The 56926-nt window shown below is 72.2% G+C and carries 52 protein-coding genes, 1 tRNA gene and 1 pseudogene (2 of these 54 cut by a window edge); 22 read left to right on the top strand and 32 right to left on the bottom strand.

From position 1 onward, the window contains the following. Positions 1-144 carry the start of an exo-beta-N-acetylmuramidase NamZ family protein gene (locus tag L3078_RS09700; protein WP_239753012.1) on the bottom strand. Its footprint begins 1116 nt before the window's first position, so 144 of the gene's 1260 nt are visible here — the first part of the coding sequence; it begins with the start codon at positions 142-144; the stop codon falls past the left edge of the window. A 234-nt stretch (positions 145-378) separates the two neighbouring features. Between L3078_RS09700 and L3078_RS09695 the strand changes: the two genes are divergently transcribed. Together L3078_RS09695 and L3078_RS09690 are read left to right on the top strand one after the other, a co-directional pair. Then, positions 379-1143: an SDR family oxidoreductase gene (locus L3078_RS09695; protein ID WP_239760264.1), complete on the top strand. Its 765-nt coding sequence runs from the start codon at positions 379-381 to the stop codon at positions 1141-1143. 140 nt (positions 1144-1283) lie between these two features. Then, a complete protein-coding gene (locus L3078_RS09690) occupies positions 1284-1877 on the top strand; it encodes a TetR/AcrR family transcriptional regulator (RefSeq protein WP_239753011.1) in 594 nt (197 codons plus the stop codon). 240 nt (positions 1878-2117) lie between these two features. Here L3078_RS09690 and L3078_RS09685 read toward each other — a convergent pair whose 3' ends face one another. From L3078_RS09685 to L3078_RS09650, 8 genes are all read right to left on the bottom strand, one after another. After that, a complete protein-coding gene (locus L3078_RS09685; RefSeq protein ID WP_239753010.1) occupies positions 2118-3332 on the bottom strand; it encodes an acyl-CoA dehydrogenase family protein in 1215 nt (404 codons plus the stop codon). 5 nt (positions 3333-3337) lie between these two features. Beyond that, complete coding sequence (locus L3078_RS09680) at positions 3338-4384, bottom strand: phosphotransferase family protein (protein WP_239760263.1); 1047 nt, start codon at positions 4382-4384, stop codon at positions 3338-3340. 169 nt (positions 4385-4553) lie between these two features. After that, positions 4554-5465, bottom strand: coding sequence for an MBL fold metallo-hydrolase (locus tag L3078_RS09675; RefSeq protein ID WP_239753009.1), 912 nt, complete (start codon positions 5463-5465; stop codon positions 4554-4556). 99 nt (positions 5466-5564) lie between these two features. After that, a complete protein-coding gene (locus tag L3078_RS09670; RefSeq protein ID WP_239753008.1) occupies positions 5565-5861 on the bottom strand; it encodes a hypothetical protein in 297 nt (98 codons plus the stop codon). 102 nt (positions 5862-5963) lie between these two features. Continuing rightward, a complete protein-coding gene (locus tag L3078_RS09665) occupies positions 5964-6296 on the bottom strand; it encodes a DUF202 domain-containing protein (protein WP_239753007.1) in 333 nt (110 codons plus the stop codon). After that, the gene (locus tag L3078_RS09660) at positions 6293-6685 is read right to left on the bottom strand and encodes a YidH family protein (RefSeq protein WP_239753006.1); all 393 of its coding nucleotides are present in this window, start codon (positions 6683-6685) and stop codon (positions 6293-6295) included. The genes L3078_RS09665 and L3078_RS09660 overlap by 4 nt, the downstream gene beginning before the upstream one ends. 10 nt (positions 6686-6695) lie before the next feature. Continuing rightward, on the bottom strand, positions 6696-7229 hold the full coding sequence (locus L3078_RS09655) for an NUDIX hydrolase (protein ID WP_239753005.1): 534 nt from the start codon (positions 7227-7229) through the stop codon (positions 6696-6698). 470 nt (positions 7230-7699) lie between these two features. After that, positions 7700-8596, bottom strand: coding sequence for a DMT family transporter (locus tag L3078_RS09650; RefSeq protein ID WP_239753004.1), 897 nt, complete (start codon positions 8594-8596; stop codon positions 7700-7702). A gap of 313 nt (positions 8597-8909) precedes the next feature. On the opposite strand from L3078_RS09650, the gene L3078_RS09645 reads away from it, so the two are divergent. From L3078_RS09645 to L3078_RS09635, 3 genes are all read left to right on the top strand, one after another. Continuing rightward, positions 8910-10565, top strand: coding sequence for an FAD-binding dehydrogenase (locus tag L3078_RS09645; protein WP_239753003.1), 1656 nt, complete (start codon positions 8910-8912; stop codon positions 10563-10565). A gap of 104 nt (positions 10566-10669) precedes the next feature. Beyond that, positions 10670-11458: a molybdopterin-dependent oxidoreductase gene (locus L3078_RS09640; protein WP_239753002.1), complete on the top strand. Its 789-nt coding sequence runs from the start codon at positions 10670-10672 to the stop codon at positions 11456-11458. Beyond that, positions 11442-12065: a cytochrome b/b6 domain-containing protein gene (locus L3078_RS09635; protein WP_239753001.1), complete on the top strand. Its 624-nt coding sequence runs from the start codon at positions 11442-11444 to the stop codon at positions 12063-12065. Before L3078_RS09640 ends, L3078_RS09635 begins: the two co-directional genes overlap by 17 nt. Positions 12066-12129: 64 nt before the next feature. Here the strand turns inward: L3078_RS09635 and L3078_RS09630 are convergent, their stop codons facing one another. Continuing rightward, positions 12130-13527, bottom strand: a complete 1398-nt coding sequence (locus L3078_RS09630; protein ID WP_239753000.1) for a GntP family permease — start codon at positions 13525-13527, stop codon at positions 12130-12132. Positions 13528-13599: 72 nt separating this feature from the next. Beyond that, positions 13600-14118 carry a gluconokinase gene (locus L3078_RS09625; RefSeq protein ID WP_239752999.1) on the bottom strand — a complete coding sequence of 173 codons (519 nt, stop codon included), beginning with the start codon at positions 14116-14118 and terminating at the stop codon, positions 13600-13602. A 143-nt stretch (positions 14119-14261) separates the two neighbouring features. Here L3078_RS09625 and L3078_RS09620 point away from each other — a divergent pair, with 143 nt between their 5' ends. Continuing rightward, positions 14262-14987 (top strand): FadR/GntR family transcriptional regulator, encoded by a 726-nt coding sequence (locus tag L3078_RS09620; protein ID WP_239752998.1) that lies wholly within the window; start codon positions 14262-14264, stop codon positions 14985-14987. Positions 14988-15003: 16 nt separating this feature from the next. On the opposite strand, the gene L3078_RS09615 is transcribed toward L3078_RS09620, so the two are convergent. The 4 genes from L3078_RS09615 to L3078_RS09600 all read right to left on the bottom strand — a co-directional run bounded on the left by L3078_RS09615 (position 15004) and on the right by L3078_RS09600 (position 21225). Continuing rightward, a complete protein-coding gene (locus tag L3078_RS09615; protein WP_239752997.1) occupies positions 15004-15450 on the bottom strand; it encodes a YchJ family protein in 447 nt (148 codons plus the stop codon). A 73-nt stretch (positions 15451-15523) separates the two neighbouring features. Continuing rightward, entirely contained in the window at positions 15524-16906 is a 1383-nt protein-coding gene (locus tag L3078_RS09610) for a M1 family metallopeptidase (RefSeq protein WP_239752996.1), read from the bottom strand. A 77-nt stretch (positions 16907-16983) separates the two neighbouring features. Further along, positions 16984-20859, bottom strand: a complete 3876-nt coding sequence (locus L3078_RS09605; RefSeq protein ID WP_239752995.1) for a Pls/PosA family non-ribosomal peptide synthetase — start codon at positions 20857-20859, stop codon at positions 16984-16986. Positions 20860-21140: 281 nt separating this feature from the next. Then, a tRNA-Leu gene (locus L3078_RS09600) sits at positions 21141-21225 on the bottom strand. A gap of 199 nt (positions 21226-21424) precedes the next feature. On the opposite strand from L3078_RS09600, the gene L3078_RS09595 reads away from it, so the two are divergent. The 3 genes from L3078_RS09595 (at position 21425) to L3078_RS09585 (ending at position 24250) form a co-directional block, all read left to right on the top strand. After that, positions 21425-22750: a M20/M25/M40 family metallo-hydrolase gene (locus tag L3078_RS09595; RefSeq protein ID WP_239752994.1), complete on the top strand. Its 1326-nt coding sequence runs from the start codon at positions 21425-21427 to the stop codon at positions 22748-22750. Between the two features lie 155 nt (positions 22751-22905). Next, the gene (chpH, locus tag L3078_RS09590) at positions 22906-23139 is read left to right on the top strand and encodes a chaplin ChpH (RefSeq protein ID WP_239752993.1); all 234 of its coding nucleotides are present in this window, start codon (positions 22906-22908) and stop codon (positions 23137-23139) included. A gap of 133 nt (positions 23140-23272) precedes the next feature. Then, on the top strand, positions 23273-24250 hold the full coding sequence (locus tag L3078_RS09585; protein ID WP_239752992.1) for a chaplin: 978 nt from the start codon (positions 23273-23275) through the stop codon (positions 24248-24250). A gap of 70 nt (positions 24251-24320) precedes the next feature. Here L3078_RS09585 and L3078_RS09580 read toward each other — a convergent pair whose 3' ends face one another. Continuing rightward, positions 24321-24509, bottom strand: a complete 189-nt coding sequence (locus L3078_RS09580; RefSeq protein WP_005485166.1) for a DUF5703 family protein — start codon at positions 24507-24509, stop codon at positions 24321-24323. A gap of 48 nt (positions 24510-24557) precedes the next feature. Here L3078_RS09580 and L3078_RS09575 point away from each other — a divergent pair, with 48 nt between their 5' ends. Next, a complete protein-coding gene (locus L3078_RS09575; RefSeq protein WP_239752991.1) occupies positions 24558-25247 on the top strand; it encodes a hypothetical protein in 690 nt (229 codons plus the stop codon). A 148-nt stretch (positions 25248-25395) separates the two neighbouring features. Here the strand turns inward: L3078_RS09575 and L3078_RS09570 are convergent, their stop codons facing one another. Continuing rightward, positions 25396-27696, bottom strand: a complete 2301-nt coding sequence (locus tag L3078_RS09570) for a helix-hairpin-helix domain-containing protein (protein ID WP_239752990.1) — start codon at positions 27694-27696, stop codon at positions 25396-25398. Further along, positions 27693-28676 carry an aldo/keto reductase gene (locus L3078_RS09565; RefSeq protein WP_239752989.1) on the bottom strand — a complete coding sequence of 328 codons (984 nt, stop codon included), beginning with the start codon at positions 28674-28676 and terminating at the stop codon, positions 27693-27695. Before L3078_RS09565 ends, L3078_RS09570 begins: the two co-directional genes overlap by 4 nt. A 316-nt stretch (positions 28677-28992) precedes the next feature. Here L3078_RS09565 and L3078_RS09560 point away from each other — a divergent pair, with 316 nt between their 5' ends. Beyond that, the gene (locus L3078_RS09560; RefSeq protein ID WP_239752988.1) at positions 28993-30048 is read left to right on the top strand and encodes an LLM class F420-dependent oxidoreductase; all 1056 of its coding nucleotides are present in this window, start codon (positions 28993-28995) and stop codon (positions 30046-30048) included. A gap of 291 nt (positions 30049-30339) precedes the next feature. Further along, positions 30340-31128 (top strand): VOC family protein, encoded by a 789-nt coding sequence (locus tag L3078_RS09555; RefSeq protein ID WP_239752987.1) that lies wholly within the window; start codon positions 30340-30342, stop codon positions 31126-31128. A gap of 93 nt (positions 31129-31221) precedes the next feature. Here the strand turns inward: L3078_RS09555 and corA are convergent, their stop codons facing one another. Then, a complete protein-coding gene (gene corA / locus L3078_RS09550) occupies positions 31222-32217 on the bottom strand; it encodes a magnesium/cobalt transporter CorA (RefSeq protein ID WP_239760262.1) in 996 nt (331 codons plus the stop codon). A 73-nt stretch (positions 32218-32290) separates the two neighbouring features. Between corA and L3078_RS09545 the strand changes: the two genes are divergently transcribed. The 5 genes from L3078_RS09545 to L3078_RS09525 all read left to right on the top strand — a co-directional run bounded on the left by L3078_RS09545 (position 32291) and on the right by L3078_RS09525 (position 37374). Continuing rightward, complete coding sequence (locus L3078_RS09545) at positions 32291-32977, top strand: histidine phosphatase family protein (RefSeq protein ID WP_239752986.1); 687 nt, start codon at positions 32291-32293, stop codon at positions 32975-32977. 96 nt (positions 32978-33073) lie between these two features. Next, positions 33074-33664 (top strand): DUF3090 domain-containing protein, encoded by a 591-nt coding sequence (locus tag L3078_RS09540; RefSeq protein WP_086797757.1) that lies wholly within the window; start codon positions 33074-33076, stop codon positions 33662-33664. Further along, on the top strand, positions 33628-34485 hold the full coding sequence (locus L3078_RS09535) for an SCO1664 family protein (RefSeq protein WP_239752985.1): 858 nt from the start codon (positions 33628-33630) through the stop codon (positions 34483-34485). Before L3078_RS09540 ends, L3078_RS09535 begins: the two co-directional genes overlap by 37 nt. A 210-nt stretch (positions 34486-34695) precedes the next feature. Next, on the top strand, positions 34696-35925 hold the full coding sequence (mshC, locus tag L3078_RS09530; RefSeq protein ID WP_239752984.1) for a cysteine--1-D-myo-inosityl 2-amino-2-deoxy-alpha-D-glucopyranoside ligase: 1230 nt from the start codon (positions 34696-34698) through the stop codon (positions 35923-35925). 408 nt (positions 35926-36333) lie between these two features. Further along, positions 36334-37374 carry an SMP-30/gluconolactonase/LRE family protein gene (locus L3078_RS09525; protein WP_239752983.1) on the top strand — a complete coding sequence of 347 codons (1041 nt, stop codon included), beginning with the start codon at positions 36334-36336 and terminating at the stop codon, positions 37372-37374. Between the two features lie 144 nt (positions 37375-37518). Here the strand turns inward: L3078_RS09525 and L3078_RS09520 are convergent, their stop codons facing one another. The 8 genes from L3078_RS09520 to L3078_RS09485 all read right to left on the bottom strand — a co-directional run bounded on the left by L3078_RS09520 (position 37519) and on the right by L3078_RS09485 (position 46349). Next, complete coding sequence (locus L3078_RS09520) at positions 37519-38535, bottom strand: PAC2 family protein (RefSeq protein WP_239752982.1); 1017 nt, start codon at positions 38533-38535, stop codon at positions 37519-37521. A gap of 158 nt (positions 38536-38693) precedes the next feature. Next, entirely contained in the window at positions 38694-39365 is a 672-nt protein-coding gene (locus tag L3078_RS09515) for a FadR/GntR family transcriptional regulator (RefSeq protein WP_239752981.1), read from the bottom strand. Between the two features lie 85 nt (positions 39366-39450). Beyond that, positions 39451-40749, bottom strand: a complete 1299-nt coding sequence (locus tag L3078_RS09510) for an amidohydrolase (protein WP_239752980.1) — start codon at positions 40747-40749, stop codon at positions 39451-39453. Continuing rightward, a complete protein-coding gene (locus tag L3078_RS09505; protein ID WP_239752979.1) occupies positions 40746-41513 on the bottom strand; it encodes a nucleoside phosphorylase in 768 nt (255 codons plus the stop codon). The genes L3078_RS09510 and L3078_RS09505 overlap by 4 nt, the downstream gene beginning before the upstream one ends. After that, positions 41510-42442 carry an ABC transporter permease gene (locus L3078_RS09500; RefSeq protein ID WP_239752978.1) on the bottom strand — a complete coding sequence of 311 codons (933 nt, stop codon included), beginning with the start codon at positions 42440-42442 and terminating at the stop codon, positions 41510-41512. Before L3078_RS09500 ends, L3078_RS09505 begins: the two co-directional genes overlap by 4 nt. Then, the gene (locus L3078_RS09495; RefSeq protein ID WP_239752977.1) at positions 42442-43503 is read right to left on the bottom strand and encodes an ABC transporter permease; all 1062 of its coding nucleotides are present in this window, start codon (positions 43501-43503) and stop codon (positions 42442-42444) included. Before L3078_RS09495 ends, L3078_RS09500 begins: the two co-directional genes overlap by 1 nt. Position 43504: 1 nt before the next feature. Continuing rightward, complete coding sequence (locus L3078_RS09490) at positions 43505-45070, bottom strand: ABC transporter ATP-binding protein (RefSeq protein ID WP_239760261.1); 1566 nt, start codon at positions 45068-45070, stop codon at positions 43505-43507. 181 nt (positions 45071-45251) lie between these two features. Further along, positions 45252-46349 (bottom strand): BMP family ABC transporter substrate-binding protein, encoded by a 1098-nt coding sequence (locus L3078_RS09485; RefSeq protein WP_239752976.1) that lies wholly within the window; start codon positions 46347-46349, stop codon positions 45252-45254. 360 nt (positions 46350-46709) lie between these two features. Between L3078_RS09485 and mtnA the strand changes: the two genes are divergently transcribed. Further along, the gene (gene mtnA / locus L3078_RS09480; protein ID WP_239752975.1) at positions 46710-47741 is read left to right on the top strand and encodes an S-methyl-5-thioribose-1-phosphate isomerase; all 1032 of its coding nucleotides are present in this window, start codon (positions 46710-46712) and stop codon (positions 47739-47741) included. 96 nt (positions 47742-47837) lie between these two features. Here mtnA and mtnB read toward each other — a convergent pair whose 3' ends face one another. Genes mtnB through L3078_RS09465 form a run of 3 tightly spaced genes read right to left on the bottom strand, consistent with a single transcriptional unit; the run spans position 47838 to position 49773 of the window. Then, the gene (gene mtnB, locus L3078_RS09475; RefSeq protein ID WP_239752974.1) at positions 47838-48446 is read right to left on the bottom strand and encodes a methylthioribulose 1-phosphate dehydratase; all 609 of its coding nucleotides are present in this window, start codon (positions 48444-48446) and stop codon (positions 47838-47840) included. Then, positions 48443-49177: an acireductone synthase gene (mtnC, locus tag L3078_RS09470; RefSeq protein WP_239752973.1), complete on the bottom strand. Its 735-nt coding sequence runs from the start codon at positions 49175-49177 to the stop codon at positions 48443-48445. Before mtnC ends, mtnB begins: the two co-directional genes overlap by 4 nt. Beyond that, complete coding sequence (locus L3078_RS09465) at positions 49174-49773, bottom strand: 1,2-dihydroxy-3-keto-5-methylthiopentene dioxygenase (RefSeq protein WP_239752972.1); 600 nt, start codon at positions 49771-49773, stop codon at positions 49174-49176. The genes mtnC and L3078_RS09465 overlap by 4 nt, the downstream gene beginning before the upstream one ends. A gap of 530 nt (positions 49774-50303) precedes the next feature. On the opposite strand from L3078_RS09465, the gene L3078_RS09460 reads away from it, so the two are divergent. From L3078_RS09460 to mtnK, 4 genes are read left to right on the top strand one after another with little or no spacing between them, the layout of a single operon-like run. Continuing rightward, positions 50304-51413, top strand: a complete 1110-nt coding sequence (locus tag L3078_RS09460) for a substrate-binding domain-containing protein (protein ID WP_239752971.1) — start codon at positions 50304-50306, stop codon at positions 51411-51413. Further along, positions 51400-52953: a sugar ABC transporter ATP-binding protein gene (locus tag L3078_RS09455; RefSeq protein WP_239752970.1), complete on the top strand. Its 1554-nt coding sequence runs from the start codon at positions 51400-51402 to the stop codon at positions 52951-52953. Before L3078_RS09460 ends, L3078_RS09455 begins: the two co-directional genes overlap by 14 nt. A gap of 31 nt (positions 52954-52984) precedes the next feature. After that, the gene (locus L3078_RS09450; RefSeq protein ID WP_239752969.1) at positions 52985-54031 is read left to right on the top strand and encodes an ABC transporter permease; all 1047 of its coding nucleotides are present in this window, start codon (positions 52985-52987) and stop codon (positions 54029-54031) included. Positions 54032-54046: 15 nt separating this feature from the next. Continuing rightward, positions 54047-55222 (top strand): S-methyl-5-thioribose kinase, encoded by a 1176-nt coding sequence (mtnK, locus tag L3078_RS09445; RefSeq protein WP_239752968.1) that lies wholly within the window; start codon positions 54047-54049, stop codon positions 55220-55222. Here mtnK and L3078_RS09440 read toward each other — a convergent pair. Together L3078_RS09440 and L3078_RS09435 are read right to left on the bottom strand one after the other, a co-directional pair. Next, positions 55208-55665: pseudogene (locus tag L3078_RS09440) on the bottom strand (SMI1/KNR4 family protein). The gene mtnK and the pseudogene L3078_RS09440 overlap by 15 nt on opposite strands. Positions 55666-55730: 65 nt before the next feature. Then, a protein-coding gene (locus L3078_RS09435) for a glycerol-3-phosphate dehydrogenase/oxidase (RefSeq protein ID WP_239752967.1) crosses the window boundary here: on the bottom strand, positions 55731-56926 show its 3' portion. It continues 421 nt past the right edge of the window; 1196 of the gene's 1617 nt are visible here — the last part of the coding sequence; its start codon lies beyond the right edge, outside the window; it ends in the stop codon at positions 55731-55733.

Below are 56926 nucleotides of genomic sequence, written 5' to 3'. Positions count from 1 at the left end.
GGTGAGCCGCTCGAAGCCGGTGCGGAGCCCTGGGCGGGCTGCCTCGGCCGGGGGTGCGGTGGTGAGGCCGGCGGTGGCCGCGGTGGCTGTGGCCGCCGTTGCCGCCGTGGAGGCGGCGAGGAAGGTGCGGCGGGAGAGGTGCATGGGGGTGACCTCCGGGTCGCGGGGCGCTGTCGCTGTCGCGGGAAGCGGTGCTTGGTGAAAGCTAAGCGCTTCCGCGGGTGGTTTGTCGTCTGCGGGTGGGGTGTGGCTGGTCGCGCAGTTCCCCGCGCCCCTTCGGGCGCGGGTGGTGGTGGCGCCCTTTCTCTGGGACATACCGACCGGTTAGTCTGAGCCCCTTGGTGGCCGTTGCTGATGTGTCGCGTCGTGAGGAGACCGATCGTGGGAGCCGTGCAGGGTGCGGGTGTGGTCGTGACCGGGGCCGGTGGGGGGATCGGGGCCGCTCTGGCGCGGCGGTTCGCCGCCGAGGGGGCCCGGGTCGTGGTGAACGATCTGGACGGGGACCGGGCGAAGGCCGTGGCCGACGAGATCGGCGGGATCGCGGTGCCCGGGGACGCCTCGGCGATCGTCACGGCGGCGCGCGACGCGCTCGGCGGGGACGTGGACGTGTACTGCGCGAACGCCGGACTGGCCTCCGGGGGCACGGAGGCGGCCGACGAGAAGGTGTGGGCGCTCGCCTGGGACGTCAACGTGATGGCGCACGTCCGGGCGGCCCACGAACTGCTGCCGGGGTGGCTGGAGCGCGGCAGCGGGCGTTTCGTGTCGACGGTGTCGGCGGCCGGGCTGCTGACGATGATCGGCGCCGCGCCCTACTCCGTCACCAAGCACGGGGCGTACGCCTTCGCCGAGTGGCTCTCCCTCACCTACCGGCACCGGGGGGTCAAGGTGCACGCGATCTGCCCGCAGGGGGTGCGCACCGACATGTTGACGGCCTCCGGCAGCGCGGGCGACCTGGTGCTCGCGCCGACCGCGATCGAGCCGGAGGACGTGGCCGACGCGCTCTTCGAGGGCATCGAGAAGGACCGCTTCCTGATCCTGCCGCACCCCGAGGTGGCCGGTTACTACGCGGCCAGGGCCGCCGATCCGGACCGCTGGCTGACGAACATGAACCACATCCAGCAGAAGTGGGAGACGACCGGCTGACCGCCCTGCCCGGCGGACGAATGCCGGAGAGTGGGATGATCCTCCGGCGGGAGCGCCCGATTCCGCCCGATCGGGAACCGGTCGGCCTCCGGCGGGCGACCAGTAGGCGACAACAGAACCTCGGAAGGCAGGTGGCGGCAGTGCCCAGGACCACGGACGGAGACGGAACGCCCGTCCCGCAGCGGCTGCTGGCCGCCGCCACCCGGCTCTTCGCCGAGCGGGGCTACGACCGCACCTCCGTGCAGGAGATCGTCGAGGCGGCCGGCGTCACCAAGGGCGCGCTGTACCACTACTTCGGCTCCAAGGACGACCTGCTGCACGAGGTGTACGCGCGCGTGCTGCGGATCCAGCAGGAACGGCTGGACGCGTTCGCGGGGGCCGACGCGCCGGTGGAGGAGCGGTTGCGGGGGGCCGCGGCGGACGTCGTCGTCACCACCATCGACAACCTCGACGACGCGTCGATCTTCTTCCGCTCGATGCACCACCTGAGCCCCGAGAAGAACAAGCAGGTCCGTGCTGAGCGCCGCCGGTACCACGAGCGCTTCCGGGCGCTCGTGGAGGAGGGCCAGGAGACCGGGGTCTTCTCCAAGGCGACCCCGGCGGACCTGGTGGTCGACTACCACTTCGGCTCGGTCCACCACCTGTCGACGTGGTACCGCCCCGACGGCCCGATGACCCCCCAGGAGGTCGCGGACCACCTGGCCGACCTGCTGCTGAGGGCCCTGCGACCGTAGGGCGCCTGATAGCTCAAGGGTGCGGGGGTCCGTCGGCGACCGCAGGCCCGGTGGGGCTTCTCGCGCAGTTCCCCGCGCCCCTGAAAAGCGGGGCTGCGCCCCTGCTTTTTCGGCCCGAAAGGGCCGTGGGCCCGCCAGGGCCTGCGGCCCTTTCAGGGGCGCGGGGAACTGCGCGACCAGCCCCCACGCACCCGCACCCGCCGACGAAACAGGCACCCCCGAGCTATAAGGCGCCCGGCCTCACACGTACCGCTTCAGCTCCCGCCGGGCCAGCGACCGCTGATGCACCTCGTCAGGCCCGTCCGCGATCATCAGCGTCCGCGCCCCCGCGTACAGCTCGGCCAGCGGGAAGTCCTGGCTCACACCCCCCGCGCCGTGCAGCTGGATCGCCCGGTCGATGATGTCCACGACCGTCCGGGGCGTGGCGATCTTGATCGCCTGGATCTCCGCGTGGGCCCCCTTGTTGCCCACCGTGTCCATCATCCAGGCCGTCTTCAGCACCAGCAGCCGCAGCTGCTCGACGGCGACCCGCGCGTCGGCGATCCAGTTGTGCACGACCCCCTGCTGCGCCAGCGCCTTGCCGAAGGCCTCCCGCGCCACCGCCCGCCGGCACATCAGCTCGATCGCCCGCTCGGCCATCCCGATGAGCCGCATGCAGTGGTGGATGCGCCCGGGGCCCAGCCGCGCCTGCGCGATGGCGAAGCCGCCGCCCTCCTCGCCGATCAGGTTCGAGGCCGGCACCCGCGCACCCTCGAAGATCACCTCGGCGTGTCCGCCGTGGTAGTGGTCCTCGTACCCGAAGACCCGCATCGCCCGCTTCACGGTGACACCCGGGGTGTCACGCGGGACCAGGATCATCGACTGCTGGCGGCGGATGTCGGCGCCGTCCGGGTCCGTCTTGCCCATCACGATGAAGATCTGGCAGTCGGGGTTCATGGCCCCGGAGATGTACCACTTGCGCCCGGTGATGACGTACTCGTCGCCGTCGCGCTCGATCAGCGTGGTGATGTTGGTGGCGTCCGACGACGCCACCTCCGGCTCGGTCATCGCGAACGCCGAGCGGATCTCACCGGCGAGCAGCGGCTCCAGCCACTGCTTGCGCTGGGCCTCGTCGCCGAACTGGCTCAGCACCTCCATGTTGCCCGTGTCGGGCGCGGCGCAGTTCAGCGCGGTCGGCGCCAGCTGCGGGGACCGGCCGGTGATCTCGGCGAGCGGCGCGTACTGGAGGTTGGTGAGCCCCGCGCCGTACTCCGAGTCCGGCAGGAAGAGGTTCCACAGGCCCTGCCTGCGGGCCTCGGCCTTCAGCTCCTCCACCACGGCGGGCGTGTCCCACGGCGAGTCCAGCTCGGCCCGCTGCTCCTCGGCCACGGCCTCCGCCGGGTACACGTGCTCGTCCATGAAGGCGAGGAGCTTGGCGCGCAGCTCCTCCGTACGCGCGTCGAATGCGAAGTCCATGGGGATCAGCCTTCCTGGGAGCCGGAACCGGAGCCGGTACGAAGAGTCGTGAGGCCGTGTTCGATGAAGACGGGGACCAGGTCGCCGATGCGGTCGAAGCCGCGGCCGACCGTCTGGCCGAGGGTGTACCGGTAGTGGATGCCCTCCAGGATCACGGCGAGCTTGAACCAGGCGAACGCCGTGTACCAGGACACCGAGGAGACGTCACGGCCCGAGCGCGCCGCGTACCGCTCGATGATCTCGGCGGGATCCGGGTGCCCGGCGGCCGTCGCGGTCGTCGAGACGGGGGAGTCGGGCGTGGCCAGCGGCACGCTGTACATCACCAGCAGGCCCAGGTCGGTGAGGGGATCGCCGAGCGTGGACATCTCCCAGTCGAGGATGGCCTTGATCGCGTCGTCCTCGCCGAGCAGGACGTTGTCGAGGCGGTAGTCGCCGTGGACGACCGTCGCCGTGGGGGAGTGGGGGAGCCGGCGGCCCAGCGTCGCGTGGAGCTCGTCGATGCCGGTCAGTTCGCGGTTGCGGGACGCGTCCAACTGCTTGCCCCAGCGCCGCAGTTGCCGGTCCAGGAAGCCCTCGGGGCGCCCGAAGTCGGCGAGGCCCACCTCGGCCGGGTCCACCGCGTGCAGCTCGACGAGGGTGTCGACCAGGCCCAGCACGGCGGCCCGGGTGCGCTCCGGACCGAGCGGGGCCAGCTGCTCGGCGGTGCGGTACGGGGTGCCCTCGACGAAGTCCATGACGTAGAAGGGCGCGCCGAGCACCTCCTCGTCCTCGCAGAGCAGCACGGGGCGGGGCACGGGGACGTCCGTCGGGTGCAGCGCGCTGATCACGCGGTGCTCCCGCTTCATATCGTGCGCGGTCGCCAGCACATGGCCCAGCGGCGGCCGCCGTACGACCCACTTCGCGGTGCCGTCCGTGACCTCGTACGTCAGGTTCGACCGCCCGCCCTCGATCAGCCGGCCGGTGAGCGGGCCGCCCACGAGTCCGGGCCGCTCGGCGTCGAGCAGGGCGCGGAGCCGGTCGGGGTCGAGACCTGGCGGGTGGTCTGGGTGCATCATCGCTCCTACACGCGAACGCGTTCTACCGGGACCCGTCTCATGATGCCGACCGGTCGGTATGTCGTCCAGTGGGCCACACGAAAGTGATCGGCGTCTCCACACGATCCGGCCGCTCGCGAGCGGCCGGATCCGACGCACCCCGGCACACGCGCCGCCGGGCGTGCCGTCACGCGTGGCAGGTCATCATCTCCCCGCCGTTGATGGTCGCCATGTCCATGAACCCGGCGAACGGGTCGACGCCCTCACCCTCCGGATGCCCGTCCAGCTCGGCGTACGCCCGGTGCAGGTTCGCCACCAGCCGCTCGCTCTCCGGCAGCGCGCCGTACTCCCCGAGATCGGTCTTCCGGGCCGCCTCCAACGGCGTCAGCCCCGCCGCGTGCGACGTCTCGGCGACCTCCGCCACGAACCGCATGTACCGCTCGGCCCGGTCGAACGCCGACGGGTCGGTCACCGGCCCGTGCCCCGGTACGACGGTCTCGGCACCCAGCTCGCGCAGCAGAGCCAGCGCCCGCAGCGAACCGCTCAGCGACCCCATGAGGAAGAACGGCGTCCCGCCCTCGAAGACCAGGTCCCCCGCGAACAGCACCCGACGGTGGGGCAGCCAGACGACCGAGTCGCCGACGGTGTGCGAGACGCCGGGGTGGATGACCTGGGCCTCGATGTCGCCGACGTGCAGCGTCACCCGGTCGTCGTAGGTCAGGTCCGCGCCCTGGATGCTCACGTCGCCGAAGTCGGTCTGCGGCCACAGCAGATGCAGGTGCTGTCCGCTGGCGAGGGCCTCGCGGCGGCAGGCCGCGTGCGAGACGAGGGTGGCGGTCGGCGTGAAGAAGCCGTTGCCGTAGGTGTGGTCCCCGTGGTGGTGGGTGTTGACCAGGAGCCGGGGCCTCGGGACGCCCGTCGCGTCGAGCGCGGCGCCCAGCGCGCGGGTCCGGCGCTCCGTCGCCGCCGTGTCCACGAGCAGGGTGGAGGTGCCGTCACTCACGAAACCCGAGTTGTTCAGACACCATCCGCCGTCCGGCTGCACATACGCGTACACGTCGCTCGCGAGCTCGACGGTGTACGGCTCTTCCGCGGTCATAGTGACCCCCTTCATCCCCCCGGATCGTCGCCAACTGGTGGTCAGAGCCTGCCAGTCGACGACGAACCGGTGGAATCCGGGGTGCGGGAACGCCGCGGGTCAGTGGTCGTCCCAGTGCCCCTCGTGGGCGGCGTGCCGGTGTCCGTCGTGCACGTAGTCCACGTGGTCCCCGTGTGTCACCGCCTGGTGCCCGCAGTCCTCGCCGTGCTCGTGCGCGTGCCCCTCGTGCGCGGCGTGCCCGCTCGGCTCGCACTCGTCCCAGTGCCCGGAGTGCTCGCGGTGCAGATGCCCGTCGTGCGCGTAGTCGGTGTGGTCACCGTGCGTCACGGCGGTGTGTCCGCAGGCCGGGCCGTGGTCGTGGTCGTGGACGGGGTGTTCCTGGTGAAGGGTGGTCATGGTGCTCGCCTTCGCTGGTACGAGGAATGACATATCCAGGCTAGTCACAGAAGTCTCAATTCTTCCTTTCTGCAACTCCATGCACAGACCAAGACCTGCCCCTCAGAACACCAGCGCCGCGCCGCACACCGCGAGGGCGATCACGCACAGGACGGCCGCCGTGGCGGCCGGGGGCGAGAGGACGGGCGGTCGGGCGGCGGCCAGGGCGGCGATACGGCGGTGGGCGAGCGCCAGGAGGGCCAGCCACAGCACCGCGCACAGGGCGGCGGCCAGTACGCCGGCCGTGGACGGTCCGCCGTGCAGCGCGGACTTCACCGCGAGCACGGCGATCACGGCCCCCGTGAGGGTCGTACGGCGCCAGGCGAGCCGGGTGCGCTCGGGCTGGAGGCCCGGGTCGCGGTCGGGGGACGCCGGGGGAGCGGTTGGTGTGCTCACCCCTCCCACCCGAGCAGGACGACGGCGACCATCGCGACGGCGACCACGGCGACGACGAGGCCGAGCAGCGCCGGGAAGCGCGACACCGGCAGGTCCTCCCCGCGCCGCATCGCCCGCTCGCAGCGCACCCAGTGGTTGACCGCCCGGAGCGCGCACAGCACCCCCGCGGCCAGCAGGGCGAGCGCGAGCCCGACCCGCCAGCCCCAGCGCAGGTCCGGCAGGAACTGGTCCACCGCGAAGCCGCCGCCGATCAGCGCGAGCGAGGTGCGCAGCCACGCCAGGAACGTCCGCTCGTTGGCCAGGGAGAACCGGTAGTCCGGGGTTACGCCGTCCTTCCGTACGTCCTCGGGGACGAACCAGAGCCGGACGTTCCGTACAAATTCGATCACACGCGGGACACTACCGGTCGGCTTCGAAGCCTCCGCCGCCCCTGTGCTCCTTCAACCGCTCGTACGCCGCCGTCCCGTCGGGCACCCACTCCCACTCGCCCAGCCGCTGCTCCACCTCGGCCTCCGTGAGGAACTCGTGCCAGTCGACCTCCTCGACCTGCGGGTTCACCGGCGACGTGCAGCGGACCTCGTACACGGCCGACCACCAGGTGCGTCCCGCCCCGTCGTCGTACAGGAACTTGAACAGCGGGTCGGGTCGCGGCAGCCCCGGGACCCCCAGCTCCTCCTCGGCCTCGCGGAGCGCCGCGTCGTCGTAGGCCTCGCCCGCGCCGACGACGCCGCCCACGAACATGTCGTACAGCGCCGGGAAGACCAGCTTCGTCGCCGTACGCCGATGCACGAAGATCCGCCCCTCGGCGTCCCTGACCAGCACGAACACGGCCCGGTGCCGCATCCCCCGGGCATACACCTCCCCCCGCGGTGCCTGCCCGATGACCTGGTCGTTCTCGTCCACGATGTCGAGGATCTCGTCGGCTGCGCTCATACCCCCATCCAAGCAGGGAGTGGTGCGGCGCGTTCTCGGCCGCCGGCCCGGCGGGGCTTCTCGCGCAGTTCCCCGCACCCCTGAAAACCCAGGCCCTGCGGGCCTGAAAAGCCACGGGGCTGAGGGCTGAAAAGGCGACCGGGCTGCGGCTCGAAAGCGACGGTGCTGAGAGCTGGAAAGGCGACCGGGCTGCGGCTTGAAAGCGACGGTGCTGAGAGCTGGAAAGGCGACCGGGGTGCGGCTTGAAAGCGACCGGGCTGAGGGCTCGAAAGGCGACCGGGCTGCGGGCTTGAAAGCGACGGTGCTGCGGCCTGAAAAGCACGGGGCGCAGCCCCTGCTTTTCAGGGGCGCGGGGAACTGCGCGAGCAACCACGACCCACCCGCACCCGCCGACGAAACAGGCACCCCCACCCCCTCACGCGCCCGACCCACTCCCTCACACGCCCCCACTCATCACGCGCCCCCACTCATCACGCGCTCCGCTGCAACTCCCCAACCCGCGCACCCCCGGCGGAGCCGCACGGCATGGCTGGATGCATCCCGAGCAGCACCACCCCCACCACCACCCCCGCCAACCCCACGCCCTCCCACGCGAGCGCCCCCGCGTCCATCCGCAGCCGATCCCCCAGGAACCCCACCCCGCACACGATCCCCGCCAACGGCTGCGCCGCCGTGAGCGCCGGCAGGGACATCCGCAGCGGCCCCGTCTCGAACGCGCTCTGCACCAGCACCAGACCGGTCACGCCGAGCGCAGCGACCCCGTACGGCTGCCACGAGGTGAACAGCCCGCCCCAGCCGGACCCCGCGAACAACTGCCCGCTGACCCGCGTGAGCGCGTCCTGCACGCCGTACAGCAGCCCGGCGGCCACCGCCAGCAGCACCGGCGCGGCGCTCATCCGTGACCGCTTCGCGTACGCCGCGAGCAGCAGCGCGAGCCCCACCATCACGCCGATGATCAGCCACTGCCGGAACGGTCCGCCGACCGCCGCCCCGCCCTCCGGCCGCCCGGCCACGATGAACGCGGTGACACCGCCCGCGAGCAGCAGCAGCCCCGCCCAGCCCTGGCGGCCCAGCGGCTGCCGGGTCTGCCGGCGGGAGAGGGCCAGCGCGAAGAGCAGGTTCGTGGCGAGGAGCGGCTCGACGAGCGTGACCTCGCCCTGACCGAGCGCGATCGCCCCGAGCGCCATGCCGCACACCATCAGGGCGATGCCGCCGAGCCAGCGCGGCACCCGGATCAGGTCGAGCAGCAGGCGGAACGAGAGGAAGTCGCCCAGCGGGGCGCGCACGGCGGCCTGCTGCTGGAGCACGAAGCCGAAGCCCAGACAGCAGGCGGCGCCCACGGAGAGAAGGAGAACGAGAACCGACACGCGGAGTACCTCGGGTCGTCGGACGGGCCACGGCGGACGTCCCCGAGGGAGTCTCCGCTCGGCATCCTGGCCGGAGGGCGATTTGTGCCCCGATGGGTGGCCCGATAGGTATTCAGGCGACTGTAGCGGCCCCGCCGTGGGCTGTCCGTAAGAGGAGACACATCTCGGCAGTTGACTAGGTCACGCCTTCTGCCGAAGGATCTGATCCCTAAGCTGCTGACCGGCCGGTAACAAAGCGGGGCCGGGCCCGGCCCGTTCCGGTGTGCCCCCGTTCGCCCCGCTTGCCTGACCCGTTCCCGAGAGGACGTCCTCCATGTCGTACGACGCAGATGTGATCGTGATCGGGGCGGGCCTCGCCGGGCTCGCGGCGACCGCGGAGCTCGTCGACGCGGGCCGCAAGGTGATCCTCCTCGACCAGGAGCCGGAGCAGTCGATCGGCGGCCAGGCGCACTGGTCGTTCGGCGGGCTCTTCTTCGTCGACTCGCCCGAGCAGCGCCGACTGCGGATCAAGGACAGCCACGCCCTCGCCCTCCAGGACTGGATGGGCACGGCCGCCTTCGACCGCGAGGAGGACCACTGGCCGCGCAAGTGGGCCGAGGCGTACGTGAACTTCGCGGCCACCGAGAAGCGGTCCTGGCTCCACCAGCAGGGCGTCCGCTTCTTCCCGGTGGTCGGCTGGGCCGAGCGCGGCGGCTACGACGCCAACGGCCACGGTAACTCCGTCCCCCGCTTCCACATCACCTGGGGCACCGGCCCCGGCCTCGTCGCGCCCTTCGAGCGGCGGGTGCGGGAGGGAGTGGCCCGGGGACTGGTCCAGCTGAAGTTCCGGCACCGCGTGACGGGCCTGTCGCGCAGCGCGGGCTCCGTCGACACCGTCACCGGCGAGATCCTGGAGCCGTCGACGATCGAACGCGGTCAGCCGAGCAGCCGTGAGGTCACCGGCGCCTTCGAGCTGAGGGCCCAGGCCGTGATCGTCACCTCCGGCGGCATCGGCGGCAACCACGACCTGGTCCGCGCCAACTGGCCCGAGCGCCTCGGCAAGGCACCGGAGAAGATGATCTCCGGTGTCCCGGCGCACGTCGACGGCCGGATGCTCGGCATCGCCGAGGAGGCGGGCGCGCGCCTCATCAACCGCGACCGCATGTGGCACTACACCGAGGGCATCCAGAACTGGAACCCCATCTGGGAGAACCACGGCATCCGCGTCCTCCCGGGCCCGTCGTCGCTCTGGCTGGACGCCCGCGGCAAGCGCCTGCCGGTGCCGCTCTTCCCCGGTTTCGACACCCTCGGCACCCTCGAACACATCATGAAGACCGGGTACGACTACACCTGGTTCGTGCTCGACCAGAAGATCATCGGCAAGGAGTTCGCCCTCTCCGGCTCCGAGCAGAACCCCGACCTGACGGGCAAGTCCATCAAGGACGTCTTCATCCGGGCCCGCGCGGACGTCCCCGGCCCGGTGAAGGCCTTCATGGACCACGGCGTCGACTTCGTCGTCGAGAAGGACCTCGGCTCCCTGGTCCGCGGCATGAACGCGCTCACCAAGGAACCGCTGATCGACGAGGCCGAGCTGCGCCGCGAGATCGTCTCCCGGGACCGCGAGGTCGCCAACCCCTTTACCAAGGACCTCCAGGTCATGGCGATCCGGGGGGCCCGCAACTACCTCGGCGACAAGCTCATCCGCACCGCCACCCCGCACCGCATCCTCGACCCCAAGGCGGGCCCGCTGATCGCCGTCCGCCTGAACATCCTGACCCGCAAGACCCTCGGCGGTCTGGAGACCGACCTCTCCTCCCGCGTCCTCACCGAGGGCGGCGACCCGCTGGAGGGCGTGTACGCGGCGGGCGAGGCCGCCGGCTTCGGCGGCGGCGGTGTCCACGGCTACCGCTCCCTGGAGGGCACGTTCCTCGGCGGCTGCCTGTTCTCGGGCCGCACGGCGGGCCGGGCCGCGGCGAAGGCGACGGGCTGATCCGGGTCCCGCCCGCCCCTCGCGGAGGCTCCGGCGGGTGAGGAATTCCGTCGAATTTCCGCCGTTCCTGGCATGACGGGGGCGGCGGATGTTCGAATCAAGGGGTGAACCCTGAACATCCCGAAGCGCGGGAAGCGCCGACGGAGCACCACGAGCACCACGAGGACCAGGAGGATCGGGGCGGCCGGGAGCCGGGCCGACCGATCGGCCGCCGTATCCTCCTCGGCACCCTCGGACTCGGCGCCCTCGGCGTCGTCTCCGCGCCCGTCCTCCAGCGCGGCATGGAGGCGTTCCTCGGCGAGGCGGCCCAGAAGGACCCCACCGGACTGACGGGCCTGCTCCCCAACGGCGGCGGCTTCCGCTACTACTCGGTGACGGCGTCGGTCCCCCGCAAGTCCGCCGCGAACTACCGCCTCACCGTCGGCGGACTGGTCGACAAACCCGCCACCTACACCCTCGCCGACCTGCGGGCCCTCCCGCAGACCCGGATGGTGAAGGACGTCCAGTGCGTCACCGGCTGGCGCGTGCCGGACACCCCGTTCGAGGGCGTACGGCTCTCCGTGCTGCTGGACGCGGCCGGGGTGCGCTCCTCGGCGACGGCGGTCCGCTTCACCTGCTTCGACGGGGCGTACAGCGAGAGCCTCACCCTGGAGCAGGCCCGCCGCGCGGACGTCCTGGTGGCCCTGCGCATGCAGGACAAGGACCTCGGCCACAACCACGGCGGCCCGGTCCGCCTCTACGTCGCCCCCATGTACTTCTACAAGTCGGCGAAGTGGCTCTCCGGCATCGAGGTCACCGAGGAGGTCGAGCCCGGCTACTGGGAGGAGCGGGGCTACGACATCGACGCGTGGGTCGGCCGATCGAACGGGCGGGACGATGAACCGACGACTTGAGGAGCGGCCGGTCGTCACGGACTCCCGCGTCCCGCGCTTCACCGCCGCCGAACGCTGGATCCACCGGACGGCCGCCGCCCTGATGGGCATCTGCGTGGCGACGGCGGCCTGCCTCTACCTCCCCGCCCTCGCGGAACTGGTCGGCCGCCGGGCCCTGCTGGTGACGGTCCACCAGTGGACGGGTCTGCTGCTGCCGCTCCCGGTCCTGGCGGGTCTCGCCTCCCGCGCGTTCCGCGCGGACATCGGGCGCCTCAACCGCTGGGGCCCGCACGACCGCCTCTGGCTCCGCGCCGCCCGCCGCCGGGCGCCGGGTCCGCGCCCCGCCGCCAAGTTCAACGCCGGGCAGAAGCTCTACGCCGCCTGGATCGCCGGCGCCACCCTCGTCATGCTCGCCACGGGCCTGATGATGTGGTTCACCCATCTCACCCCCCTGATGTGGCGCACCAGCGCGACCTTCGTCCACGACTGGCTGGCCCTGACCATCGGCATCGTCCTGGCCGGCCACATCGGCATGGCCCTGGGCGACCCGGAGGCCCGCCGGGGCCTGCGGACGGGGTCGGTGAGCAGGGAGTGGGCGGAGAGCGAGCACCCGCTGTGGCGGCCGTAGACGCGACGGTCACAGCGGATGCTCTTCGGGCAGGACCTGCTCCCGTACCGCGCTCCCGTACCGCCTAGATGATCAGCGACAGCAGCAGCACGATCGCCCCGGCCACCACCGAGATGATCGTCTCCATCACCGACCACGTCTTGATGGTCTGGCCGACGCTCATCCCGAAGTACTCCTTCACCATCCAGAAACCGGCGTCGTTGACGTGGCTGAAGAAGAGGGAGCCCGCGCCGATCGCGAGGACCAGCAGGGCCGTGTGCGTGGTCGACATGTCCGCGGCGAGCGGGGCCACCAGGCCCGCCGCCGAGATCGTGGCGACCGTGGCCGACCCCGTCGCCAGCCGGATCGCCACCGCGATCAGCCAGGCCAGGACGAGCGCGGGGATCGACCAGTCCTCGGAGATCTCCAGGATCATCTGCCCGACCCCGGAGTCGATGAGCGTCTGCTTGAAGCCGCCGCCCGCGCCCACGATCAGCAGGATGCCCGCGATCGGCGCGAGGGACTTCTCGACGGTCGAACCGAGCCGCTCCTTGGTGAACCCGGCCGCCCGCCCCAGCGTGAACATGCCCACGAGCACGGCCGCCAGCAGCGCGATCAGCGGTGAGCCGACGACGTCGAAGACCCGCTGCACCATGTTCTCGGGGTCGTCGACGACGATGTCCACGAGCGCCTTGGCCAGCATCAGGACGACGGGCAGGAGGACGGTCGCCACGGTCGCGCCGAACCCGGGCCGCTTCTCCAGCTCCTCCGAGGGCCTCGCCTCGATCATGCGCTCCGGCACCGGGACGTCCACCCAGCGCGCCGCGTACTTCGAGAACAGCGGACCGGCGATGATCACGGTCGGTATCGCGACGAGCAGGCCCAGCGCCAGCGTGACGCCCAGGTTCGCCTGGACCGCGTCGATCGCGACCAGCGGCCCGGGGTGCGGCGGGATCAGCCCGTGCATGACCGACAGACCGGCCAGCGCCGGGATGCCGATGCGCATCAGCGAGTAGTTGCCGCGCTTGGCGACCATCAGCACCACCGGGATCAGCAGCACGATCCCGACCTCGAAGAACAACGGCAGTCCGATCACCGAGGCGATCAGCACCATCGCCCACGGCATCGCCCGCCCCTGGGCCTTGGCGAGGATGGTGTCGACGATCTGGTCGGCGCCCCCGGAGTCCGCCAGCAGCTTGCCGAGGATCGCGCCCAACGCGATGAGCACGCCGACCCCGGCCACGGTCGTCCCGAGCCCGGTGGTGAAGCTGGCGATCGCCTTGTCCAGCGGCGCCCCGGCGAACGCGCCGAGCGCGAGCGAGCCGATGGTCAGCGCCAGGAAGGCGTGCACCTTGAACCTGGTGATGAGCACGACGATCACGGCGATGCCCGCCAGTACGGCGATGCCCAGCTGTGCGTGCCCCGCCGAGGTGATCGGCTCGACGGGGTCCGCTGCCAGCAGCTCGACGTTGAGTCTGGTCACGGTGATTCCTTGGTCGGTGGGTTTCGGGGGAGGTGGGGGAGAGACGGAAGGAGGAGGCGGCGCGCCGAGGGCCTACGACGACGCCGGACCGAGCTCCCGCAGCGCTTCGACCGCCCGCTCGGCGATCTCCTCGGGCGCGCCCGACACATCGACCGTGACGCCCGCCTCGTCCGCCTCCAGCGGCTGCAGCGTGGCGAACTGCGAGTCGAGCAGCGCCGTCGGCATGAAGTGGCCCTGCCGGTGGGACATCCGGTCCTCGATGAGGGCCCGGTCACCGGCGAGATGCACGAGGACCACACCGGGCGCCGCCGCCCGCAGCCGGTCCCGGTAGGAGCGCTTCAACGCGGAACAGCTGACCACCCCGCCGAGTCCGGCCCGGTCGTGCGCCCAGGCGCCGATGGCGTCCAGCCACGGCCCTCGGTCCGCGTCGTCCAGCGGTGTACCGGCCGACATCTTGGCGATGTTGGCCTCGGGGTGGAAGTCGTCGCCCTCGGCGTAGGGAACGCCGAGCCGGGCCGCGAGCAGGGGGCCGACCGTGGTCTTCCCGGTCCCTGCCACGCCCATCACCACGACGACGTGAGGGCTGCGCATCACTACCTCGCTGTCTTCGTCGACATCTGGGACGTCACCCGACGTCGACGACACTGAAACCCATTAGGTACGACGAATTCAAGTCCCGGACACAAATAAGTCTGACTTTTTCTCCGCTCCCCGCTCCTCGTACCCTGATCTCCATGACCACACCGGGCCGGGGGCTGCACGGCCGAGTACTGGAGACCCTCGGACCGGCGATCACGGCGGGCGAGTACCCGCCGGGCAGCGTGCTGCGCACGGACGAACTCGCCCAGACCTTCGAGGTGTCCCGCTCCGTGATGCGCGAGGCGGTCCGCGTGCTGGAGTCCATGCACCTGGTCGAGTCCCGCCGCCGGGTCGGCGTGATCGTCCGCCCGCCCGCCGAGTGGAACGTCTACGACCCGCAGGTCATCCGCTGGCGCCTGGCCGGCGCGGACCGCCCCCGCCAGCTGCGCTCCCTCACGGTCCTGCGCTCCGCCGTCGAACCGATCGCCGCGGGCCTCGCCGCGCGCCACGCCACCGCCGAGCAGTGCGCCGCGCTCACCGAGTGCGCCATCGGCATGGTCGCCAACTCACGCGGCCACCAGCTGGAGGGCTACCTCCGGCACGACGTCGCCTTCCACCGCCTGATCCTCGACGCCTCCGGCAACGAGATGTTCGCCCGCCTCGGCGACGTCGTCGAGGAGGTCCTCGCCGGCCGCACCCACCACGCCGTGATGTTCCACGACCCCGACCCGGCCGCCGTCACCCTCCACGTCCAGGTCGCCGAAGCCATCCGCGAGCACGACGCCCCCCGGGCCGAACGACTCACCCGCGAGATCACGGTCGGCGCCCTCCAGGAACTGGACATCCTGGCCCCCAACGGCCATTCTCCGGCGGCCGGTTGACCGGGACGGAGGTCCGCTAGCCCTGGTCGTCCGCCAGGAACTCCCCGTCCACGTACACCCACGCCCCATCCACCCGCTCGAACCGGCTCCGCTCGTGCAGCGAGCCGCCCCGGAACGAGGCGCGGAAGGTGACCGTGCCGGTGGTGTGGAAGGGCGTACCGTCCCGGGTGTCCAGGATCTCCAGCCCGGTCCAGCGCATCGTCGTGTCGAAGGCGACCTCGGCGGGCCGCGTCCGGGGATGCCAACTGCGCAGCAGATACGCCTCGTCGCGCATCACGAACGCGCTGTACCGGGACCGCATCAACGCCTCGGCGGTCGGCGCGGCGGCGCTCCCCGAGTGGTACCGGCCGCAACAGGCCTCGTACGCCTCGGGCAGCCCGCAGGGGCACGTACGGGGGCTTTGGGAAGCAGCCCGTGACGCACTCTTCGACCTGGCCCTGGAACCACCTCGGCGCGACGACATGGCAGTCATTGTGCCCGCTCCCCGGCCGACCCCGCGGAGTCGGCCGCGACGCCGACCCCGCGTACGCCGCTCGTCACACCGAGCCCGCGTTCGTTGGCGGATACGGCGGTCGCGCCGGCACCCCGGGCTCCCTCGGGGAGGGCAGGGGCGGCAGCGCCGGCTCCTGCAACCAGGCCCGGAACAGGGCGTCCAGCGGCCCGTCGGCGTAGCGGCCGGCGTGCGCCGTGAAACCGGCCGTCGTCACGGCACCACCGCGGTGGACGGTCGCCCAGCCGCGCAGCATCCGGAAGAACGCCTCGTCACCGAGGGCGCAGCGGACCGCGTGGACGGTGAGACCGCCGCGCTCGTAGAGCCGGTCGTCGAACATCAGCTTGCGGCCCGGGTCCGCCAGCCGCAGGTCCTGCGGCAGCGCGGCGAGCTTCTGGTGCGCGGCGGCGGCCAGTTGCTGCGCGCTGCGCCCGCCGGAACGTTCCGACCACAGCCACTCGGCGTACTTGGCGAACCCCTCGTTCAGCCAGATGTGCCGCCAGTCCGCGATGGACACGCTGTTGCCGAACCACTGGTGCGCCAGCTCGTGCGCCACCAGCCGCTCCGAACCCCGCGCCCCGTCCACATGGTTGGCGCCGAACAGCGACAACCCCTGTGCCTCGACCGGGACATCGAGCTCCTCCTCGGTCACCACCACCGCGTACTCCCCGAACGGGTACGGCCCGAACAGCTCCTCGAACAGCTCCATCATGGCGGGCTGCCGTGCGAAGTCCCGCGAGAACTCGGTGAGCAGGTGCGCCGGGATGTGCCCGTGCTGCGGCACCCCGCCCGGCCGCGGATCGCCCAGCAGCACCGTCTGGTACCTGCCGATCGACAGCCCCACCAGATAACTAGACGTCGGCGCCGACTGCTCGTACACCCAGGTCGTCGTGGACGCCTTCGCCGTACGGGTGAGCAGCCGCCCGCCCGCCACCACCTGGTACGCCGACGGCGTCGTCACCGAGATCTGGTACGAGGCCTTGTCGGCGGGCCGGTCGTTGCACGGATACCAGGACGGCGCGCCGACCGGCTGGCTCGCCACCAGCGCCCCGTCGGTCAGCTCCTCCCAACCGAGCCCGCCCCAGGGGCTGTTGACCGGCTTGGGATTGCCCGACCAGTGCACCTCGACCGTGAACGCGGCCCCGGGCCGGATCGGCTTGGCCGGCCGGATCCGCAGCCGGCCACCCCGGTGCGAGTAGTGCGGCGCCCGCCCGTCGACCCGCACCCGCCCGATCTTGAAGTCGGCCAGGTTCAACTGGAACTCGGCGAGCGCGGCCCGGCCCGCTATCGCGTTGAGCCGCGCGGTGCCCGACAACCGGTTCGGCCCCGGCCGGTAGTCCACAGCCAGCTCGTACCGATGCACCCGGTAACGGGAATCGCCGTTCGCCGGGAAGTACGGGTCCGGACCCACTGACTGCTGAACCGCCACTGCCGCTTCTGCTCCCCGCTCCGCTCTCGTACGACGTCCATCGTCCCCCGGGTCGCCCGACGCCGCACGAGCCGCGGTCAGCGGCGCCATGACTCGATCGGGTTGCCCAGCCACCGGGTGTCGTCGGGAACGGACTCCGCGGCCATGACCAGCGACGCCGGACCCAGCGTGGTGCGGGCCCCGACCACGCTGCCGGGCAGGACGATTCCGCCCGGGCCCAAAGTGGCACCCTCACGGAGCTCCACAGTATCCGTCCGCAAGATCCGGTCGTGGAAGAGGTGGGTCTGCAGGACGCATCCCCGGTTCACCGTGGCCCCGTCGCCGAGCGTCACGAGGTCGGTCTCGGGTAGCCAGTAACTCTCGACCCACACCCCCTTGCCGATCCGCGCCCCCAGCCCGCGCAGCCACACGTTCAGCACCGGCGTCCCCGGCACCGCACCCGCCAGCCAAGGCACCGCCAGCACCTCCACGAAGGTGTCCGCCAGCTCGTTGCGCCACACGAAACCGCTCCACAGCGGATGCTCACCCGTGCGGTGCCGCCCCACGAGCAGCCACTTCGCGACGACGGACACCAGACCCGCCAGCCCACCCGCCCCCAGCAGCACGACGCCGCCCCACAGCCACGCCCAGCCGCCCAGCGCGCTCAGCACCGCCACCGTCAGCAGCGCGAGCCCCGCCGAGCAGAACACCGGCACGATCCGGCACAGCTCCACCAGCGCCCGCGCCCACAGCAGCCGCGCCGGCGGCTCGTACGTCAGGCTCTGGTCGCCGTCCGCCGCCGCCCGGGGCAGCTTGACCGGCGGCAGCCCCAGATACGAACTGCCCTTCTTCGCCTTCTTCGGCGTCGCCGACAGCACCCCCACCAGACCGCCGTCCGGCACGGAACGCCCCGGCGCGGTCATCCCGGAGTTCCCCAGGAACGCCCGCCGCCCGATCTCCGCCCGCCCGATCCGCATCCAGCCCCCGCCGAGTTCGTACGGCGCGGTCAGGGTGTCGTCCGCGAGGAACGCCCCGTCCCCGACCGTCGTCAGACTCGGCAGCGCAAGGACGGTCGACACTTCGGCGCCCTTGCCGATCCGCATCCCCAGCAGCCGCAGCCACACCGGCGTGACCAGCCCCGCGTACAGCGGGAACAGCGTCTCCCGCGACCGGTCCATCAGCTGGGTGACCGTCCACGCCTGCCAGCCGACCCGGCTGTGCGTGGGATGCGTACCCTCCCGCAGCCCGAGGCTCAGCAGCCGCACGGCGACCAGCAGCAGCAGCGCGTACGCCGCCCCGAACGCGAGCGTGGCGGGCACCAGCCCGAGCGCCGCGCCCCGCAGGGCACCGCCGAGCCCGGCCGCCGGATCCACGAACAGGCCCAGCACGGCCAGCGCGGCGACCCCGGCGAGCACCGGCAGCCCGGTCAGCCCGACACCGGTCACGCCGTACGACGCCCGCCAGAACAGGTCCCGCTGCGGCCGCTCCTTGGGCCAGTTCCGCTTCGCCTTGCCCAGCTTGACCGCCGGCGCCCCGGCCCAGCGCTGACCGGTGGGCACCTGGCCGACCACGGCCGACCCGGGCGCCACCTCGGCCCGCTTGCCGACCCTGGCCCCCGGCAGCAGCATGCTCCGCGTCCCCACGACCGCGCCGGCCCCCACCTTGACCGGCCCGATCTCCAGCCGGTCCCCGTCGAGCCAGTACCCGGAGAGGTCCACCTCCGACTCCACGGCCGCGCCCCGCCCGAGCTTCAGCATCCCGGTCACCGGCGGCAGCGCGTGCAGATCGACATCGGCCCCGACCCTGGCGCCCAGGGCACGCGCGTACCGCTCCAGCCACACCCCGGTCAGCGAGGTCGCCCCACTGAACTCGGCCAGCCGCTCGGCCGCCCACAGCCGCAGATGCACGCTCCCGCCGCGCGCGTACCGGCCCGGCTCGACGCCACGCAGCAGCAGCCGCGCCCCGCCCGCCGCGATCGCCAGCCGCCCCGGCGGGGTGAAGAACAGCACCGCCCCGACCGCCACGGCCCACCAGGGCGCGGTCGGCAGCCAGGCGTAGGACCCCAGCAGATTCCCCAGTGCCGCCAGCGGGACGACCCACCGCAGGCCGAGCAGGGTGAACAGGGGGAAGAGCAGCGCGAGCTGGACGAGCCGCGCCCGCACCGGCACCGGCGCCACAGCCCGCCGGGCACCGTCCTCGCCGCCGGACTCCTCCAGGTACCGGGCCAGCTTCCTGAGCGTGGGCCGCTGGTAGACGTCCACCACCGCGACGCTCGGGTACCGGGTCCGCAGCCGCGTCGTCAGCTGCGCGGCGGCCAGACTGCCGCCGCCGATGGCGAAGAAGTCGTCGCCCGCGCCGCCGACCGGGATCCCCAGCACCTCGGCCCACTGCTCGGCGAGCCACGCCTCGGTCCCGTACAGCTCCTCGGTGGGACCAGCGGTCTCCAGGTCCGCCAGCGGCCACGGCAGGGCGTTCCGGTCGACCTTCCCGGACGTCCGGGTCGGCAGCTCCGCCACCGGCGCCAGCAGCGGCACCAACGCGGCAGGCAGCTCGGCCCGCAGCTTCTCCACGGCCGCCGCGTGGTCCCAGCCCTCCTGGGTGACCACGTATCCGACGAGCAGCTGGTTGCCGCTCCGCGCGGTCCGTACGGCCGCCGCGGCGCCCGCGACACCGGGCAGCGCCTGCAACGCGGCGTCGACCTCGCCCAGCTCGATCCGCCGACCGCCGAGCTTGATCTGCTCGTCGGCCCGCCCGAGGAAGATCAGCCCCTCGGGCTCGGCCTTCACCAGGTCACCGCTGCGGTAGGCCCGCTCCCAGCCGAGCGACGGAAGCGGCGCGTACTTCTCCGCGTCCTTCTCGGCGTCGAGATACCGCGCGAGCCCGACCCCGCCGATCACGAGCTGCCCGCTGCCGCCCATCGGCACGGGCTCCCCGGCCTCGTCCACGACGGCCAGCTCCCACCCGTCGAGCGGCAGCCCGATCCGGATCGGCTCCGCACCGGACATCAGCGAGGCGCAGGCGACGACGGTGGCCTCGGTCGGCCCGTACGTGTTCCAGACCTCCCGCCCCTCCGTCACCAGTCGCTGCGCCAGTTCCGGCGGGCACGCCTCACCGCCGAAGATCAGCAGCCGTACGTCGTTGAGGGTCTCGGGCTCCCACAGCGCGGCCAGCGTCGGCACGGTCGACACGACCGTGATCTCCTGCTCCACCAGCCAGGGCCCCAGATCCGCGCCGCTCCTGACCTGCGCGCGCGGCACCGGCACCAGGCAGGCGCCGTACCGCCAGGCCAGCCACATCTCCTCGCAGGACGCGTCGAAGGCGACGGACAGCCCGGCCATCACCCGGTCCCCGGGCCCGATCGGCTCCTCGGTCAGGAACAGCGCCGCCTCGGCGTCCACGAACGCGGCGGCACTGCGGTGGCTGACGGCCACGCCCTTGGGCCTGCCCGTCGACCCGGAGGTGAAGATGATCCACGCGTCGTGCTCGACCCCGGGCCGCGCGGCGGGGGAGTCGGACGCGCCGTGCACGGTCAGTTCTTGCCCGGCCCCGATGACGGCCCGTACCTCGGCCTCGCCGAACACCAGCTCGGCCCGCTCGTCGGGGTCCTCGGCGTCGACGGGCACGTAGGCGGCCCCGGCGGCCAGCACCGCGAGGATCGCGACATACAGCTCGTTGGTGCCCGACGGCACCCGCACCCCGACGCGGTCCCCGAGCCCGACCCCGGCGGCTCCCAGTCGTCGCCGCAGGTTCTCCACCTCGACGGCCAGCGCACGGTAGGTCAGCCGCCGCTTCCCGTCGTCCAGCGCGGGCTCCTCCGGGTACGACCGCACGGACGCCTCGAAGACGTCGACGAGGGTGCGGGGGGAGGCCGCGGGACCGGCCGAGAAACGGGCCACCTGGCCGAACTGCCCGGTCCCCTCGGCCAACTCTCCGTCGAGCAGCGTCAGGTCAGGACTCTCGTATACGGCGGCCATCGGATCCTCGCCTCTCGAACCCGGACCATCCGGGGGCGCCGGAGGGGCCACAGGTCTGCCTGGGGATATTTCCGTACCGGTGCCGAACAAGCCCCATACTCTAGTGCTCGGGTGACTACGGCCTGTCGTGTCGGCCAAGCGGAGGCAACCGCGGAGCGGCCCGCAGGGGACTCCCGAACGGCTGTGACCTGCGCTTTCTCGAACAGCGAGAGATATGTCCCACATTTCGCCGCCCAACGCACGAAGGCCGCGACCCTGGGGTCGCGGCCTTCGCCACTATGTGTCCGAGGGGGGACTTGAACCCCCACGCCCGATAAAGGGCACTAGCACCTCAAGCTAGCGCGTCTGCCATTCCGCCACCCGGACAAGGTGTCTGTCGTGCGGGTTCTCCCCGCGGCGACGAAGGAAACATTACCAGGCTTTCGAGGGCCCCCGATCACACCCCGTCCCCGGGGGCGGCCCGGCGTGAACGGCGTGTGACGGGCCGGTCCCGGTCTTGGGAGGGGCGGTGGGGCAGGAGGAGGATGAGGGGGAACCACCAGCAGCGACAGCGGGAGGAACCAGCGTGAGTGAGACGGACACGGGCAGGCACGTGACCGGCGAGGACGAGGTCGTCGACCTCTGCCGCGAGCTGATCCGGATCGACACCAGCAACTTCGGCGACCACTCGGGCCCGGGCGAGCGCAAGGCCGCCGAGTGGGTCGCCGAGAAGCTGGCCGAGGTGGGCCTGGAGCCGAAGATCTTCGAGTCGCACCCCGGCCGCGCCTCCACGGTGGCCCGGATCGAGGGCGAGGACCCGTCCCGGCCCGCGCTGCTCATCCACGGCCACACCGACGTCGTCCCCGCCAACGCGGCGGACTGGACCCACCACCCGTTCTCCGGCGAGGTCGCGGACGGCTGTGTGTGGGGCCGGGGCGCGGTCGACATGAAGGACATGGACGCCATGACGCTGGCGGTCGTCCGTGACCGGATGCGCAGTGGCCGCAAGCCCCCGCGCGACATCGTGCTCGCCTTCCTCGCGGACGAGGAGGCCGGCGGCACCTACGGGGCGAAGCACCTCGTCAAGAACCACGCCGATCTCTTCGAGGGCGTCACCGAGGCGATCAGCGAGGTCGGCGGGTTCTCGTTCACCGTGAACGAGCAGCGGCGGCTCTATCTGATCCAGACGGCCGAGAAGGGCATGCACTGGATGAAGCTGACCGTGGCCGGAACGGCGGGCCACGGCTCGATGATCCACCGCGACAACGCCATCACCGAACTGTCGGAGGCCGTCGCACGCCTCGGCCGCCACCAGTTCCCGGTACGGGTCACCAAGACCACCCGCGCCTTCCTCGACGAACTCGGCGACGCCCTCGGCACCACGCTCGACCCGGAGGACATGGAGGGCACCCTCGCCAGGCTGGGCGGAATCGCCAAGCTCATCGGCGCGACGCTGCGCAACACCGCCAACCCCACCCAGCTCGGCGCCGGTTACAAGGTCAACGTCATCCCGGGTGAGGCCACCGCGCACGTCGACGGACGGTTCCTGCCCGGGTTCGAGGAGGAGTTTCTCGCCGACCTCGACAAGATCCTCGGCCCCAAGGTGCGGCGCGAGGACGTGCACTCCGACAAGGCGCTGGAGACCTCCTTCGACGGGGCGATCGTCGACGCCATGCAGTCCGCGCTGCTCGCCGAGGACCCGGCCGCGCAGGCGGTCCCGTACATGCTCTCCGGCGGTACGGACGCCAAGTCCTTCGACGACCTCGGCATCCGGGGCTTCGGCTTCGCGCCGCTGAAGCTGCCGCCGGAGCTGGACTTCGCGGGCATGTTCCACGGTGTCGACGAGAGGGTGCCGGTGGAGGGCCTGAAGTTCGGTGTGCGCGTGCTCGACCGTTTCATCGACGCGTCCTGACCCGTCCTGACCCGTCCGGCACTTAATTCGGCCGGGCGTACGAAGGTCGACCGTGACGAGTGAATCCGACCATAAGCTCGTAGCTCCATTACTCCCTCCTCGTTACAGGTGATGCGACTCGCTACTTGGAGTCGCTTTGCCAACAAGGAGGAACAATGCTCAAGAAGGTCGTCGCCGCTGCGGCTGCCACCGGTGGTCTGGTTCTCGCGGGCGCGGGTATGGCCGTCGCCGACGCCGGGGCTCAGGGTGCCGCCGTCGGCTCCCCGGGTGTCGCGTCCGGCAATGTCGTCCAGGTGCCGGTTCACGTCCCCGTGAACGTGTGCGGCAACACGATCTCGGTGATCGGGCTGCTGAACCCCGCCTTCGGCAACACCTGCATCAACAAGTGACGTTGTGCCTCACCCGGTGAGGGTCTGAACAAACCGTCGGCCCCGGAGTGCGCGCCATGCACTCCGGGGCCGTTCGGTCTCCCGACAAGGTGTACAAGATCACAACATAAGGCTTAAGGCAGGTAATTCAGCAATGCGACAGGTCACCCGCAAAGGCCTCATGACGGTGGCGGCCGCGTCCGGGGTCTTCGCCGCGGCCGGAGGCATGGCGCACGCCGACTCCGGCGCGCAGGGCTCCGCCACCAACTCGCCGGGCGTGCTCTCCGGCAACACCGTGCAGGCGCCGGTGGAGGCCGAGGTCAACGTCTGCGGCAACACGGTGAACGTGGTCGGGCTGCTCAACCCGGCAGCCGGCAACAAGTGTTCCAACGGCGGTGGCAAGCACGCAGGCGGCGGCCACGGCGACCAGGGCCACGGTTCCTCGCACGGGGGTTCCCAGGCCCGGGGTCACGCCAGTGACTCGCCCGGCGTGGCCTCCGGCAACGTCGTGCAGGCCCCGGTGAACGCACCGGTCAACGTCTGCGGCAACAGCGTGAACGTGGTCGGCGTCGGCAACACGGCCGTGGGCAACGACTGCTCCAACGGCTCGGGCGGCGGCGGTTATGGCGGCGGTTACGGCGACGACGGCCACGGTCCGTCCTACGGCGGCGGCTCCCACGCAGGCGGTCACACCGGTGACTCGCCGGGTGTGGCCTCCGGCAACCACATCCAGGTTCCGGTCCACGTGCCGGTCAACGTGTGCGGCAACAGCGTCAGCGTGGTCGGCATCGGCAACGGGGTCGCGGACGACGACTGCGGGAACTCGGGCGGCGGAGGGGCGCACGAGAACCCGGGCAGCGGCACGCAGAACCCGCCGGGCGACTCCGAGGAGGCGTCCCCGCAGGCTCCGGGCAAGCCCGGCGGGCCCGGCGGTCCGGGCACGCCCGGCGGCGAGGTCCCCGGCGGTGACACCAACACCCCGGGCACGCAGACCGTCAGCCGGCCCGACGGCGCCGCGCAGCTCGCCCAGACCGGCGGCGACCTGCCGCTGGGGATGATGCTCCCGGTGGGCGCGGGGGCGCTGATCGGCGGTGCCCTGATCTACCGCAAGGCACGCGCCGCCGCGCTGTAACCGGACCCGGCGTCCACGCGACGGAGCGGGCCCCGCATCCGCGGGGCCCGCTCCGTCGCGTTCCGCCCACTCACCATGTGGCGCGCACCTGGCGGATGATCCGTCGGCGCAACCGCACCCTGCGGCTGCCGTCACGCAGCAGGCTCAGTCGGTCCAACTCCCAGTGTCCGTACTCGGCATGGTCCGTCAGCAGGCGTGTGGCGTCCTTGCGGGAGACCCCGCGCGGTACGTACACGTCGACAAATTCGTATTCCGGCATCGGTATCTATTGTGCGGGCTGGGGCCCGGTACGGATAGCGTCTGCACTATGTCTGATGCTGCGCAGCCCACCGCTGCCGAGGTACGCGCCGCCGCCGAGGCGGTCAAGACCGCGCTCGACCGCCACCTGGCCGCGGTCGAACGCCGGTCGGGGGAGGACGACCCGGCCGTCTACGAGGCGTTCAACGAGCTGGCCGCGGCCGCCGAGGAGTACGACGAACTGCTCTACGACCGCTATGACGAGGTCACGCCCTTCGAGATCCCCGGCACCGAGGACAGGCCGCCGTACATCGGCCCCGACGAGCCAGGCGCGCTCAGTGTGCTGATCCGCCGCGACTACACGGTGGGCGAGCCGCAGCGGCTGCTGGCACAGGCGCAGCGCGTGGAGGCGGCCGAGGAGCCGACCGCCTCCGAGGGGGCCGCGAGCACGGTGCTCGGCGCCCTCGGGGTGCTGTTCGGCGAGTTCGAACCGGACGAGATCGCCTCCCGGCACAAGGAGTTCGGCCTGGAGGAGGGCGACTCCACGCTCTGGGTGACCGCCGCGGACGACGCCGCCGAGCCCGGGGAGTGGCTGGAGGCGCCCTTCGAAGGGGTCGACACACAGCTGACCGTCTGCCGCTTCGACGTCAGCGCGGTCTTCGACGACGAGCCGGACGACGACGACCTGGACGACGACGTCACGCTCGTCGCGGACCTGGACGAGGACGAGGACCTGGAACCGCTGGATGTGGACCGGTAGGGGTCCTCAGCGGGGCGCCTGAGAGCTCGGGGCGTCCGTCGTCGGCGGCCTCGGGTCGTGCGTGGTTGCTCGCGCAGTTCCCCGCGCCCCCTGGAGGACGGCCCTGCGGGCCGCTCCAGGAGGCGCGCGTCCGTTGCCGGGCGGTGCGTCAATCGGTCGGCGGCACCTGGGCCTTGAGCAGGGCCGGCAGTCGGGTCGTGCGGGGCTTCGGCGGGATCTCGGCGACCGCGCGCGGCAGGGCCTGCTCCACCCCGTGCACGACGGACAGGTGCCGCTCGGCGCGACCGAAGGCCGTGTAGACCCAGGGGCGCGTGAGGGCCTGCGCCGCGTCACCCGGCAGGACCACCACCGCCGCCGGCCACCGGTGCCCCACGGCCTGGTGCGCGGTCAGCGCCCACCCGTGCCGCACGGTCTGCTCGACCCGCTCCTTCGGTACGACGACGGCCGTGCCCGCGCACTCCAGGTGCAGCCCCTCGGCATCGGCCTTCACCACGCGGCCGGGGGTCGTACGGCCCGGCGCGGGGGAGTGGACCACACGGTCGCCCGGGTCGAAGCCGCCGAAACGGCCCGGACCGGGGTTCAGCCGCTCCTTCAACGCGGCGTTCAGCGCACGCGTACCGGCGGCGCCCCCATGGCCGGGGGTGATCACCCGCACCTGTTCCGCGGGGATCCCGAACGCCCTCGGCACCGAGTCCACGACGAGCTGCGCGGTCCGGTGCACGGCCTCACCGGCGTCCCGCACCGGCACGATCACGACCTCCTTGCCGGGCGCGTCGACCTGGTTCAGCTCGCCGATCCCGATGCCGGAGACCAGTTCGCCGATGGGCCCGGGGTCGGGTGTCCGGGAGGCCACCTGCGGGCAGGCCCGGGCGGCGAGCAGGTCGGCGAAGACCCGGCCCGGCCCGGCGGACCACAGCACCCCCGGGTCGCCGCTGAACACCAGCCGGGCCCCGTCGGGCAGCGACTCGGCGAGCAGCGCGGCCGTCTCGACGTCCAACTGGGGCGCGTCCAGCACCACGAGAAGGTCCAGGTCGAGCGCGCCGTCCACGTCACGGCCGGGTCCCTCGGCGCCGGACAGCAGCCCGGCGAGGGTCGCCACGACGGTGTCGTCCCTCTCAGCGGGCTCGGCGCCGGCGGAGCCCAGCTGTGCGGCGAAGCGTCGTCTGCCGTCCGCGCTGTGCGTCGCCGCGTACGCCCGCAGGCCCAGCGACCGGGCGGCCGTGACGAGCGCCGCCGGCTCGGCGCGGGCCGCCTCGCCGCCGGTGTGCAGCACGAGCCCGTGTCCGGCGACGGCACGGATCAGCTCGGCGGCGGAACGCGGGGCCGACGCCGCTGCCGAGGCCCAGTCGGTCGGATCCTCCTTGGGCAGGGAGTTCATGAGGCGGGCGAGTGCGTCGGCGAGGCTCTCCTCGGCGAGGGCGTAACGCTCCAGGCCGATGAGGACACGGACCGGGCGCTCCTCCTCCGCCTCGTCGCCCTCACCCTCGCCCTCGTCGTCGGCGTGCGCGGATGCGGGGGCCGGTGCGGAACGGGTCGCGGCCGGGGCGTCGTCCAACGCGTCCTGGAAGACCAGGGCCTCGCCCTCGGCCACGGTGCTCTGGACCGCCTCGTCGGGGTCGGGGACGGAACGCTGACCGAGCGCGGCGACCAGGGCCGGGGCCTCCAACGCCGTGTGCCCGGCCACGGCCGCCTGCTCCAGCAGCCATACGGTGACCGCCCGGCCCCGCCGCTCGTCGTCCGGGCCGCACTCCGCGCCGAGCAGGGCCCGCGCGAACCCGTCCGCCTGCTCGGGCCGTACGCCCGGCACGCGCAGCAACTGCCAGGGATCCTCCCGCAGCCGGGCGCCCGCGCCCTCGCCGAGCGCCTCGGCGACCTGCGGCACCAGGGCCTCGGGAGCACCACCCTCGGTTAGCACCGCGCGCACCGCGTCGACCGTCTCGCCGGAGGGGACAGCCACGCCGACCGGGGGCGCCACGGGCTGTGGCCGCCGCACCGGCTCCTCCGCGGGCCGACGCGGCGTCGGCTCCGGCCCGTCGAAGACGGTGGCCGTGGGCTTCTGGCCGCCCTCCACGGCCCGCACGGCGGCCAGCAGGTCGGCGGCCGTCCCGCTGAGCTTGGCCCCGCTCGTGATCGGCGCGCTCTTCTCCGCCTTGCGCCGCTCGATCCGCTCCCGCTCCAGCCGCTGCGCCGCCAACTCGGCCTGAGCCTCGGAGACTTCGGGCGCGGCCTCGGAGGTTTCGGCGGCACCGACTTGGGGCTCGGTACCGGCCTCGGCTTCGTCGCCGGATTCGGTATCGACTTCGGCGGTGTCGGCCGACTCGCTGTCCCCGGCCGAGCCTTCCGGAGCGGCCCCGGCGTCGGCGGCCGCGTCGTCGGGCGCGGCGGAGGCCGTCGTGTCGCCCCCTCCTCCCGGCTCGTCCGTCCCCGTGGTCGAGGGCTCCGTGCTCACAGCGTGCTCCAGTCGTGATCGGGATAGCGGTGCACGGGCGCCGACACGTCGTCGAGAGCCCGGCAGATCTCGTCAGGAAGACTAAGGCTCTCCACTGACAATGCCCCCGTGAGCTGCAGCGCGTTGCGCGCGCCGACGATGGGCGCGGCCACGCCCGGCCGGTCGCGCACCCAGGCGAGGGCCACCTGGAGCGGGGTGACGGCGAGACCGTCCGCGGCGGTCTGCACCGCCTCCACGATGCTGGTCGCCGTCTCGTCGAGGTAGGGCGCGACGAACGGCGCCATGTGCTCGGAGCCGCCCCGGGAGTCGGGGGGCGTGATGTGGCGGTATTTGGCGGTCAGCACCCCGCGACCCAGTGGCGACGAGGGCAGCAGACCGACGCCGAGGTCCAGCGCGGCGGGCAGCACCTCGCGTTCGACGCCGCGTTGCAACAAGGAGTACTCCAACTGCGTACTGGCCAGGCGGGTGCGTATGCCGGGGGCCGCGAGCTGCCAGGTGGCCGCCTTCGCGAGCTGCCAGCCGCAGAAGTTGGAGACCCCGGCGTACCGGGCGCGGCCGCTGCTGACGGCCAGGTCGAGGGCCTGCAGCGTTTCGTCGAGCGGTGTTTCGGGGTCGTAGGCGTGGATGTGCCAGACGTCGACGTAGTCCGTGCCGAGGCGGGCGAGGGAGGCGTCCAGCGCGGCGAGCAGATGGCCCCGGGAACCGTCGAAGCGGCGGTCGGGGTCGGGGACGCTGCCGGCCTTCGTGGAGATGACCAGGTCGCGGCGGGGCACCAGCCCGTCCATCAACTGCCCCAGCAGATACTCGGCTTCGCCGTCCCCGTACACGTCGGCCGTGTCCACGAGGGTGCCGCCCGCCTCCCAGAACACCTTCAACATGTCCGCGGCGTCATGCTCGTCCGTGTCGCGGCCCCACGTCAGGGTGCCGAGCCCGATCCGGGACACGCGCAGGCCGGTACGGCCGAGATGCCTCTGCTCCATGAACGCCGACATTACTGGCCAGGCTTGGTCACGTGGGGGCCTGTGGATAACCGAATTTGGCAGTGCGGGTTCGCCGTCCGCGACCGAGTGGGGGCTTGTCGCGCAGTTCCCCGCGCCCCTCGGGACGGCCCTGCGGGCCGATGCCGAAAGGCCGCAGGCCTTTCAGGGGCGCGGGGAACTGCGCGAGCAACCACGACCGACCCGCACTCGCCCGACAACCTCAACCTCCCGAGCTCCCCCGCCCCCTCAGCGGAGCGCAAGGGTAGGGTCGGCGGGAACAAGGACGTTACCGATGGGTAAGGGAAGGCGGGTCTCTATGAAGCTCGGGATCAACCTCGGCTACTGGGGCGCCGGAATGGACGGGGACAACCTGGCCGTGGCCCAGGAGGCCGACCGGCTGGGGTACGCGGTGTGCTGGGCGGCGGAGGCGTACGGCTCGGACGCCGCCACCGTGCTCAGCTGGGTCGCCGCCAAGACCGACCGCATCGACGTGGGCTCGGCCATCTTCCAGATCCCGGCCCGCCAGCCCGCGATGACCGCGATGACCGCCGCGACGCTGGACTCGCTCTCCGGCGGCCGTTTCCGGCTCGGCCTCGGCGTCTCCGGACCGCAGGTCTCGGAGGGCTGGTACGGGGTCAAGTTCGACAAGCCGCTCGCCCGCACCCGCGAGTACGTCGAGATCGTCCGCAAGGCGATGACCCGTGAGCGCCTGTCGCACGACGGCGAGCACTGGACGCTGCCCCTGCCCGGCGGCCCCGGCAAGCCGCTCAAGCTGACCGTGCACCCCACCCGCGAGCACATCCCGCTGTACATCGCCGCGATCGGCCCGAAGAACCTGGAGCAGACCGGCGAGATCGCCGACGGCGCCCTGCTGATCTTCCCCTCGGCCGCGCACCTGGAGGACACCGCGATCACGTACCTGCGCGCGGGACGGGAGAAGGCCGGCAAGACCCTCGAAGGGTTCGACGTCTGCCCGACCCTGCCGCTGGCCGTCGGCGACGACAAGGACGTCACGACGCTCGCCGACACCTTCCGCCCGTACACCGCCCTGTACGTCGGCGGCATGGGCAGCCGCAAGCAGAACTTCTACAACCAGCTCGCCCAGCGCATGGGGTACGAGAAGGAGGCCGCCGAGATCCAGGACAAGTACCTGGCCGGCGACAAGGCCGGGGCCGCGGCGGCCATCCCGCACGAGCTGATCGACCAGACGACGCTGCTCGGCTCCGTGGAGCGCATCGCCGACCGGATGAAGGCCTACGCCGCGGCCGGGGTCACCACCCTCACCCTCGCCCCCGCGGGCTTCACCCTGGACGAGCGGATCGCCTCGCTCCGAGCCGGCACCGAGGCCCTGGAGCTGGCCGGGCTCGCGTAACCCGAACGGCGCAACGGCCGCCGCGCGCCGGAACCGGCCGGAATCGGCCGGACGGCAGGGGGGTCGGCGGGGGCAGAAAGTTCAGCGGCCGTGGTGGGGGCTCGGGGGTCTTCCCCGCCACGGCCGTCACGAAGGACAACGCGGCGCGACCCGCTCGGTTACGCGTTCGCGCCGCCCCGGCATCCTTCGTTCGGCGGATTTGTCCGACACAGCTGTTGCCCGGCTCCTGGTACCCCATTTGACTCGTTTTCTGCAGGACCCTGCCAGGCCCCCTGCAGAGAGGTGCCTCCGATGCTTTCGGCCAAGAGTCTGTTCCAGGAGATCGTCGACAACGACGAGTCGTTCCGGCTGTTCTGTTCGATCGCCGCCAGCGGCGAGACGCAGGGCGGCTGGGAGAACGCGCGCATCGCCGCGCTCGTCCCGCAGAGCGAGCGCGCACTCGCACCGAAGATCACCCGCCACGGTGCCGACGAGGACAAACACGGGCGGATCTTCAACGCCCTCATGAAGAAGCGCGGCCTCGAACCGGTGGAGGTCCCGCCCGAGACCGACTACACCATGCTCCTCGAACGCCGCGGCATCGGTCTCGCGCACGAGAAGCTCAAGGCCGACCAGGCCCTCACCCTGCGGGACATCATCGTCTACCTGTCCCACAGCCGGGTCACCGAACAGCGCGCAGCCGACCAGATGGTGATGCTCCGCAAGCACTTCGCGGACCATCCCGAGATCGGCAAGGCCGTCCGGATGATCTCCGACGACGAGGACAACCACCTCGCCTACACCCACGAGGAACTGCTGCGCTACGCGGCCGCCGGACACGGGCGTCTGATCCAGCGGACCCTGCGCGAGTGCGCCCTCGCGGAGATCGCCGTCTACCGGGACGTCAGCCTCGCCGTGATGGACCGGATGGGGCGCGTCCTCGGCTGGCCCAGGGCGAAGGCGGCCGTCCTCGCCGCCGGCATCCACGCCGTGTACGCGTACGAGCGGGCGGTCGGCTGGCGTCGCATGGTGACGCTGACGATGCCGGAACGCCGCGACGCCCTCGGCGGACCGGCGACCGCCGCCCCCGAGTTCGCCTGAGCACCTCGCACACCCGTCACGCGCGCGTGGGGCCGCACCGTCCGCCCACGCGCGCGTACGGCCCAGGAACAGCGTCCCGGGGGCGGGTGGTCGCTACAGCCAGCCCCGGCGCTTGAAGAGCCGGTACACCAGCACCTCCGTCATGACCATCAGCGCCATCAGCGCCGGGTACGACCACACCCAGCGCAGTTCCGGCATGTGCTCGAAGTTCATGCCGTAGACCCCGGCGGCCATGGTCGGGATCGCGGCCATCGCCGCCCAGGCCGAGATCTTCCGCATGTCGTCGTTCTGGCGGACACTCATCTGCGCGAGATGCGCGGAGAGGATGTCGGACACCAGCCGGTCCAGACCCTCGACGGACTCGTTGACGCGCGTGAGGTGGTCGTTGACGTCGCGGAAGAAGGGCTGGGCCTTCTCCTCGACGAAGGGCACCGCGGGGGTGGAGGTGCCGGTGCCCGAGAGCCGGGCGAGCGGGGCGGCGAGGGGGCCGGTGGCCCGGCGGAACTCCAGGACCTGGCGCTTGAACGTGTAGATCCGGGACGCCGTGTTCCGTGAGCCGCCGACGTCGGGGGAGAAGACCTCCGTCTCCAGTTCCTCCAGGTCGGTCTGGAGCTCGGTCGCCACCTCCAGATAGTGGTCGACGGTGGCGTCCGTGATCGCGTACAGCACGGACGTGGGCCCCTTGCCGAGCAGTTCGGGCTCCTGCTCCAGACGACGGCGTACGACGCCCAGGGGCGAGCCCTCGCCGTGGCGGACGGTCACCACGAAGGCGTGGCCGAGGAAGACCATCACCTCGCCGGTGGTCACGGTGTCGCTGGACGGCTCGTACACGACCGGCTTGAGCACCATGAACAGCGAGTCGTCGTACACCTCCAGCTTGGGCCGCTGGTGGGCCTTCAGGGCGTCCTCCACAGCCAGCGGATGCAGCGCGAACTCCTCGGTGACCAGGGCGAACTCCTTCTCCGACGGCTCATGCAGGCCGATCCACACGAAGCCACCGGAGGCGCGGGCGGCGGCCAGGGCGTCGGAGAGGTCGTCGGGGCCCTCGGTGCGGTGCCCGTCGCGGTAGACGGCGCAGTCGACGATCACGGGGAGTTCCTTTCGCAGAGCCTTGTCCACAGGGCCGGGGGAGGCCGTCGGGCGGGCGTCTAGGCTGGGGCGCATGCCCACGTTGATCCTTGTCCGGCACGGACGTTCCACCGCCAACACCGAGGGCGTGCTCGCCGGGTGGACGCCCGGGGTCGCGCTCGACGAGCGAGGCGCCGCGCAGGCCGCGGCGCTGCCCGACCGCCTCGCCGGGCTGCCGATCGCCGAGGTCGTCACCAGCCCGCTCCAGCGCTGTCAGGAGACGATCCGGCCACTGCTGGACGCCCGGCCGGGACTCGCCGCGCACACCGACGAGCGCATCGGCGAGTGCGACTACGGCGACTGGTCCGGCCGCAAGCTCGCCGAGCTGAACGACGAGCCGCTGATGCAGGTCGTCCAGGCGCATCCGACGGCCGCCGCGTTCCCGGGCGGTGAGTCGATGCGGGCCATGCAGCACCGGGCCGCCGAGGCGGTCCGGGAGTGGAACGCGCGCGTGGAGCGCGACCACGGCGCCGACGCCGTGTACGTGATGTGCTCGCACGGCGACATCATCAAGTCGCTCGTCGCGGACGCACTCGGACTTCATCTGGACCTCTTCCAGCGGATCTCTGTCGAACCGTGTTCCATCACCGCGATCCGTTACACCCGACTCAGGCCGTTTCTCGTCCGCCTCGGCGACACCGGGGACTTCTCGTCCCTGGCGCCGCGCGAGGAGCCCCCGAGCGGTGACGCGACCGTGGGGGGCGGTGCGGGGGCACCGTGATCGTCAACCGCAGTAGGGTGAAGCGGTCGCGGCGGCGCTGAGCAAGTCAGCAGCCGACGCGGCCGGTCCCGACGTCGATTCCAATGGAGACAGGACGTGTCCCGTCAGGTGTTCCTCTACGACCCCCCGGACCGCTTCGTGGCCGGTACGGTCGGGCTGCCCGGGCGCCGTACCTTCTTCCTGCAGGCCTCCTCCGGGCAGCGCGTCACCAGCGTCGCCCTGGAGAAGACCCAGGTCGCCGCGCTCGCCGAGCGCATGGACGAACTGCTGGACGAGGTCGTGCGGCGCAGCGGCGGCAGCGCCGCGGTCCCGGCCGTCGCCCCCACCGAGGTGTCGGACACGGCGCCGCTGGAGACCCCCGTCGAGGAGGAGTTCCGGGTCGGCACCATGGCGCTGGCCTGGGACGGCGACGAAGAGCGGATGATCGTCGAGGCGCAGGCCCTGGTCGAGTTGGACGCCGACTCCGAGGAGGACCTGGCCGAGGCGGAGGAGCGGATGCTCCAGGACGAGGAGAACGGCCCGCCGATGCTCCGCGTCCGCCTCACCGGCTCCCAGGCCCGGGCCTTCGCCAAGCGCGCCCTCGACGTCGTCAACGCGGGGCGGCCACCGTGCCCGCTGTGCAGTCTGCCGCTCGACCCGGAGGGACACGTATGTCCGCGCCAGAACGGATACCGGCGCGGGGAGTGACCTCCTCCGCCGAGCCGGCGCCCACCCCGCCGGCCGAGCCGTCGGTCAGGCTGCTGGCCGAGGGCGAGCTGACGGTGCGCGGGCAGGTGCGGGAGGCGTCCAACGCGGTGCTGTACTGCACGGTCTCGCACGAAGGCCAGGAAGCCGCCTGCGTCTACAAGCCCGTCGCCGGGGAGCGGCCCCTGTGGGACTTCCCCGACGGGACGCTCGCGCAGCGGGAGGTCGCCGCGTACGAGGTGTCCGAGGCGACCGGCTGGGGGCTCGTCCCGCCCACCGTCCTGCGCGACGGGCCGTACGGGCAGGGCATGTGCCAGCTGTGGATCGAGGGCGCGCCCGGGTCCGAGCTGCTGGCCCTCGTCGACGGCGAGGAGGCCGGGGAGGGCTGGAAGGCCGTCGGCTTCGCGGAGGTCGGGAACGGCGAGACCGCGCTCCTCGTGCACGCCGACGACCAGCGGCTGCGGCGGCTCGCCGTCCTCGACGCGGTCGTCAACAACGCCGACCGCAAGGGTGGGCACCTCCTGCCGGCCGCCGAGGGGCGGCTCTACGGCATCGACCACGGAGTGACCTTCAACGTCGAGAACAAGCTGCGGACGCTGCTGTGGGGCTGGGCGGGGGAGCCGCTCACGGAGGAGGCCGTGGGGGTGCTGGAGCGGCTGCGCGACGGGCTCGGCGAGGGCGGGGCCCTGGCCGCGAAGCTCGTCGCGTTGATCACACCGGCCGAGCTGGACGCCACACGGGAGCGGGTCGCCGCGCTGCTGAAGAGCGGCCGACACCCGGAGCCGACCGGCGACTGGCCGGCGATCCCCTGGCCCCCGGTCTGAGGCGCGCCCCGTCCGGGGCGCGGGGAACTGCGCGATCAGCCACGCCCCGGCGGCAGTCGCGCAACAGCCCGTACCCCCGGGTCGATAGGCGCCCCGCCACCCACCCGGCCGCACTCGCGCGACAGCGTGTCCCCCGCGAGTCACGGGGCGACCGGCCGAACCCCCGGAGGGCCCGGCATAGCGGCGCGGCGATCGGGTTAGGCTCGTGGCATGCATGCCTGGCCCGCTTCTGAGGTCCCCGCCCTGCCCGGCAAGGGCCGCGACCTTCGGATCCACGACACCGCGACCGATGGGCTCATCACCCTTGACCCCGGTCCCGTCGCCCGTATCTACGTCTGCGGTATCACCCCGTACGACGCGACCCACATGGGTCACGCGGCGACCTACAACGCGTTCGACCTCGTTCAGCGCGTGTGGCTCGACACCAAGCGGCAGGTTCACTACGTCCAGAACGTGACGGACGTCGACGACCCCCTGCTGGAGCGGGCCGAGCGCGACTCCATCGACTGGGTGGCCCTCGCCGAGAAGGAGACCGCCCTCTTCCGCGAGGACATGACCGCCCTGCGGATGCTCCCGCCCCGCCACTACATCGGCGCGGTCGAGGCCATCCCCGGCATCGTTCCGCTCGTCGAGCGGCTCCGTGACTCCGGCGCCGCCTACGAACTCGAGGGCGACATCTACTTCTCCGTCGAGTCCGACCCCGACTTCGGCAAGGTCTCACGCCTCGACGCCGCCACCATGCGGCTGCTCTCCGCCGAGCGCGGCGGCGACCCGGACCGGCCGGGCAAGAAGAACCCCCTCGACCCGATGCTCTGGATGGCCGCGCGCGAGGGCGAGCCCAGCTGGGACGGCGGCTCCCTCGGCCGCGGCCGGCCCGGCTGGCACATCGAGTGCGTCGCCATCGCCCTCGACCACCTCGGCATGGGCTTCGACGTCCAGGGCGGCGGCTCCGACCTCGCCTTCCCGCACCACGAGATGGGCGCATCGCACGCGCAGGCGCTGACCGGCGAGTTCCCCATGGCCAAGGCGTACGTCCACGCCGGCATGGTCGCCCTGCACGGCGAGAAGATGTCGAAGTCCAAGGGCAACCTGGTCTTCGTCTCCAAGCTCCGCCGCGACGGGGTCGACCCGGCAGCGATACGGCTCGCGCTCCTCGCCCACCACTACCGGTCCGACTGGGAGTGGACCGACCAGGTGCTCCAGGACGCCGTGGCCCGCCTCGACCGGTGGCGCGCCGCCGTCTCCCGCCCCGACGGACCGCCCGCCGAGGCCCTGGTCGAGGAGATCCGCGAGGCCCTCGCGAACGACCTGGACGCGCCCACCGCGCTCACCGCGGTCGACCGCTGGGCCGCCCTCCAGCAGGAGCGGGGCGGTACGGACGAGGGCGCGCCCGGCGTGGTGTCGCGCGCCGTGGACGCGCTGTTGGGCGTGGCCCTGTGAAGCCGTTGCAGTAACGACTCTGCACAGGCGTCGCCCACGCCTCACGCACCATACGCACCACACGGACACCGCTGGGGCGCGTCCTCCGACCGGAGGACGCGCCCCAGCGCTCGTAGGCGGCGTAGGCAGGGCCGCTACTGCTCCTCGCGGGGCGGACGGCCGGTCTCCCGCCGCAGGGGGCACGAAGGCGCGGTGCCTGGACGGAAGTTCACGGAGGGACGGAGGAGGAGCTGATCGGCCGAGCCGAACAGACCGTCACAATCCCGGCCGCGAGCTCTTCCGGGGCTGTCAAGGCGCTGTCGGTCGAGGGGTGAAGGGCTGCGGGGCCGGTCGGCATGTGATGGGGTGACAGACGTCAGTTGAAGCCGGACCGGCCAGCTGCCGGTCCCTTCGTGGAAGGGACGCACAGTGGCACCCCCGCTCCCCCCGCATCCCCCGCAATCCCCCTCCGCCGGCCCCGCCCCCCACCTCGGTCGGCGGAGCCTGCTCACGCTGTCGGCCGCCACCGCCGGCGCGCTGCTCGTCGGGGCCTCCGCCGCCTCCGCCTCCGCCGCCTCCGCGGCTTCGACCGCCTCCGCCACCGACTCGGCGTCCGGGGACCCGTGGCCCGACGTCATTCCCCTGCCGAACGGCTTCCGTCCCGAGGGCATCACCATCGGCGCCGACCCCTACGCCTACCTCGGCTCCCTCGGCGACGGCTCGATCTACCGCGCCGACCTGCGCACCGGCGCGGGCCGCATCATCTCGGCCGGCCCCGGTACGCCCTCCGTCGGGCTCAAACTCGACGACCGGGGGCGGCTGTTCGTCGCCGGGCGCGGTCAGGGCGCCCGGGTGGTGGACGTCCGTACCGGCAAGATCATCGCCTCGTACACGCTCACCACGAAGACGCCGACCTTCGCCAACGACGTCTTCCTCACCCCCGGCGCCGCCTGGTTCACCGACTCGTTCCAGCCCGCCCTGTACGCCCTGCCGCTCGGCCGCGACGGCCGGCTGCCGGGCCCGGACGAGGTCGTCACGGTCCCCCTCAGCGGCGCCTGGACCCAGACGCCGGGCGAGGTGGTCAACGCCAACGGGATCACCCGGACCCCGGACGGCAAGGCTCTCCTGGTCGTCCAGTCCGGCGTCGGTGGTCTCCACCGGGTGAACCCGAGGACCGGAGTCACGACCCTGGTCGACCTGGGGGACGCGGCCCCCCTCACCAACGGCGACGGCATGCTGCTCCTCGGCCGGCGGCTCTACGTCGTGCAGAACCGACAGAACGCGATCGACGTGTTCCAGCTCTCCGCCGACGGCCGCAGCGGCATCTTCGAGGGCCGCCTCAGCGACGCCGACTTCGACGTCCCGACCACGGTCGCGGCCCACAAGAACCGCCTGTACCTGCCCAACGCCCGCTTCACCACGACCCCGACCCCGGACACGACCTACGCGGTGGTGGCGATCAAATGCTGAGCACCCGGTAACTCCTGGCCCAGTTCCCCGCGCCCGAAGGGGCGCGGGGCTCCACTCGATGTGCGGCTCCGCCGCGTGGGCGCGACCAGCAACAACAAACCCGCAGATCCCGCGCAGCGCCACCGCCACGGCATCCCCGGCCCACTACTCCTCCGACGAACCCTCGCCGTCGCCCTCGTCCTCGCCTGCGGCGTCAGGCCGCGACGGCTTCGGCGGCCGCGTACGCCCCCCGGGGTTCTCCTTCGGGTTCCACGCGCCGGGGCCCGTGTCACCCCCGTCGGCCGTGGCGTGGCCCCCGGCCGGACCGGCGGAGCCGGGCCCACCGTCCCGCCGCCGGAGATACCGCTCGAACTCGCGGGCGATCGCCTCGCCCGACGCCTCCGGCAGCTCCGCCGTGTCCCGGGCCTCCTCCAGCGTCTGCACGTACTCGGCGACCTCGCTGTCCTCCGCCGCCAGCTGGTCCACGCCCACCTGCCAGGCGCGCGCGTCCTCGGGCAGCTCACCCAGCGGGATGCGTACGTCGATGAGGTCCTCCAGGCGGTTCAGGAGGGCCAGCGTCGCCTTCGGGTTCGGCGGCTGCGACACGTAGTGCGGCACCGCCGCCCAGAGCGAGACCGCGGGGACACCGGCGTGCGTGCACGCTTCCTGGAGGATGCCGACGATGCCCGTGGGCCCCTCGTACTTGGTCTCCTCCAGATCCATCCGCTGTGCCAGATCGGGATCGGACGTGACACCGCTGACCGGGACCGGACGCGTGTGCGGGGTGTCGCCGAGCAGCGCGCCCAGCACGACCACCAGCTCCACCCCCAGCTCATGGGCGAAGCCCAGCAGCTCGTTGCAGAACGAGCGCCAGCGCATCGACGGCTCGATACCCCGGACGAGTACGAGATCGCGGGGCTTGTCGCCGCCCACCCTGACCACCGACAACCTTGTCGTCGGCCAGGTGATCTTCCGTACGCCGCCGTCCAGCCACACCGTGGGACGGTTCACCTGGAAGTCGTAGTAGTCCTCGGCGTCCAGCGCCGCGAACACCTCGCCCTTCCATTCCCGGTCCAGATGCGCGACCGCGGTGGAGGCGGCGTCGCCGGCGTCGTTCCAGCCTTCGAACGCGGCCACCATCACTGGGTCGATCAGCTCGGGAACCCCCTCCAGCTCGATCACCCAGCGCCTCCTTCCGACGTGCCCTCGCGTACGCCCCAACCTTACGGCGTGCCGAGGGGCCTACCGCAGCCCCCTTGCACGGGGGAGTGAACGGATCACTGCCCCGTTCGCACGGCACAAACACGCGTCCGCCGCCGGAGCCTCAGGTGATCAACTTCTCACAGCGACGATCGCAGCCACTGCTCCACGCTCGCGATGTGCACCGTCGCCCAGGAGCGCGCGGCGTCGGCGTCGCGGTCGCGCAGGGCGGCCAGGATGGCGCGGTGCTCGTGCAGGGTCCGGCTGACGGCGTCCTCCTGGGTCAGTCCGCGCCAGATGCGGGCCCGCGTGGTCGGACCCGACAGGCCGTCGAGAAGCGAACACAGCACGGAGTTCCCGGAGGTCTGCACGATGCCCCGGTGGAACTCCAGGTCGCAGGCGACCAGTTCCTCCACCGACGGATCGGTGCCGAGCTTGTCCAACTGGGCCGCCAGCGCGTCCAGTTGCTGCTCGCTGATCCGCAGGGCGGCCATCGCCGTCGCCGCCGGTTCCAGTATGCGGCGCACGGCGAGGAACTCCAGGACCGTGTCGTCGCGGTGGAAGTCGACGACGAAACTCATCGCCTCCAGCAGGAGTTGGGGATCGAGGCTGGTCACATAGGTGCCGTCGCCCTGCCGTACGTCCAGGATGCGGATCAACGACAGGGCGCGCACGGCCTCGCGCAGGGAGTTGCGGGACAGCCCGAGGTCGGCCGCGAGCTCGCTCTCCTTCGGGAGCCGGTCGCCGGGGCGCAGCGCGCCGGAGACGATCATGCCCTTGATCTTCTCGATCGCCTCGTCGGTGACTGCCATGGCGACCCCTCCCTGTCGTTTCCGGCCGTTCCGGGCGTTCAGACATCCGATGTATCAGGCCATTATGCGGGCTCCACCGAGTCCATCAGGCCAAAGCCTCCAGGTCGGCCAGGGCCGCCGCCTCGTCGAGGGTGGTGAGGACCCGCTCGCGCATGAGCACCCTCCCCTCGACGACCGTGTCGCGTACGTCCGCCGAGTGCGCCGCGTAGGCGAGGGTGGACCACGGGTCGTGCAGCGGCCGCAGATGCGGGCCGCCCAGGTCGAGCACGATCAGATCGGCCCGCTTGCCCGGCTCCAGGGAACCCAGGTGATCGCCGAGACCCAGCGCGCGGGCCCCCTCGATCGTCGCCATGCGCACCGCCTGCTCCGCGCCGACGGCCGTGGGGTCGCCGCCCGCCTTGTGCACCAGCGCCGCCTGCCGGACGGCACCCAGCACGTCCAGCGTGTTGGAGCTGACCGCGCCGTCCGTGCCCAGCGCGACCGTGACGCCCGCGCCCAGCAGCCGGGGGACGGGCGCGATCCCGCACCCCAGTTTCAGGTTCGACACCGGGCAGTGCGCGACCGAGGTCCCGGTCCGGGCCAGCGCCGCTATCTCCGGGCCGGTGAGGTCGACCGCGTGGGCGAGCAGCAGATCGGGGCCGAGCAGCCCGAGCGAGTCCAGCAGCTCCACCGGGCGCTTGCCGTGCCGCACCTCGACCGTGGCGACCTCGGTGGCGTTCTCCGCCGCGTGGATGTGCAGCAGCGCCCCGAACTCCCGCGCCAGCGCGGCTATGCCGAGCAGCTGGTCCGGGGCGAGCGTGTACGTCGAGTGCGCGAAGAGCACCGGACGCGTCCCCGGCCGGTGGGAGCGGTCGGCGAGGTCCCGCCGGGCCCACTCCAGCCGCTCCTCGTACGCCCTGCCGTCGGCGGGGTCGGGGACGTCCATGAAGGTCGGGCCGGTGTGCAGCCGCCAGCCCGTCTCGCGCGCGACCCGCTCGGCCGCCTCGTGGAACCAGTACATGTCCAGCGCGGACGTCACCCCGGCCCGCAGGCTCTCGGCGATCGCCACCCGCACCGCCGCCGCCACGTTCTTCGGCGACAGCAGGCGCGCCTCCCACCGCAGCACCCGCTCCAGGAACCCCTGGAGGGTGACGTCGTCCGCGCGCCCCCGCAGCAGCGTCATCGCCAGGTGCGTATGGGCGTTGACGAGCCCGGGGAGCACCAGACAGCCCTCGGCGTCGAGGGTCTCGGCCGCCGCGTAGGCCGCGTCCAGTTCCGCCGCCGGTCCGACCGCGAGGATCTCGCCGTCCCGGACGGCGACGGCCCCGTCCCGCAGCCGGGTACCGGCCTCGTCGACGGTCAGGACGTCACCGCCGGTGACCAGCAGATCGACGTGCTCGCTCACGCGGCGCCCCCCTCGACCCCGTACTCCTCGGCCAACAGCCGCAGTGCCTCCAGTGACACGACCGCGCCCCGCTCCACGCCGCGTGCGACGACCTCGCGGTGCGGGTCGTAGCCGCCGGTGGTCTCGACGTCGACCAGTTCGTCGGCGTTCGCACCGTCCACGACGAGGACCCCGCCGGCGAGGAGACCGCGCAGCGAAGCCGTCACGTACAGCGCGGACAGCTCCATCTCGATGGCCGCGAGTCCGGCGCGGTCGTACGCGTCGAGCGGGATGAGGCCGGGCTGGAAGGCCGCCCTCGTCCATACGATGCCCCGATGATGCGGCGCTCCCACCTCGCGGGCGGCACGCTGGAGCGCGAGGACCGCCTCGGGTGCGGAGACGGCCGGGTACTCGGGCGGCAGCAACTGCTGGGTCACCCCGTCGTCGCGCACGGCCGCCTCGGCGATCACGAGATCGCCGTCGCCGATCCCGGGCCGCATCGCGCCGGCCGTGCCGAACCGCAGGAAGGTGCGGACCCCCGCGTCCGCCAGCTCCTGGAACAGCAGGATCGCGCCCGGACCGCCCACCCCGTGCGAGGCGACCACGACCGGCACACCCTTCCAACTCCCGCTGAACACACGGTACTCACGGTGGTACGACACCTCCTCGGCGCCGTCCAGCAGCGCGGCGACCGCCGCGGCGCGCGCCGGGTCGCCGACCACGACCGCGCGCGGCGGCAGCCCGGTCCTGGGTATGCGGGTGATGGGCAGGAGGTCCTGGGTCATGCGGTGGCTCCCGAGTGATTCGTGCCGGTGCTGCGCGCGCCGGTGCTGCCTGTGTTGCTTGTGCTGCCTGTGCTGGTGCCGCGACCGGTACGGCGACGGCGGCGGGCCGTCGTCAGGAAGAGGGCGCCGAGCGTGACGACGTACGGCGCGGCGTCCGTCGCCTGCTGCGGCAGTCCGAGCCCCTGGAGGCGGAAGCCGGCCGCCTCGGCGAGACCGAAGAGCAGGGCCGCCAGCAGGACGCCGAGCGGCAGCGCGCGGCCGAGCATCACCGCCACCACGGCGATCCAGCCCCGGCCGGCCGTCATGTTCTCGGAGAACAACGTGACGTTCCCCAGGGCGAGTTGGGCACCCGCGAGCCCGCACAGCACACCGGAGACGAGCACCGCCGCGTACTTGTACCCGGCCGGGCTCACCCCGAGCGTGGCCGCCGCGTCCGGCGCCTCGCCGACCCCGCGCAGCCGCAGCCCCCACACATGGCGGGAGAGCGCGAGCGCGGCGACCCCGACGGACGCCCACGCCAGGTACGCCAGCGGGGACAGCCCGCCGATCAGCGGGAGCCCGGCGAGCGACGGATCGTCGAACGTGCCCTGGACGCCGAAGACGGTACGGAGCAGGAAGCTGGTCAGGCCCACGGCGAGGAGGTTCATGGCGATGCCGAGGACCACCGCGTCCCCGCGCAGGGTCACCGCGCCGACGGCCAGGACGAGGGAGTACGCGGCCGCCGCCAGCGCCGCCGCGAGGACACCGAGCCACGGGCTGCCGGTGAACCAGCTGGTCGTCACCGCCGTGAAGCAGCCCAGCAGCATCATGCCTTCGAGGCCGATGTTGAAGACCCCCGCCCGCTCGCACAGGGCACCGCCGAGCGCGGCCAGCAGGATGGGGGTGAGCGCCCGCAACGCGGACATCAGGAGATCGGAGTCGAAGAACATCACACGACCGCCTTCCGCCGGTCCCGCCCGCCGGACCACCGTCGCGGGAACCGCGACCGGGCCGCCAGGAACACGATGACGACGGCCTGGAGCACCTGTGTCAGCTCGCGCGGCACCTCGGTCGTGCGCTCCATCGACAGCCCGCCGACCTGGAGGACCGCGAAGAAGAACGACGCGAGGAGCGTGCCGAGCGGCGCCGCCGCCGCGAGGAGCGCGGCCGTCAGCCCCGTCCAGGTGTAGCCGGGGGCGGTGAGCGAGCCGTCCAGGAAGCGGTACGGGAAGCTGAGCACCCCGATCGCGCCGACCAGCCCGGCCAGCGCACCCGAGACCGCCAACAGCCGCAGTGTCAGCCCCGCCCGCTCCACGCCGGCGTACGCCGTGAAGCGCGGGTTGAGGCCGGTCATCCGGATCTCGTAGCCGAGCGCCGTGCGCCGGTCGGTGAACCAGTACGCGACCGCCACGAGCACCACCAGCACCAGTCCCGCGGTCACCGTCGAGCCGCCGAACGCGGGCAGCGCCACGCCCTCCGGGAGCCTGCGCGTCTGGGGCAGGCTGGAGCCGGGCTCCTTGAGCGGATAGCGGGCCAGATAGGAGGCGAGCGACACCGCCGGATAGCTGAGCAGAAGGCTGCTGACCAGGAGTGGAACACCGAACCGGTTCTCGCACACCGCGGCCAGGGCGGCGTACGCGGCGCCGGCCCCCATGCCCGCCAGGAGGGCGAGGACGACGGTGAGCGGGGCCGGGAGCGGCGAGTACAGGCCGGTCACGGCGGCCGTGATGCCGCCCAGGACCAGCTGCCCGTCGCCGCCGAGGTTGATCAGCCCCGCGCGGAGTGGGATCGCCAGCGCCAGGGCCATGCCGAGCACACTCGTCCCGGTGGTGAGCGTCGAGCCGATGCCGTCGGCGCCGAGCGAACCGGTCAGGACGGCGCCGTACGCGGTCAGCGGGTCGGCGCCCGTGCCCAGCAGGAACAGGGCGCCGATGAGGACGCCCGCGAGGACGGAGAAGGCGACGGGGGAGCGGAGGACCGCTGTCAGCCGGTCCCTGGGTATGGGGTTCATGTCAGTGCCCGGCCTCCACCGGTGCCGTGCCGCCTCCGGCGGCGCTCGTGGTGCCGAGGGCGTCGTCGGCGTCGTCGGCGTCGTCGAGGGCACCGCGCCCGCCGCTGCCGCCGGCCATCGCCAGACCCAGCACGCCCTCGTCCGCGTCGGCCTTGTCGTACGCGGCGGTCACCCGGCCCTCGTACATGACCAGCACCCGGTCCGACAGCCCCCGGATCTCGCTCAGTTCGGCGGAGACGAGGAGGACCGCGTGACCGGCGTCGCGGTGGGCGATCAGGTCGTCGTGGATGTTCTGGACCGCGCCGATGTCGACCCCGCGCGTGGGCTGCTCGACCAGCAACAGCGGTGCCTCGTGGGCGAGTTCGCGGCCGATGAGGAGCTTCTGCAGATTGCCGCCGGACAGCGCCGACGCGGGCGCCCCGGGGCCCGGCGTCCTGATGCCGAACCGCTCGATCAGCCGCCGGGCGTGGTCGCGTACGGCGGCGGGCGTGAGCAGACCGATCCGGGACCCGGCCGACAGCGACGTACGGTGATGCCCCATGGCCAGGTTCTCCGCCACGGACGCCGCCGGTGCCGTACCCACGGCGTGACGGTCCTCCGGCACGTACGCGAGGCCCCGGGCGCGCCGTTCGGTCGCCGAGGCGTGGGTGACGTCCTCGCCCCGCAGCCGGATCCGGCCCGAGGTCACCGGGCGCAACCCGGCGAGGGCCTCGACCAGTTCGCTCTGGCCGTTGCCCGCGACGCCCGCGATGCCGAGGATCTCCCCGGCGCGGACGGTGAGCGCGACCTCGCGCACCCCGTCGGTGGTGAGGCCGTCGACATCCAGCACGACGGCGCCCGGGGTGCCGGGCGCGTGCACCCGGTCCAACTCCACCGCGCGGCCTGTCATGGCCGCCGCGATCTCGTCGGCGGTGGTGTCGGCGGTGCGCAGCCGGGCCACCACCCGGCCGTCCCGCAGCACCGTCACGTGGTCGCTGCCCTCCAGCACCTCGCGCAGCTTGTGCGTGACGAGGATCACCGTACGGCCCCGCGCCGCCAGCGACTTGAGCACCGCGAACAGGGCGTCGGCCTCGGCGGGCGTCAGCACGGCCGTCGGCTCGTCCAGGATGAGGACGCGGGCGCCGCGGTGCAGCAGCTTGAGGATCTCCACGCGCTGCCGCAGCCCGACCGGCAGCTCGCCGACCCGGGCGTCCGGGTCGACCGACAGGCCGTGGTCCGCGCCGAGTTCACGGACCCGGCGACGGGCCGCGGCCCGGTCCACCAGGCCGAAGCGGCGCGGCTCGGCGCCGTACACCACGTTCTCCGCGACCGTCAGCGAGTCGAACAGCTTGAAGCTCTGGTGGACCATGCCGAGCCCGGCGGCCATCGCGGCGGCGGGCCCGGCGAAGGACACCTCGCGCCCGTCGAGCCGGATCGTGCCGGCGTCCGGGCGCTCCATGCCGTACAGGACCGACATGAGCGTGGACTTGCCCGCCCCGTTCTCGCCCATGAGGGCGTGGATCTCGCCGGGCCGGACGGTCAGGTCGACGCGGTCGTTGGCGAGGGTGCCGGGGTAGCGCTTGGTGATGCCGAGGAGTTCGACGGCGGGCGGGGTGTCGGCGCGGCCGGCCGGGACCTCCGCGTCGGCAACCGGAGTGTCGGCGCGGCCGGCCGGGACCTCGGCGCCGGCGGCCGGGGTGTCCCCCTTCGACACCCCTGCCGCCTCGGACGTCCCGTCCCCGTGCCAGGCCCCGGCACCCGCCGCATCGTCAGGCGGCAGCGGGGTCATCGACCTTCAGCTCTCCCGACACGATCCGGTCGCGCAGCGCCTCGACCTTCTTCAGCACGTCCTCGTGGTCGGCGATCACGCACTGGGACGACTCCACGCCGTCCTCCAGACCGGTGAGGGTGATACCGCCCTCCTTCAGGCCGTACGACACCGTGCCGGTCCGGCCGTCGAGGACCCGCTCGATCCCCTTCTCCACCGCGACGTCCGTCCGCTTGACGACGTTGTCGACGACCGTGCCCGGCGCCGAGGGGCACTGGTTGACGTCGACGCCGTACGCGAACGCGCCCTTGGCCTTCGCCGCCTCGAACACGCCGTAGTTGCCGGCCGCGGCGGCGGCCATGAGCTGGTCGTAGCCCTTGGCGAGCAGGGAGTTGGCCTGCTCCTTGGCGCGGGCGGAGTCGTCGAACGGGGACTGGCCGCCGACGAAGCGCGTCGAGGTCTGCGTCGTGGCGGCGACGTGCTTGGCACCGGCCGCGAACGGGTCGCTGAAGCGGCGGAACTGGGGAGTGTCCAGCACGTCCACGGCACCCACCTTGCCGCTCTCGCTGAGCAGACCCGCCTCCGCGCCCGCGAGGAAGACACCCTCGTGCTCACGGAACACCGCGCACGACACGTTCTCGAACGTCTTCTCCGTGCACGCGTCCACGAGCAGGAACTGCTGCTTCGGGTGGGCCTCGGCCTGCTGGGCGACCAGGTCCGCGAACTCGAAGCCGACCAGCACGATCACGTCCGGCCGTTCGTCCACCGCCGCCTGCACGTTCTGCTGCTGCGAGGCCGAGTCCGTGGACTCGTAGACCTTCTGCGAGCCGTCGTGCGCCTTCGCCGCCGCCTTCACACCGGTGACGGCGTTCTTCAGGAACTCGTTCTGGCCGACGGCGTCCGGCGTGACGAGCGTGAAGGTCCTGCCGCTGCCACCACCGGCGGCGTCGGCGGAACCGTCCTTCTTCGCGGCGGCGTTGCAGGCGGTGGCCAGCAGGACGGTGCCGGTGGCGAGCGCGGCCAGCCGGAGCGAGCGGCGGGATCTGCGGGTGGGGCGGGCGGAACGGGTGACGTCGGTGACGCCGGCGGTGCGGGACATCGGGGGGCGACCTTCCGGAGCATGCGGCAAGGGCCGGGCTCGTCATCGTCGACGAGCCCTGGAAAGGGGGCGGTGCGGGAGGTGGAGCGGTGTGGGGGAGGAGCGGCGGGGCGCCGAGGCGGTCTTCGGGACCGGCGTCAGCGGCGACAGCCGTCGCTCGCGCAGCGGCCGTGGTCGAGGAAACGGCGCATGGTGAGCAGCACGGATCCTCCTTCACATCGGCCTACGGGCTGCGGGCGGTGCTGGACTGTAACACCGCTTTCCGGGCGCCCGCTTCGTCGTCTCGAACTGTGGTTCCCGACGGTTCTCCGAGGTCATGTACGGTGTCGGGCACCTTCGGAACACCAGGAGTGCCCCGCTATGCCCCAGGAACTGCGCGCCGTCGACTGGACCGGAAACAGCCTCGCGCTCATCGACCAGACGGTCCTGCCGCACCGCACCGAGACGGTCGAGATCCGTGACGTCGACGCCCTGGTCTCCGCCATCCAGCGCCTCGTCGTCCGGGGCGCTCCCGCGATCGGGGCCGCGGGCGCGTACGGGGTGGCGCTCGCGATCCTGGAGGGCGAGCGGGAGAACTGGTCGGCCGAGGAGGTACGGGCCGCCGTCGCCCGCGTCCGCGAGGCCCGGCCGACCGCGGTGAACCTGATGGTGTGCGTGGACCGGGTCATGACCCGCTTCGACGAGGGGCTGGACGCGGTGCTGGAGGAGGCGGCCGCCGTCCAGCGCGAGGACGTCGAGGCGAACCGGGCGATGGGGGCGCACGGCGCCGACTGGCTGCTGAAGCGGGTGGGCGTCGACCGTCCGCTGCGCGTGCTGACCCACTGCAACACGGGGGCGCTGGCAACCGCCGGATGGGGTACGGCACTTGGCGTCATCCGCGAACTCCACGCACGCGGCCGCCTCGAAGTCGTCCACGCCGACGAGACGCGCCCCCTCCTCCAGGGATCCCGCCTGACCGCCTGGGAGTTGGTCCAGGAGGGCATCCCGCACTACGTCCAGGCGGACGGCGCCGCCGCCGGCACGATCCTGCGGGGCGAGGTCGACGCGGCGATCGTGGGCGCGGACCGCATCGCCGCCAACGGCGACACCGCCAACAAGGTCGGCACGGTGGGCGTCGCCCTCGCCTGCGCCGACGCGGGCATCCCGTTCGTCGTGGCCGCCCCCACGACGACGGTCGACCTCGCCACCGCCTCCGGATCCGACATCCACATCGAACTCCGGCACGAGGACGAGGTGTTGGAGTGGGGCGGCATCCGCACGGCCCCGGCCGAGTCCCGGGGCCACAACCCGGCCTTCGACGTGACCCCCGGCCGTCTGGTGACGGGTCTGGTCACCGAGAGGGGCGTCCTCGAGGTCTCGGCGGGCGAACTGCCGGGCGAGCGCCTGCGGTAGGACGCACGCCCGTACCCCAGCCCCTGTCCCGTCCGCAGCCCCCGCACACGAGAAGGCGGCCCGGTCACCTTGACCGGGCCGCCTTCTGACGTGTCGTCAGCGCTCGGACAGCTCCAACTCCAGCAGCCACTCGACCACTTCGGTGTGGTGGCGGGCCTGGCGGGGCGTGTCGCCCCAGACATACAGGCCGTGCCCGGCGACGACCACCGCGGGCATACGGGGGTCACGGGCGGCCTCCAGACGGTCGCCCAGCACCTTCATGTCCTGGCTGTTGGCGATGACGGGGAGCGTGACCTCGACGTCGTGGGCGGGCTGGCCGACGCCCTTGAGCATCTCCAGGTCCTTGAAGACGATGCCCCCGGGCTCACGACGCCCCATGGCGACCGAGGCGACCGTGTGGACGTGGACCACGGCCCCCGCCCCGGTCAGCGCCGCCACGCGCGCGTGCAGCTCGGCCTCGGCGGACGGCTTGCCTCCCCGCACGGCGGCACCGCCCCCGTCCACCAACACCACGTCCGCGGGCGTCAGTTCACCCTTGTCGTGCCCGCTCGCGGTCACCGCCAGCCGCAGCGGATCGCGCGAGAGCACCACCGACAGATTGCCCGAGGTGCCGCGCATCCAGCCGAAGGAGGCGAAGCGGGCCGACTCGGCGGCCAGGACGGCGCCCGCCTCCTCCAGGTCGAGTGCCGAGATCTCGGTGGTCATGCGGTGCTCCTCGTGATGGTGATCTCGTCGAACGTCCCCGCCTGCGGGTGGTCGCCGACGCCTTGCTCGTAGTACGGCTCCCCGGGCCGCCGGACCCCGACGGTCCGCCAGCCGGCCTGCCGCGCCGCGTCCAGTTCGCCGGGCCGGTCGGAGAGGAAGAGGACGCGGTCGGGGGTCGCGGCGAGACCGAGGGCCGAGGCGATCGTGCGGTACGACTCCGCCTCCTGCTTCGGCCCCGCGTTCTCCGTGTCGTACAACCCCTCGACCAGCGGCAGCAGATCGCCCTCGGGGCTCGACCGGAACCACGCGCGCTGGGCGGCCACGGAACCCGAGGAGTACACCTGGAGGCGTACGCCCGCCGCGTGCCAGGCGCGCAGGGCCGGCACGACGTCGTCGTAGAAGTGGGAGACGAGGTCGCCGCGCGCGAAGCCCTCGGACCAGATGATCCCCTGGAGGGTCTTCAGCGGGGTCGCCTTGCGGTCCTCGTCGAGCCAGGAGTTGAGCGCCCGCTCGACACGGGCCGCGTCCGCGTCCGGCTCGGCGATGAGCTCCCGCACCTGCGCGACGGCCCGCGCCACGTCCGGATCGCCGCTCCGCTCGGCGAGCAGTGCGCCGAAGCGTGAGCGGGAGTACGGGTAGAGCACGTCGACGACGAACCCCGTGGCGCTCGTGGTGCCCTCGATGTCGAGCACCACGGAGTCGAGGGAGCCGGTGTCGAAGTCCAGGCTCACGCCGCGGCCTTGTCCTGTCGGTACCCGGCGTCGATCGTGTCGTAGTCCGGGAAGCGGGAGGCGATGGTGGAGCCGGTGAAGTTGCCGATCCAGCCGTCCTCCTCGTGGAAGAACCGGATCGCGGTGAACGAGGGGTTGGTGCCCATGTCGAACCAGTGGGTGGTCCCGCGCGGCACGCCCAGCAGGTCGCCCTTCTCGCAGTAGACCGCGTGCACCTCGCCGTTCACGTGCAGGTAGAAGATGCCGGAACCGGAGACGAAGAAGCGGACCTCGTCATCGTCGTCGTGGGTGTGCTCCTGGAGGAACTTCTCCCGCGCGGCCTTCGCCTTCACCGGGAACTCGGGGTCGTCGCTCGGGTGGAGGCCGAGGACGTCGACCGTGGTGAAGCCCTCCTCGGCGTTGAGCCGCTCGATCTCCGGGCCGTACGCGGCGAACACGGTCTCACTGTCCGCGTCGAACGGAACGTCCTCACGGATCGGCCACTGCTCGTAGCGCACCCCGAGCGGCGCGAGAGCGGACGCGATCTCGACGGGGTCGGCGGTACGGCGCACCACGGTCTCCGGTCCGGACTCGGGCCAGGTGGTCAGCAAGGTCATGAGCGCAACTCCAGGAGTCTGGGAGGGATGTCCGGATACCGAGACGAGCACCCGGACGGCTGGGAAGCGGGAAGAGTGAGGGGCGAGCGACCGGTCAGGCGTGACACGGCGCGCCGGGACAACAGCGCATACCGGGCATGCGCTGCGCCGTCGCGTCGAATGTCGTCATCGGGGCCTCACTGTGGTGCCGGTCGGGTGCCGGTACCGCGATGGTAACGCCGGTCGCTGTACCAGCCATGTGTGACGTAGTCGTTGTCTCACGTGCTGAGAAACCGCTCTCATTACTTTGACGCATGGCTGAAATCGTTCTCATGATCTGCGTATGAAGACGCTGCTGCTCGTACGGCGGCTGTACGTGGACCTGCTCCGGTCGACCACGGCCAGCTGTCGCTGACCACTCCCGGAGCCCCGACGCGCCCTGCTGTCCCGGGCGTTCACCGTGCACCTCGTCATGGTCACGGTGGCGCGTTTTCGCCCCCGCTCCGGGTCGAGTACTCCCTTCCTCCCTTCGCACCGCACCTGGAGCCGTCATGTCCCGTTCGTCCCGCCGTACCCGTCTCCCGCTCGCCGCCCTCTCCCTCGCGTCTGCCTCGGCCCTGCTGCTGTCGGCCTGCTCGCAGTCCACCGACGCCTCCAAGGACACCGGCGACACCGCCGCGAAGGCATCCGCCGCCACCGGCGAGAAGCCCGCCCCCTTCAGCGCCGGCGCCGTCAAGGTCGCGCTGGTCAGACAGAGCGGCGCCGGCGACTACTTCGAGCAGTGGGGCAACGGCGCGAAGGCGCAGGCCAAGGCCCTCGGCATCGACCTCACCGTGTACGACGCCCAGGCCGACAACGCCAAGCAGGCCACCGACCTCTCCTCCGCGATCAACTCCGGCGCCAAGGCGATCATCATCGACCACGGCTTCCCGGCGACGATCCAGCCGGAGATCGACAAGGCCGTGAAGAAGGGCATCAAGGTCGTCGTCTACGACGTCGAGACGTCCACGAAGGGCGTCGTCTCCACCAAGCAGGACGACGCCAGCATGGCCCAGGCCGTCCTCGACGTGATGGCCAAGGAGGTCGGCAAGGACGCCAAGGTCGGTTACGTGAACGTCGCCGGCTACGCGGCCCTCGACAAGCGTGACACCGTCTGGAAGTCCACCGTCGAGGCCCAGGGCTGGAAGCAGGCCTTCAAGGTCGGCAAGGTCACCGACTCCACGGCCACCGACAACGTTCCCCTCGTCTCCGCCGCCCTCACCCAGAACTCCGACGTGGCGGGCGTCTTCGCCCCCTACGACGAGCTGGCCAAGGGCACCGTCCTCGCCGTGCAGAACAAGAAGCTGCAGGACAAGGTGAAGGTCTTCGGCGCCGACGTCTCTAACGCCGACATCCAGGCCATCACCGCCGAGGGCAGCCCCTGGGTCGCCACCGCAGGCACCGACCCGTCCGCCGTCGGCGCCGCCGTGGTCCGCACGACCGCGCTGGAGCTGGCCGGTCAGCTGAACAAGACCTCCGTCGAGTTCCCGGCCGTCGCCATCACCCAGGACTTCCTGCGCGAGAAGAAGATCGAGAACATGGACCAGCTGCGGAAGGCGCTCCCCGCGCTGAACCTGTCGCAGGTCTCGACCGCCGACTGGATCTCGAATGTCGCCCACTGAAACCGGTCGCGGGAAGCCTGACGGCGGCGAGGGCATCGCCGCCGTCAGCCTGCGGGACGTCAGCATGGCGTTCGGGGGCAGAACGGTGCTCGCCTCCGTCTCGCTGGACATCGCACCGGGCAGCGTCGTCGCGCTGCTCGGCGCGAACGGCGCCGGCAAGTCCACCCTCATCAAGATCCTGTCCGGCGTGCACACGGACCACGGCGGGCAGGTACGGATCGCAGGGGAGCCCGCGGCACTCCAGTCCCCCCTGGCCGCCCGCCAGTTGGGCATCCAGACCGTCCACCAGCGCATCAGCGAGGGCGTCGTCCCCGGCCTCACCGTCGCCGAGAACCTCGTGTTCGAGGAGCTGGCGCAGAGCCGGGGCAACCCGTTCCTCAACGGGAGCAGGCTGCTCGCCCGCGCCCGGGAGATCCAGGCCGCCCTCGGCCTCGACTGGACCGACGCCGTCCTCAAGCAGGACGTCACCGAACTCGGCATCTCCGACCGCCAGTTGCTGATCCTGGCCCGCGCCCTCGCCACCCGCCCCCGCCTGCTGATCCTCGACGAGCCGACCTCCGCGCTCTCCGCCGCCGAGGCCGAGCGCCTGTTCGCGCTGGTCGAGCGGATGCGGGCGGACGGCATCGCGGTCCTCTACGTCTCCCACCGCCTCGGCGAGATCGACGCCCTCGCCGACCGACTGGTCGTCCTGCGGGACGGCCGTCTCGCCGAGGACCAGGCCCGCCCCTTCGACTGGGACGCCGCCCTGCGCGCGATGCTCGCCCAGGCCCAGGAGACGACCACCGCCCGCCCGGTCCGCGAGGGCGACCAGGGGGACGTCGTCCTCTCCCTGCGGGGCGTCCGCCTCTTCGAGGGCCGCACCCCACTGGACCTCGACCTCCGTGCCGGTGAAGTCACCGGTGTCGTCGGCCTGTTGGGCGCCGGCAAGACCGAACTGGCCCGGGGGCTCTTCGGCGCCGAACCCTTCACCACCGGCACGGTCGAGCTGGACGGCAAGGCGTACGCGCCCCGCCGCCCCGCCGACGCCATCCGCGACGGCGTCCACCTCGTCCCCGAGGACCGGCACGCGGACGCCCTCGTCCCCGGCTGGTCGGTGGCCCGGAACATCTCCCTGCCGTTCCTGAAGTCCCTGTCCCGGCTGGGCCTGCTGAACACGGCCCGGGAGAACGCCCTCGGCCGCGACACGATCGAGGGCCTCGGTGTCGTCGCCCGCGACGAGCACAGCACCGTCGAGGAGCTGTCCGGCGGCAACCAGCAGAAGGTCGTCGTCGGCCGCTGGCTGGCCGAGACCCCCCGCGTCCTCATCCTGGACGAACCGTTCCGAGGCGTGGACATCGGTGCCCGCCGGGACATCGGCCGCCGCGCCCGCGCGCTCGCCGCCGAGGGCGCCGCCGTGCTCGTCCTGTCCGCCGACGTCGACGAGGTCCTGGAGATCGCCGACCGGGTCGTCGTGCTCGCCGCCGGTGAGATCCACCTCGACGCGTACGGCGAGGACGCGGAACGCGACCGCGTCATCCAGACCATCTCGGCGTCCGTGTGACCCCGGCCCGGCCCCCTGAGGAAGCGCTTCCATGACCACCACCCAGAGCACCGCGCCCGTGGCGAAGGCGGCGATCCCGCCCGGCACCTCCACCGCCGTCCGCATCCAGAACGCCGTCATCAAGTACGGCTTCATCTTCGTCACGGTCGCGCTCTTCGCGTACTTCGCGCTCAGCGAGGGCTCGTTCCGCGAGTCGGCGACCCTCCTCGACACCCTCCGGTACGTCTCCGTCGCCGCCATCCTCGGCCTCGGCGTCACCCTCACCATGGCCGTCGGCGGCATGGACATGTCCGTCGGAGCGGTCGCCGGCCTCGGCGTCTCCGTCGCCGCCCACAGCATGGTCGTCCTCAACCAGATCGGCACGGTCGCGATCCTCGCCGTCCTCGCGGCGGGGGCGCTCGCGGGCCTCCTCAACGCCCTGCTGATCGTCGTCCTGAAGATCCCCGACATGCTGGCCACGCTCGGCACCATGTTCGTCATCCAGGGCACCAAACTGATCCTCGTCGACGGCCAGTCGATCACCCCCGGCATGACCCTGGAGGACGGCACCACCGCCCCCGGCAAGTTCACCGCCGGCTTCCTGAAGATCGACCGGGGCACGGTCCTCGGCGTCCCGATCTCCGTCCTGATCTTCGGCGCGCTCACCGTCGCCGCCTGGGTCTTCCTGGCCCGCACCCGCTGGGGCCGCGTCTTCTACGCGATCGGCGCCAACCCCGAGGCCTCCCGCCTGGCCGGCATCCGCGTCGGCGCGTACCGGTCGCTGGCGTACGTCCTCTCCGGCGTCCTCGCCTCCATCGGCGGCCTGATCCTGGCCTCCCGCATCGGCCAGGGCGACGTGAGCGCCGGCACCTCCCAGCTGCTGGAGGCGGTCGCGGTCGCCCTCGTCGGCACCTCGGTCCTCGGCCGGGGCCGCCCGAACGTCTGGGGCACCGCCCTCGGCGCGGTCCTCATTGGCATCATCACGACCGGCCTCACCATCAAGGGCCTGCCGTACTACACCCAGGACGTCGTCGAGGGCGCGGTCCTCATCCTCGCCCTGGTCTTCAGCTTCACCTTGTCCAAGCGCCGCACCGCATAAGGGAGTTCACCGACCATGGGCTACCGCATCCTGGAGACCGACGACATCCCCGCGTATCTGCGCGAGCGGGGCCACTGGGAGGACGTGGACGACATCACCGTCCGCGAGGTGTCGGACGGCAACGTCAACCGCGTCTTCCTCGCCTCGAACGCGGACGGCACCCGCAGCCTCGCCCTCAAGCAGGCCCTGCCCTGGGTCCGCGTCGCCGGCCCCTCCTGGCCGCTGAGCCCCGACCGCGCCGACGCCGAGGCCCGCGCGTACGAGCAGCTCGCGAAGGTCGCCCCCGACGAGATCCCCGGCATCCACGGCTACGACCCCGAGAACCACGCCCTCGTCATGGAGGACCTCTCCGACCTGGAGGTCCTGCGCACCCTCCTCAACGAGGGCGCCTCCTACGGCCCGCACACCTCACCCCAGATCGGCCGCCTCGTCGCCCGGCTCTCCTTCGCGACCAGCGACTTCGGCATGACCTCCGCCGACCGCAAGGCGCTGCTCGCCGCCTCGGTCAACCCGGAGCTGTGCAAGATCACCGAGGATGTCGTCCTCTCCGAGCCGTACATCGAGCACGAGCACAACCACTGGCACCCGGGCCTGGACGACCTGGCCACCGCGTTCCGCGCGGACACCGTGCTGCGCACCGAGGTCGCCGACCTGCGCCATGTCTTCATGACGAGCGCCCAGGCCCTCCTCCACGGTGACCTCCACTCCGGGAGCGTCATGGTCGGCGCACGCGAAGGCGCCCATGTCGTCCGGGTCTTCGACCCCGAGTTCTCCTTCGTCGGCCCCATCGGCTTCGACCTCGGCCTGTACTGGGCCAACGCGCTGGTCTCCGAGGAACGGGCCCGCGCCCTGGGGACCCTGACGGACCACGGCGACCAACTCCGGCTGTCCTGGGACGCCTTCGAGACCGAGTTCCGCCGCCTGTGGCCCACCCGCGTCGACACCTTCTTCGACGACGCCTACCTGGACCGCTTCCTGACCCGCGTCTGGACCGAGTCCCTCGGCTTCGCCGGCACGGAACTCGTCCGCCGCATCATCGGCTTCGCCCACCTCACGGACCTGACGACGCTGGACGACCCGGTCCCGGCGTCGCGCCGGGCCCTGCTGCTGGGCCGTGAACTCATCGTCCGCCGTGCGGAGCTGACCTCGCCGGACGCCGTCCGCGACCTCGTCGCCTCACCACTCGGCTGACTCGGCGTCGAACCACTCCTTCCCGGCGGCCCAGTGCGCCACCCAGCCGCCGAAGCCGGGCGCGGAGGTCGTGTGCCCGAACTCCGCGCCGAACGGCATGGCACCCACATCGGTGATGTGCCATATGTGTCCTCGATGGGGCCCGCTGACGACGAGATGCCAGTTCATGGCGCAGCCGTCCGTGCCGAGCACGATCGAGCCGTGGTGGTAGACCCTGTCGACGGCCGCGTCCCAGCCGTCGCCGTAGGGCCCCTCGTCCTCCGCTCGGCCAGCCCCACGAGCCCGTACTCGGGCGGCCCCTGCGACGAGCCGTCGGAGATCTCCGGCACGAACGTCCACTGACAACCGGGCCGACGGCAACGGCCACGGCAACGGCAACGGCGAACGCGACAAAGGGGCGGCTCCGTAGAGGGAGCCGCCCCTTCGCCGTGGTCCGACCCCAGAGCGGAAGGGGCCGACCCTCTCGGTGCCGGCCCCGGTCAGGGGAGGGGCCGGCACCGACATCCGGTCACTTCTTGTCGAGCAGGTCCTGCACCTTCGCGCGGACCTCGTCCGTCGCGAGGCCCCGTATCGTCAGCGTCGTCCGGCGGCGCAGTACGTCGTCGGCCGTCTCGGCCCACTCGGTGTCGCGGGCGTAGACGACCTGCGCCCAGATCTCGGGGGCGTCGGGGTGGACCCGCTCGCCCAGTTCGGGGTTCTCGTTGGCGAGACGGGCGATGTCGAAGGCCAGGGAACCGTAGTGCGTGGCCAGGTGCCGTGCCGTGTCGGCGCCCATCCGCGGACCCGGCGCCGGACGGTCCACCAGCAGCCGGTGCGCGACCGCCCGCGGGTTGGCGACACCCGGCAGCGGCAGCTTCTTCGGCAGAGAGGCGACCGGCTCGAAGTCCTCGCCCAGCGGGTGCCCGGGCAGCGCCTCCAGCTTCTTCATGATGGTGCGGCCGATGTGCCGGAACGTCGTCCACTTGCCGCCCGCGACGGACAGCATGCCGCCCCGGCCCTCGGTGACCACGGTCTCCCGCTTGGCCTTGGCGGTGTCGCCGGGCCCGCCCGGCAGCACCCGCAGACCGGCGAAGGCGTAGGTGATGAGGTCACGGTCGAGCTGCTGGTCGCGGATGGAGAACGCGGCCTCGTCGAGTATCTGGGCCGTGTCCTTCTCGGTGACCGCGACGTCCGCCGGGTCGCCCTCGTACACCTCGTCGGTCGTCCCGAGCAGCAGCATGTCCTCCCAGGGGAGGGCGAACGTGATGCGGTACTTGTCGATCGGGGTGGCGAGCGCGGCCTTCCAGGGAGCGGTCCGCTTCAGCACCAGGTGCGCGCCCTTGGACAGGCGGATGGAGGGGGCCGCGTCCGGGTTCTCCATCCGGCGCAGGTGGTCGACCCACGGCCCGGTCGCGTTCAGCACCAGCCGGGCGTTGACGCCGAACTCGTCGCCCGAGAGCCGGTCGCGCAGCTCGGCACCGGTGACCCGGCCCCGGGTGAAGCGCAGCCCGGTGACCTCGGCGTGGTTCAGGACGACGGCACCCGACTCGACGGCCGCGCGGACCGTCATCAGGGCCATCCGGGAGTCGTTCATCTGGTCGTCGCCGTAGACCGCGACGGCCTTGAGGTTGTCGGTGCGCAGCTCGGGCACGTCCTGCGCCGCCTTGGCGGGGGAGAGGAGGTGGCCGACGCCGTCACCGAACGCCGAGAGCGCGGAGTAGGCGA

This window comes from Streptomyces deccanensis (assembly GCF_022385335.1).
Taxonomy (GTDB): Bacteria; Actinomycetota; Actinomycetes; order Streptomycetales; family Streptomycetaceae; genus Streptomyces; species Streptomyces deccanensis.
Note: the sequence above shows the minus strand (reverse complement) of the source record. Positions and strands in the feature narration are given on the sequence as shown.

Excerpts from the sequence above, each read along its gene's own strand:
- L3078_RS09675 (WP_239753009.1), bottom strand. The coding sequence starts at position 5,465 with ATGACCGCGGAAGAGCCGTACACCGTCGAGCTCGCGAGCGACGTGTAC.
- L3078_RS09485 (WP_239752976.1), bottom strand. The coding sequence starts at position 46,349 with ATGTCCCGCACCGCCGGCGTCACCGACGTCACCCGTTCCGCCCGCCCC.
- L3078_RS09460 (WP_239752971.1), top strand. The coding sequence starts at position 50,304 with ATGTCCCGTTCGTCCCGCCGTACCCGTCTCCCGCTCGCCGCCCTCTCC.
- L3078_RS09645 (WP_239753003.1), top strand. The coding sequence starts at position 8,910 with ATGTCGTACGACGCAGATGTGATCGTGATCGGGGCGGGCCTCGCCGGG.
- L3078_RS09605 (WP_239752995.1), bottom strand. The coding sequence starts at position 20,859 with ATGGCCGCCGTATACGAGAGTCCTGACCTGACGCTGCTCGACGGAGAG.
- L3078_RS09585 (WP_239752992.1), top strand. The coding sequence starts at position 23,273 with ATGCGACAGGTCACCCGCAAAGGCCTCATGACGGTGGCGGCCGCGTCC.
- L3078_RS09580 (WP_005485166.1), bottom strand. The coding sequence starts at position 24,509 with ATGCCGGAATACGAATTTGTCGACGTGTACGTACCGCGCGGGGTCTCC.
- L3078_RS09555 (WP_239752987.1), top strand. The coding sequence starts at position 30,340 with ATGCTTTCGGCCAAGAGTCTGTTCCAGGAGATCGTCGACAACGACGAG.
- L3078_RS09515 (WP_239752981.1), bottom strand. The coding sequence starts at position 39,365 with ATGGCAGTCACCGACGAGGCGATCGAGAAGATCAAGGGCATGATCGTC.
- L3078_RS09635 (WP_239753001.1), top strand. The coding sequence starts at position 11,442 with ATGAACCGACGACTTGAGGAGCGGCCGGTCGTCACGGACTCCCGCGTC.
- L3078_RS09495 (WP_239752977.1), bottom strand. The coding sequence starts at position 43,503 with ATGAACCCCATACCCAGGGACCGGCTGACAGCGGTCCTCCGCTCCCCC.
- L3078_RS09620 (WP_239752998.1), top strand. The coding sequence starts at position 14,262 with ATGACCACACCGGGCCGGGGGCTGCACGGCCGAGTACTGGAGACCCTC.
- L3078_RS09455 (WP_239752970.1), top strand. The coding sequence starts at position 51,400 with ATGTCGCCCACTGAAACCGGTCGCGGGAAGCCTGACGGCGGCGAGGGC.
- L3078_RS09505 (WP_239752979.1), bottom strand. The coding sequence starts at position 41,513 with ATGACCCAGGACCTCCTGCCCATCACCCGCATACCCAGGACCGGGCTG.
- L3078_RS09500 (WP_239752978.1), bottom strand. The coding sequence starts at position 42,442 with ATGTTCTTCGACTCCGATCTCCTGATGTCCGCGTTGCGGGCGCTCACC.
- L3078_RS09670 (WP_239753008.1), bottom strand. The coding sequence starts at position 5,861 with ATGACCACCCTTCACCAGGAACACCCCGTCCACGACCACGACCACGGC.
- L3078_RS09450 (WP_239752969.1), top strand. The coding sequence starts at position 52,985 with ATGACCACCACCCAGAGCACCGCGCCCGTGGCGAAGGCGGCGATCCCG.
- L3078_RS09625 (WP_239752999.1), bottom strand. The coding sequence starts at position 14,118 with ATGCGCAGCCCTCACGTCGTCGTGGTGATGGGCGTGGCAGGGACCGGG.
- L3078_RS09655 (WP_239753005.1), bottom strand. The coding sequence starts at position 7,229 with ATGAGCGCAGCCGACGAGATCCTCGACATCGTGGACGAGAACGACCAG.
- L3078_RS09685 (WP_239753010.1), bottom strand. The coding sequence starts at position 3,332 with ATGGACTTCGCATTCGACGCGCGTACGGAGGAGCTGCGCGCCAAGCTC.
- L3078_RS09565 (WP_239752989.1), bottom strand. The coding sequence starts at position 28,676 with ATGGAGCAGAGGCATCTCGGCCGTACCGGCCTGCGCGTGTCCCGGATC.
- L3078_RS09575 (WP_239752991.1), top strand. The coding sequence starts at position 24,558 with ATGTCTGATGCTGCGCAGCCCACCGCTGCCGAGGTACGCGCCGCCGCC.
- L3078_RS09465 (WP_239752972.1), bottom strand. The coding sequence starts at position 49,773 with ATGACCTTGCTGACCACCTGGCCCGAGTCCGGACCGGAGACCGTGGTG.
- mshC (WP_239752984.1), top strand. The coding sequence starts at position 34,696 with ATGCATGCCTGGCCCGCTTCTGAGGTCCCCGCCCTGCCCGGCAAGGGC.
- mtnB (WP_239752974.1), bottom strand. The coding sequence starts at position 48,446 with ATGACCACCGAGATCTCGGCACTCGACCTGGAGGAGGCGGGCGCCGTC.
- chpH (WP_239752993.1), top strand. The coding sequence starts at position 22,906 with ATGCTCAAGAAGGTCGTCGCCGCTGCGGCTGCCACCGGTGGTCTGGTT.
- L3078_RS09560 (WP_239752988.1), top strand. The coding sequence starts at position 28,993 with ATGAAGCTCGGGATCAACCTCGGCTACTGGGGCGCCGGAATGGACGGG.
- mtnK (WP_239752968.1), top strand. The coding sequence starts at position 54,047 with ATGGGCTACCGCATCCTGGAGACCGACGACATCCCCGCGTATCTGCGC.
- mtnA (WP_239752975.1), top strand. The coding sequence starts at position 46,710 with ATGCCCCAGGAACTGCGCGCCGTCGACTGGACCGGAAACAGCCTCGCG.
- L3078_RS09615 (WP_239752997.1), bottom strand. The coding sequence starts at position 15,450 with ATGTCGTCGCGCCGAGGTGGTTCCAGGGCCAGGTCGAAGAGTGCGTCA.
- L3078_RS09535 (WP_239752985.1), top strand. The coding sequence starts at position 33,628 with ATGTCCGCGCCAGAACGGATACCGGCGCGGGGAGTGACCTCCTCCGCC.
- L3078_RS09680 (WP_239760263.1), bottom strand. The coding sequence starts at position 4,384 with ATGCACCCAGACCACCCGCCAGGTCTCGACCCCGACCGGCTCCGCGCC.
- L3078_RS09545 (WP_239752986.1), top strand. The coding sequence starts at position 32,291 with ATGCCCACGTTGATCCTTGTCCGGCACGGACGTTCCACCGCCAACACC.